The organism is Vibrio sonorensis (assembly GCF_001854765.1).
GTDB classification, from domain to species: domain Bacteria; phylum Pseudomonadota; class Gammaproteobacteria; order Enterobacterales; family Vibrionaceae; genus Vibrio; species Vibrio sonorensis.
Map to the genome: position 1 here is coordinate 173014 of NZ_LJJE01000036.1, position 57671 is coordinate 230684.

The following is a 57671-nucleotide window of genomic DNA, read 5'->3' on the forward strand; positions in this document are numbered from 1 at the left end:
AGAGATCCTGTAACAGGCAAGCAGCATCCGAGCCCAGCAGAGCTAATGAGGTTAACTCTACCTAGAGCAACTTATACTCAATCTCATATGGATTTTATTATTGAAGCCTTTGAGAAAGTTAAAGCAGACGCTGAAAAAGTGAAAGGTTTAGAATTTACATATGAGCCCAAGGTACTGAGGCACTTTACCGCTAGATTGAAAGAAGTGTAGTGCTAAACCCCACAAAAAAAGCGCAGCTTTTACTGCGCTTTATTTTTAATGTGCTATCGATTTAGTGAGTGCTAACTTACTTTTCTAAACTCATTAAATAGCTACGCAGATTAACGCCGCGATTGGTGATCCCCAGTTTACTGCGCAGATTGTTGCGATGGTTTTCTACGGTCTTGCGCGCAACATTTAATGCGTTGGCAATTTCCTGACTCGACATTCCGCTTCTAATAAACTCGGCGACCTGAAGCTCTGATGGAGTGAGAAGTTCAAGTAGTTGGCTATTAATACCGCTGTGCTCGCTCATTAAGTTATTCATACTGCTTTTAACGATTTCAAGGCAGCTCTTTAACACTGGATCTTGAAGCTTGCTTAACGCCTCTTCTACCTGAGGTAAGTGTTGTTCGCGAATTTGCGTCTGCAAGTCATCGTTGATGCCATTCGCTACTGCTTGATTAAACAACTGCAATGCATTTTCAAGCTCGTTAATAGATTGGTAGTCCTGATCCAAATGGTGAGGAGACGCTTCTTGGGTCTCTGCAGTTTGAGTGATTTGTAAGCACCAAACAGGATCATTCCCCAACTGATTTAAAGCAAAATTTAGGTGCGTGATACTAAACGGCGGTAGAAAAGCATTGGATACCACCGCGTCTTTTATCTGTTTGAGAAAGGTAGGACCAAGTAGAAACACTAGGTCGTCGAGTTCTCTTAACTGAAGAGTTTGCACTGGATAGTTGGTAGCAATGATTTGACCGTCCCGCTCAAACGCGACGAAATAGATATCATTTTGAGTCAAGAGTTGCTGATAAATGTTTAATTCTATATTGCTCATTGCTGGGCTAAACGCTTCCTATATCTAAATTTTTGGCGATGCATTATCGGCCGATACAAACAATACTACCTAATGCTTGGGTATTGTATAGGTATTGTGTGGGTATTATCAAATTACTTCTTCGTTAACCTTACATTTACAGAATGATTGCCCAGTAAAACTTGAGCTAAAATGGCTAAAAATGAGACAACAATCACCAAGTAACATTTAATTAACAAGATCTCGATCTCATTAATACCCATTTTATACCTATAATATACCTAACCATCACTCATATGAACGGAGACAATCATGAGTATGTTACGTGTTTCAAAGTCAATTATAGGTACTGCACTAGGTAGTTTACTCTTGGCGAGTGCACCAGTAATCGCCGATTCAACCGTAGGCCCGAATGGGGAACTCCCAACCGCGCACACGGAAGTGAATTTATCGCCAGCACAAGCGGATCAGGTAAAAGCTAAAAACTTAACAGCGGCAATACTGATGCATAGCACTTCTGATTGGTCTAATGCACTGATCACTGGTGCAAAAGACAAGTTCTCTCAGCTCAATATAGAAGTTGTTGCCGTCACTGACGCCGAGTTTAATGCCAATAAGCAAAAAACCGATGTCGAAACCGCCATGCAATGTCGCCGGATATCATTATCACTCTTGTGGTCGACCCTGTATCAGGGGCAGCAGCATTTAAACCCGCAGTAGAACAAGGAGCCGAGCTCGTTCTAATTAGTAATCTGCCTTCAGGTTTTGAGCACGGAAAAGACTACGCTGGCATAGTGACTGACGATTTGTTTGATATGGGACGAATTGCCGCAGACTTGATTGCAGATGCGATTGGTGGTGAAGGCGAAATCGGCTTCTTGTATCACGAAGCGAATTATTACGTCACCAATCAGAGAGACCAAGCGGTGTTAACTCACTTAGAGAAGAACTACCCAAATATCAAAGTCAAAGTGAAGCGCGGGATCGCCAATGCCAATGATGGTGAAATGGTGGCGTCTGCGATGATGATGCAAAACCCAACTATCAAAGCGATTTACGCCCCTTGGGACAGTATCGCAGAAGGGGTAGTGGCAGCGACTCGCGCGGCAGGTCGAAAAGATATAAAAGTGATCACTATGGACTTGGGTGCGGCGAATGCACTTGATATGGCGAAAGGCCGAAATGTCGCCGGCGTTGTGACTGACCTTCCTTACGATTTGGGCCAGACGCTTGCGAATATGGGAGCATTAGCCGTTCTTGATGTTGATACTCCTCCATTTGTGACGGTAAGCGCAACTGGTGTAACGCAAGAGAACTTGGCGCAAGCGTGGCAAGACGCCCTTCGTCGCCAGCCACCTGAAGCGGTCATAAAAGCGCTTAACAAGTTAGCGACCAAATAATTCGTTACTCGTCCTCTGGCTTTCGCCAGAGGCGAGGTTTTTTTGTTGGGGTAAGTATGGAAAGTTATGCGATTGAAGCTACCGGTATAAGCAAAGCCTTTGACGGTACGCCGGTATTAAAAGACGTGAGCTTTTCCCTAAAAAAAGGGGAAGTTCATGCCATCGTCGGCCAGAACGGTGCCGGTAAATCTACCTTAGTGAAAATACTCAATGGCTACCATCAACGCGACTCTGGAAAGGTTAAGTTGTTTGGTCGCGAAGTCGCTTTCACTAATACTCAGCAAGCTCACAAACTGGGCATCGCTATGGTTTATCAAGATCTGAGTTTGGTTCCGACTCTTTCTGTTGCCGACAATCTTTTTTTAACGGGGAAAAGCACCAAATCTTTTGGCCTGATCTCTAATAGAGAGCGCTACCAAAAAGCGCTACCCGTGCTCGAACTGTTGGGAGTCGATCTCGACCCCGGTGCACAGGTTGACAGTTTGAGTGTGGGTCAGCAACAGTTTGTAGAAATAGCGAAAGCTCTCGCTCAAGACGCGCAAATTATTGTGCTAGATGAGCCGACGGCATCATTGTCAAACAATGAAATACAAGATCTGTTTAGGGTAATTAATACCCTGAAATCACGCGGTATTTCTATTATCTACATCACTCACTACCTCAACGATATCATCACTATTTGCGATAGGGTAACAGCGCTAAGAGATGGGTATACAGTACTTGAGGAAGATACCAAAAACACCTCGGTAGAAGCACTTGTTGAAGCTATGCTAGGTAACCGCACCCAAACCAACATTGAATGGGAGCGAATAGCAACGGCGCAACATACCCCCTTACTTGAGTTGAAAAACGTGTCCACGGTAGATATCGACTCGGTGAGTTTAAAAGTGATGCCTGGCCAAGTGGTTGGTTTGGCTGGATTGCTTGGCAGCGGAAGAACCGAAGTTTTAGAAGCCATATTTGGTTTAACGCCAACTACGAGCGGAGAGATCTGGTTCGAGGGACAAAAAGCCAATATTCGCTCGCCGAAAGACGCGATAGATCTCGGGATAAATATGGTACCCGAAGAGCGCCGCACTCAAGGATTAGTGCTCGATTTTTCGGTGGAAGACAACGTGCTGATGTCCTCTTTTGACCGAATAACGAAAGGGGCTGTAATCGATAAGCCCAGAGGCCAGTCTTTGGTGAAAACGGCAGTGGAGAAACTCGGAGTTAAGACGACGGGTATCGCGCAGTCTGTTCGGTTCTTATCGGGAGGGAATCAGCAGAAAGTGGTGATTGGCAAATGTATGTCAACCGATGCCAAAGTCTTACTGTTAGACGACCCCACTTTTGGCATCGATATCAACGCAAAATATGAAATCATGAAAATCGTTAACCAGTATGTCCAACAGGGCAACGGGGTGATTTTTGTGTCCAGTGAATATGGTGAGATCGCCAACTTCTGCGATGTGATTTACATTGTAAATAAAGGCAGAGTGGTACGCACCTTAGAAGAACAATCAGTAGGTGAAGAAGGCCTACTAGCAGCTGTGCAGTAATCGTAGGGATATGACTATGAACGAAAAAACTTTGTCCTTAAGTAACAAAAAAAGCCCAATTCAGTGGCGGGACTACATAATTTACCTCGTGTTCGTTGGCATCTTCGTTTTCTTCTCGGTGGTCTTGCACGACAAGGGCTTTTTGACCTCGGTGAACTTGATGAATATTGCGCGACAGACAGCGACGATCGCCATTATGGCCGTGGGTATGACGTTTGTGTTAAGTGCCGCAGAAATTGATCTCTCCTTTGGTGCGACAGTAGCGCTGGCCGCGATAGTGTCGGCCTTAACACTGCAAGAGACGGACAGCATATTACTGGCATTTTCAGCCGCGCTGATGGTCGGGACTATGGTCGGTGCTATCAACGGCTTGTTTGTTACTCAAGTTGGTATCCCATCTTTCCTAGTTACCCTTGGTACAACGGGCATCATTACCGGTATTGCGCGTTGGTCAACTTCGCTGCAATCGATCCCAATCGATAACGATACTTATGTGTTTATTTTCGGTTCAGGGGATGTGGGGCCGTTTTCAGTGCTCTTTATTTGGGCGCTGCTGGTGACCGTCGTTGGTGCGTTTGTACTTAGAAACACCACCTTTGGTAAACACGTTCTCGCGACGGGCGGCAACAAAATCTCTGCCATGTATTCTGGGATTAATGTCAATCGCATCAAGCTTTATGTCCTGATGCTCAATGGTTTTCTTGCCGCTTTGGCAGGCATACTTTACTCAGGCCGATTGCACAGCGCGCGATACACCCTTGGTGAAAATGACTTAATGCTGGTGATTGCGGCGGTCATCATAGGTGGCACCAACCTGTTTGGTGGCAAAGGTACGGTGATTGGTTCAGTCATTGGAGCGCTGATTATGGGTATGGTAAACAACGGCCTGATTTTGATGGGCCTGAACGTAGACCAGCAGTTGATTCTACGCGGGATCATAGTAATTGTGGCGGTGACTTTCACTATGGGACAAATCCGTCAACTGAGAAGTAAAAACTAATTCGCTTTAGCTAAGGAATAGGTCATGAGTAAACAACAAGTTGAACAAATTATCCAAAGCTGGAGCCTAAAGGAAAAGGTGGGACAGCTCTTTATTCTCGCGTTTCCGGGCAAATCGGCGCAGCAGGCGCGAGTAATGATCGAAGAGTACAACCTCGGTGGTTGTTATCTCAGTCAAGACAATGCTGAAACCTTTGAAGAAGCACGCCAGCTCAATCAAGATCTGCAAGCCATTCTGGCGGCAAACAACCGACTTCCACTGCTATCTGGCGTTGATCAAGAAGGCGCGTGGGGGGTGTTAGTCGGCGAATCTACAACAGGGCCGGGAAACTTGGCTCTGGGTGTAAATGACGCAACAGACAACACCAAGTCTATGTACCAAGTGTTTGGTCAAGAGATGAGAAGTGCTGGCTTTAACTGCATTCTTGGACCCTGCTGTGACGTGAACTTTAATCCAGAATCTCCGATTATCGATACGCGTTCGTTTGGTGACCAACCCAACAAAGTTTCGAATCACTCTGCGGCGGCTGTACATGGTTTACACGCTGGGGGAATTTTAGCTTGTGGTAAACACTTCCCCGGTCACGGTGATACTCATGGCGATACGCACCGAGATATACCCAAAGTGGACAAATCGCTGGCGGTTCTCAAAGAGCAAGACTTAGCACCGTTTCAAGCGGCGATTGATGCGGGCGTTGACCTGATTATGACGAGTCATATTCTCTACCCACAAATTGATAAGACGCATCCAGCGACGCTTTCATCGGTAATTTTGGAAGAGATACTGCGTGAACAGATGAAGTTTGATGGCATCATCATTTCCGATTCCATGAATATGGGGGCAATTGTCAACCATTACACGCCAGTTGATGCAGCGGTCAAAGCGATGAAAGCAGGTATTACCATGATAATGCTTTCGGAAGAACACTATGACCACAGTGATTCGTACCTCGACAAACAGTTGGCAATGATTCACGGCATTATCGATGCAGTAGAGAAAGGGGAGTTAGACTCGTCGGTCATTGACAAAGCACTTGAGCGAATCGTCCAGTTTAAGTTAGACAAGCTAGTCCCTATGGATTTTTATCAGCAACAAACGCTAGAGAAAAATCAGTCCGTTGCTGATAGCTGTGCATTAGCGGCGGTGACTTGGATTAGGGGAGGGGTGTCGCTCAAAGAAAAGCCCGTTTACCTTCTCAATGCGACCCCTCAATCGGCTTATGGAAATCTAATGAACCCACGAGGTATTGGGCCAAACCAAGCGGTAGGTGGATACGCTTATTTTGCCGATCAATTAGTAGCGAACCTATCTAATGTCATAGAGATCAATCGTGCAGAGTTACCCGTTGAACGCGACAGCCAGCTAGTGATTGTTACCGAAAATCACCCACTACCGGGAGAAGATTTTGCTCAGGTAGAGGCCCAGCAAACCGTCAAAGAAGTGATTGCTGATTATCCGAACGCGGTAGTGGTCGCCCTGAGAAGCCCCTATGACTTACTTAGATACCCCGAAGTCAATCACTACCTATGTGCGCATTCCGCAAGACCTGAAAGTGCTAAAGCAGCGGCTAAAGTTCTGTCAGGACAGCTCCCCCCCTCCACCGGACAAGCAGTAAGTTTGGTGAAGTAAAACAAAACCGGCGTGCGCGCCGGTTTTCCTTTTTATGCCTCTGATAGTTCCGGCTCTTTCACTCGATATTGATGGATGAACCGATTGAACTTTAACTGAAATTGATCGCTTTGAAGGCAGAGTTTCGCGATATCGTCCCCTTGCCCTTCACACTGGGCGATACTCTCAATGGAGCTCCAATAGGTGATCAGGGTAATTTCTACCTCTTTGCCTAAATCGCGAGTGAGTATTTGAGCTCGTATAAAGCCACTTTTTTTCGATGACTCTTTGATAAAGTTTTTGAAGAGGTAATTCTTAAAAGCGTCCTGAAACTTTAAAGGGCAGGTCGCTTTCCATTCACGCGCAATCACAGAGCTTTCCGTAGTGATGTTATTATTAATTAACTGATATCACATCAACTAAGGTTTGTGAATGGAGATGCGTAATAATTGACAAAACTCTGAATTATTCGCTTAGTTTAGCGGCAAGTGTATGGTTTTCCTTTAAAAAATGCTTCGTTTGCCAATGACAAAAGCGGGTAGTCTTCTTCGGTATCACCATAGGCATAAACGTACTGATAAAGATCTAAATCGAGGTGCTGTTTGAGAAAATGCACTTTGTTTTCATGGCTACAGTCCCCCTTTAGGTATCGACCACTGTAACGACCTTGAGTGACTTCCAACTCGCTGCAAACCCATTCTAAATTGTATTTGCTACACCAAGTTTTAATTAGGATATCTAAGTTGGCTGACACAACCACTACGCGATGACCTTGAGATTGATGCCACTCTATTTTTTCCAACATTTCGGGACGAATATGGTTGGCTAGAGTATGAGTGACGTAATTGTCTGCACCACGCTGGACTTGATGACAGCAGCGACGCCAGAAAGTGACACGAGAGAGAATTGGCCGAGTTTTACTCGCTGGTAACCAACCTAGCTTGTAGGCGAGTATTACTGGTGAAGCAATTAACAGCCCCAATGAAATACGCGATCGAGAAGATACGCTAAACAGAAATTCTGTATAGGTATCTTTGTTGGTGATGGTACCGTCAAAATCAAATAGTGCGAGCTTCATACTAGGCATTGATAGTTGCATGTGGCTGCAATCTAGCACAATGCTCGCAAAGAGTTAAATTTGCTCAACCCCAAGTTCACTTACAATGCGATCAATAGTATCGGTTACCTGTTTGGCTTTGCGTTGGTCAAGAGCATCTGGGTGTGGTTTGGCGAATTTGCCCAGATCATTGTCGAAATAGAGCCCGTCTGCTTGGTCAAACTCACTGCTCAATGCCGCCCGAGTAAGAATATCGGCGCCAATGGATAAGTCCCCTCCAACAACACCGTAGGCCTCAGTGACCATTTTGCTGCCAAGCATAGAAGCAGGGTTTACCGATACCATTAGAGGACGACCAAGTTTTTGATGTGCGGTTAAAGTATTGGTCCACATAATAATGGCTAATTTGCTTTGCGCATAAGCCGCGTTATCGCTTAATTGTCGCTGGCCTTTTAGTGCAGCGAGATCCACCGTGGTTTGGGCAGCAGATGAAACATTGACGATTCTTCCTTGGTTGCCCATTAATGGTATTAGACCTTTAGTAATAAGGTAAGGAGCAATGGTATTGACGACAAAGCGCACATCTAAACCGTTTAATGTCATGGGTGAAGAGGTACTAAAGACCCCTGCATTGTTAATAATGACATCAAGGTGCTTATGTTTTTGCGCTATCGACGATACCAGTTGCTCTATATCTTGAAAGCGGGACAGGTCTGCGACGAACGGTTCAATAGAGGCTGTTGGAGAGAGTGTTTTCAACTGTTCGACGGCGGCAGATAGCTTTTCCGGATTTCGTCCGTGGAGCAATAAGTGGTGACCTTTAGTTACCAACTGCTTCGCGGTCTCCAAACCGATGCCATCAGTCGCACCAGTGAGTAAGATGGTTTTTTTCATTAAACTGTCCTCAAATCAACAGCGGTGTATCACTCTATTTTAGTGTGTTACAGGGCATAGTCGCCAGTTGGGAAAAGATCTTCAAAAAGTTTGAAAATCACAATTAATGCAATGGGGTGCATATTGGCGTAAAAGTAAAGCAGTGATTTGGCTACATTTCAATTCGTAAGGGTAAAAACTCTCGACTTCCTCATTATTTATCAAGAATAGACAATCAGCAGGCTTATCCCAATACTAAAAACGGCTGTTTCGTCAAACGAACAGGTGTGATCGTAGAACCGTAGAAACTTACTGGTTCGGAAAGTGAAACGACACCACACTGAGACAAAATAGCAACTGTAGAGTCTCGCGCTTCACTAATGTGGGTTAGTCTAAATTGGTTCTGCCCCAAAGTTGTTTAGATTAAAAGCTCATTCACATTCTGTTCACGGTGACTTGCCCTACCAAAAGTTATTCGAATGATTGTCATGTTAAGTATTTTTATGTGTCGAGCATGGAAAGCAGTTTATTAAGGAACGACACCTCGCAGTCAGATTTATAAGTCTAACCATTACTTCGATGGTCATCCCCATCCCTTTATGCTTCTTCGAAGGCATCCTCTAAAAAGATACAATTGATCACACGACGGATCTCGATTGGTAAATCGTACGGTTTAAAGCCTCCGTTAAAATCTAGAGTCTTATAATCTTGTATTGCGTCGATGATTATTTCTTCTGCTGCGCTACAAAAATCAAGGTTATCACCCAAAACATCGACCATATCAAGATCGTCACTTGCTTTCTTAACAACATTACCTTGAGAAAAGAATCCCGCATGTTTTAGGGAATTGTATACTTTTCTATCTTCCTCTCTGACAAACTTCCGAATTTCTCTCTTCTCTTTATTTGTTATTGGTTTTGCGCCCCACTCAATTTCCAGCTTATTGTTAACCATCTTAGACTTTGCTTCACGTAGTTTGGTTACTCGCTCTGCTCTCAATATTGCTTGCGACTTCTTCCCTTGTTCCTTCAACAAAGGCTCACAAATGTACATTGCAGATCCAGCAAGTAAAATTGCTTGGATGTAGTCAAAATCGTCTTCGGCTTGAACGTAAGACTTTGCGGCACGGTAAAGCATGTGAGGTGCAATTTCGAGTTTGTTCACTTTGACTCCTATCATTCATAGACAATTATTCCAGTGCATATCTTCGAGGGTCACATCACCAAAGCTTTTGATAGCTAGGGCTATCTGAGAGTGGTTTTGGTGAAGGTTTATGTACTTGAACTGTCAAAGGAATAGGGAAGTCCACCCCAACGACTGTCAATTCACCTTGTTTAAGATTTGGTAAGAAAGAAATAATGGATTTATCAACTTCACCACATGCTCTTTCTATAATCTCTCGGTCATTACTATTTGTAAGCCTATGAACTAGCAGTGTACCCATCTGACTAAGAACTCCCTCAGTGATATCTCTAGGTCTCTGGGTAGTAAGGCAGATATTCAACCCGTACTTTCGTCCTTCCTTCGCAACAATTTCAAAAGAATCCAACTTGATACTATATTCATCGAATCCAACTCGTTTACCTAAAAAATTGTGAGCTTCATCGACCACTACTAGGATAGGTCTTTTGCTAAACTTTAACTGTCGAGCAAAAGAAAGCATCTTTCTACCGATTACGTTCGCTAAAATCTGTCTTGCATTGAATTCATAGCTAGTGCTACTCATACATAATCTCAGGACTTTTTTATCAGATTCTAAAAACGTGTTGATCGTACTTTCTAAAGATGGGTGCTTTTCTTTGCTGAATACGGAATTAAAAGAATTGGAATGTATTACTCCTAATATCCGAGTAAAAAGGGAAGAACAGTAAGAAACTTCGTTTTGATTTTCATTCCCCCATCCATCATTGCCGTTAACATAGTGGCATTCCTGCCTTATCTGACCAACTAATTTATGAACATCAAAAGGTTGAGATGGTTTATCCACAAGAACCGCATTATTGTTTTTTTGCAGCGCCGCTCTGTAACGGTCTTTTGAGGCTCCAATTTTCCTAATAACTCCATTATCTGCCACTTCTGGAGCTAAACTCGCTAACCGTAAACTTCTAATAGCGGCTCTAAGCTTCGGTCCTTGAACTTTACCTGATGGTTCGAAAAGAGTAAGAAAGTCTGATTCTTCGAAATCTGTAGGAGGGATTAAAAACGGCTTCGAATCAATATGCTTATTAATCGGCTCTCCTAGATGCATGTGAGTGGTGTAGCTATTTGGGAGACTTCTATATTCTCCAGTAGCATCAAGCACTATGAGCTTTGCATTTTTAAATTTGGCGCATTCTTGAATGAGTCTGGCTGTAGTCCAACTTTTACCACCACCAGTTGAGCCTAAGATTGCACAATGCCTGCCAAATAATTTCTCAGGTGTGATTCTAACACTATCTAAACTTGAGTCAGATACACTCCCAATATCGATAGAAATTCTTTCTTCGCTTAGGCTCAGGTAATCACAATCAGTTAGCTGTGGGAGTACAGATAAAAACTCAGAAGTGGCTGAATAGACGGTATCACCAATGCGTGGATAGCTAGTAACACCTGCCGTAACCCCTAGTGTTCTAATATCTACAGATCCTAAAATCTGAAGATAAGCTATAGCGTCAATAGAGTCTGGCCTATTTGGTTGAGGTTGTAATGTTGTTCTTTCTTTTTCTGGAAGCCTTATGTCAACGATCTTTGCAATAGTAAGTGTTGTTTGTCCTTCAATGAGGACTATCTCGCCTACTTCTCCTCTCCCGTACCTACCGCCTTGATGATAGGAGGCTGATTTTAAACCAGCATGAGATAAATTTACCGATATCCCACTAGAGCTAACGCCTGAGACCAAACCTATACATAAAGAAGCATCAAGAATTTTCATGGTGGTTTCATTCATCTACTTTTTGTCCTTTGTTGAAGGCAAAATTGATTCTGCGAGTTGTTCAGCTGGGTTTAGAGCGACTAGATTAGGTATCAGACTAACCATGTCGTCGAATGTCGAGTTTATGAACGTTACGTCTGCTCCATTCAAAGCAAGTTGTGACAATTGATTCCAATAATTATTATCAGAGTGAATATGGTCACAAGCAGCAAAGTCAGAGACGATAAGCTTGAAGCTTGGATTAGATTTAACTGCGGCAAGAATAGGTTCGGATAAATGGTCATCATTGAAACCGAAACCGCTAACAACGAGGCAACTGTTCGGTAGGCGCAGATATTCTAGGAATCTAGACAGTAGTTCGAGGTGTGGCTGGATGAAAGCTTGCTGGTATTTTCCCTTTGCTGGATAAACGAGGCAAGCTGTTTCAGGAGACGGTTTTAGTGATTCAAAGATATTGTTATTTTTACGTTCCCAACTTACTGAACCATGCAGTTTGAATAGTTGGATTACTCCTTGTATGAAGTTCTGTTCGTCTTTGTTTCGGTCAACTACATCGTAGTTGAAATATCGACCATCAAACCTTCTCTTTCTAGTGTATGAAAAACCATCAACCACCATCATACCAAGTTCAGCAGAAGCATTTTCAAAACACATATCGTAATTGGTAGTGAAGATCTTTAATCGTGGGTCACGGATACGACGCTTAGCTAGTTTTCTAAGTAATTCGGTATATGCTGATATATCACTATCAGGTAACTCTAAAAAGTCAGAACATTGGCTTAGTACGTTAGATTTAACTTGGCTTATGAAATCTTGGACATCGCAGTCATTAAACACAACCTGATATGCATCGCAGGCTGATAAGAAATGCTCGATATTCGGTTCATTTAGTTCGTTATATCTGACCTTTTCACATATTTTTTCAGCTTCGGTTGTCAATTGCTTTTTGTTCTCACCCAATTCATTATCAATGCCATCAACAAACATAGATTTTGTCCAAAGGTCCCACATTCTAGGTCCCTTTGGTTTTCCGAGAGACGTACCACTACCAGCAAAGAATGCTAAATTCGGTAATTGAAGTGATTTCTGAAGGTGGCTAGAAAGTCCGCTTTTGTTGTTTTTCAGGGCGGTCTTGTCGTCCTCACTTAGTTCTTGAAGATGTTTCGTTCTTAAATAAGTCGCTTCATCTAGTGGCTGCCAATATGCATTATTTGGATAACGTACAGCAGTCTCTCCTTTGTTGATACTAGGCATAAGTGGCGGAGTTACTTTGTTCATTTGCAGATAGCCTTCTATATGACATTGAATACGTATTATACAGTCAGCATATGCAAACAACTAGTTCACGATCTCGTTATAAATAGTTTTTAGCTTAAGATTAGACAGTTACGTTTTTTTAAGAGAGTTACTTGATTTAGAGGTGCATATAGTGGATGCGAGAATTTGACCTGCTATTAAAGGTAGTTTGCATGATTGTCGATACTAGAAGTAATCCGAAAAATCAGAATACCCTAAGCGTCATAACTCGGATTTGTCCAGTTGCAAGTTATGGTAACAGTAAGTCAAAGAAACTTAACAACACACACCTTTAAGCCAGACAATCGGCAGGCTTATTCTGATACCAAAAACTGCTGTTTCGTCAAACGAACAGGTGTGACCGGAGAACCGTAGAAACTTACTGGTTCGGAAAGTGAATCGGCTCCAAACTGAGATAAAATAGCAACCGTGGTATCTCGCGCTTCACTAATGATCTCTTGAGTGATGTTGTTAAACGTATCTTGCAAAGAATGTTTCGCGAGCTGCTTGCCGATACCTAAACCTCGCAAGTGAGTATCAACGGCAAATCGCCCCCAGTGCCAGCCATCTTGTTGTTTCCAAATCGCGGCAGTTCCGATTAAGTTTTCTCCAACCCGCGCTGCCCACCAAATTGACTCATGCTTGTCACCTAACTCGATCAGTTCAGCGGGAATACCTTGTTCGATGGCAAATGCCTGATTGGCAATTATTTTAGCTTGCTGCAAATAGCTTGGTTTGAGCCTTTCAAAAATGACGTCTTTATAACCGAGCTCTAAGTTGCGTCTTATGGCGCCTATGTTTAGTAAATTGAGTCCAGTGAAGACCTGTTGTATTTGGTCGTTATCGAGCTGGGAAAAAACATGGGAAAAAATCGAATCTGATGATTGATTCGCCTGTTGTAAGGTGGCTTGACCTTCCGGAAGGAGTAGCACCTCTTTTTGTCTTTTGTCCGATGTACTGGGGTTAACCTGTATCCAACCCTTGTTACTCAATGTCTGAAGCGAGCGACTTAACGCCGCTTTGTCGGCGTTTAATTGACTGCAAAGTTCATTAAATGAAGTGGCACCATTTGTCTCTAAATAGGTCATTAAGTGGGCTTGGGTTAGATTGAGTTGTGACCCAAGGCAGTTGCGGTCTAAGAGGCCTAGCTCTCTTATTAGGTGTCGCAGTTCCTGACGAATTTGATGCTTGGTATTTTGCATAACAAAGTAGATTTGTTGATAGTATCAACTAAATTGACAGGGATGGCCGATTATATCAAGTAAAACATTCACATTGCGCCTTGTTTTCGTTATCTGGGAAGTAGAAACACGCCTGCGGGGTTAATGGTGAGATAGGCGTATTGGCAGACATTTGGGTCAAATGTGGTTGAGTTGAGGTGCAGTAGTAACTCTTGTCCAAACCACTTTGCCCTAACCTCGTACATTGCACCCATATAGGTGACATCGACGATCTCACACTGGGTTGTCTCTACTCCCTCTTCGACTAATTCTATTGCCTCCGGCCTTACTCCGATCAAGTATTTGCCCGAAGTTTTATTTAACACACTTTGCTTTTCAGCTTTAAACCTATAACCGTTTATATCTATCATTTCGCCATCATAAACCCCTTTAAAAACGTTAGTTTCTCCCATAAAGTTCGCCATAAATAAGGAGGCCGGTCGTTTGTAGAGCTCTTCGGGTGTGCCCAATTGCTTAATATCACCGTCCTTCATAACGATAACGCAGTCGGAAACTGCAAAAGCTTCATACTGATCGTGGGTCACATACAGGGAGGTGATGTTAAATCTTTGCTGTATTTCTCTTATTGTCTCGCGCATGTTGCGCCTTAAATTGCTATCTAGGTTACTCAAGGGTTCATCAAACAGAAGCACCTTAGGCTTTAGTACTAGGGCTCGTGCCAAGGCGACGCGCTGCTGCTGTCCTCCTGAGATTTGATCAACAAAGCGCTCCTCAAAGCCCTCTAAATCCACCACTTTTAACGCATTTAATACTCTTTTCTCTATCTCTTCCCTGCTTATTTTTAGCATCTTTAGACCATAAGCTACGTTTTCGAACAGAGACAAGTGGGGGAACAGAGTATGAGATTGAAACACCATGCCGATGTCTCGGTGTTGAATAGACGTATGGGTAACGTTATCTCCATCTATAAATATCTTTCCGCTGGTCGGCCTTTCCAATCCAGCAATAAGTCTTAAAATCGTGGTTTTTCCGCACCCCGATGGGCCGAGTAGCGCAGTCATACTGCCTTTCTTGATCGCTAGATCGAGGGAAGGAATAACGGTTTTTTCATCAAAACGTTTGCAGATGTTTTCCAAAATTACAAAGCTGTCTGATGCCATAGGGAGCGTCTCCTCTGCGCTATTGGTGGCTTGGTTGGGTGTGCCTGATACGCGTTTTCCCAACAAAGAAATCGACTAAAAAAATAATGGTTAACATGATTAGAATGAGGATCGAACCGTACGCTATGGCGATGCCGTATTCACCATCCTCTACGCGATTTAAGATATAAGAAGTCGCGACTTTGCTATCGGGTGTAACAAAAAAAATAACAGAGCTGACCGTCGTCATAGAGCGGACAAAACTGTAAACCAAGGTAGAAAAAATTACTGGCCGCAATAGCGGGAGAGAGATTTTAGATAAGGTGTTAAACGAGTTAGCCCGCAAACACATAGAGGCTTCATCTAAGCCTTTGTCAACTTGACTCAAACTAGCAATACCTGCTCGTATTCCGATGGGAACACTGCGAACAATCATAGAAATCACTATGATTGCGGTAGTACCAACCAGATAAAAAGGAGCGCCATTAAAGGCTAAAATAAAAGAAACGCCAGTCATGGTACCGGGTATGGCAAAACAGATTAAGCTAGCAAATTCGATTACCTTTTTGCCATAAAACTGCTGGCGAACAACGAGGTAGGCAATCAAAATACCGACTAATGTCGTTAAGGGCGCCGCTATGCTGGCATAGGAAATAGAAGATATAAGAGACGGCCAAGCCCCCTGATTAAAATTGGGACCAAAAAGGTATTGGTAATTGTCCAGCGTTAAGCGGTAATCCACTCCCCAATTGACGGTGAAACTACCATATAGAATGTTGCCGTAAAGCAGTAAGTTAAATACTACCCACACAAAGAGAAAAACCGTCACAAATAAGCGGATTGAGGCGGGTAGAGTTCTCACTTTACCTCGCGTGGTTTGCGTGGAAATCGTTACATAAGACCGCTTTCCAATCCAAAAGTATTGCACCATAAAAACGGTTAACGTGAAGATAAGCAGTATACTGCCAAGGGTACTGGCCGCTTTGGTGTCTAGTTGAGAGCCGACCATATAAAAATAGATCTGCGTCGATAGCACATCAAAGCCACCCCCTAAAACGAGAGGGTTAGTAAAGTCGGCCAGTGAATGCACAAAAACAATAAGGAAGCTGTTGGCAATCGCAGGTTTTAAAAGTGGTAGCACTAAATAGAACAAGGTTTGATAGCGACTGGACCGCAGTGTTTTTGATACCTCTTCCTGCGATGGATCTAATGACCTAATTGCCCCATCCAAAATCATAAATGAGATAGGAGAGAAGGCGAGGACTTGGGCTATCCAGATACCGGGTAAACCATACAACCAATTGGTTTGCACAAGACCCAAGTGTTCCACCATAAATTCGGTGATGTAGCTGGAGCGACCTAGCATTAGGCTTACTCCTAACCCAACAATAAACGGCGGCGTAACAATCGGTAAGATAGAAAATGCTCTGGCAAAAAATGCACTGTGTTTCGCTACCCGTGTGCTGTAAAAGGCTAGCAGGAGTCCAAACAGTGTACTGCCTAATGAGACTGAGGTTCCAAGAAGCATTGAGTTGTAGATAACGCGTAAGATCTGAACGTTACCCAAGGTGTCCCAGACAGAACCCGAAGCGTTATCACCATTAGTTCCAACAAATGCAGGCATCAAAATGGCGATACTTGGATAAACAACAAAGGTGGTGATGAGTAGGGCAGTGGTGAGTAGCGAGCCTATGATAAATACATCGCCCCCTAAGAACTTCAATCTAGAAAGCCCCAAGGTGATGACAGCGCTAAGCGCCAGAAATAGCACAATAACGCCATACCCTAGACTGTTCTCTGTATACCAAGATGTCATCACGACAATCACCAAACAACCGACGCTGTAGGTAATATCAAAGATGTGGCGGCTGCGAGCCTGTTGCCCTTTTGGTTTTAATGGGCGGATAAGTAAGCCTAGTGGCAAGGCGAACCACAACCAAGAGATATTGACCGAAGTCCATCCCAGCGCATTGTGAAACTCGTCTTTGGTCGCACCGAAAAAACCGTAATCCAAAGCGAATGCTGGCAGTTGAAAAAAAGAAATCAATAGACAAGTCAGCCAGTAAAAAACGGGGTCAATGTGTCTGGTCTTGGCTGAGCAGTGCTGAGAGTGTTGAAGCATATTGGCACCAAAGGTTGAAGCAGTTGCAAAAGCCTGAATTGAGGCAAAAGGGCGATTTGCTTTGATTGCTTATCTATCCATGTTAAGCCAGTGTTCTTAGCGCTGTGCTTGGCTCATTTTTATCGTGTTGACCCACTTGGTTATAAGGCGCTTGCGCTCTTTTGTTGAACCGAAGATCTGCATATCGTAATCGACAAGGTTAATTTTTTCGGGGTCATAGGCTTTGGGCGATTGCTGAGCGTTAACATTGGTTAGCGTTTGAAATGTGTTTCCCAGTTTCCAAATGTTTTCTTGTCCCTGTTTAGACAGAACGTAGTCGACAAACTTCTTCGCATTTTCAATATTGCGAGCGCCCTTAATAATGCTGACACCGCCAATTTCATAGCCAGTACCTTCACAAGGCAGAACCAACTCCAGTTGAGCCCCTTTGCTCTGTTCGAGTACGTAATCGTGCAGAAAGCCAATACCAACAGTGATGTCACCTCGGGCGAGATTTCGTGATGGGGTGAAACCCGATTTGGTGTACTGAGATATATTCCTGTCCAACTCCTTTAGGTATTCAAACGCTTGCTCTTCTCCCCACAACTGAATGAAAGTGGTTAGCGCAGTGTAGGCGGTGCCGGAGCTTTGGGTATCTGCGATTTGGATTTCGTCTCGGAGTGCGGGTTTAGTTAAATCTTTCCAGCACAAAGGTGTGTCGAGTTGCTTCTCTTCTAACCTTTGCTTGTTGATGCCAAAGCCCAAAATACCTATGTAGATTGCACTAGAGTAATGGCCTTTCCGCCTAGCGGGGTCTTTGAATTTTTCTTGAATATGAACGAGTTCAGGGGAGCGATAGGACATGAGTAACCCCATTTCTCCCGCTTGTGAGTGAGGGTCGAAAGTGCCGCCATACCAGATATCAGCGCGGGGATTTTTCTTCTCAGCGTCTATCTTCGCCAAAGTACTGCCAGTGCTTAAGCGAATAAAAGAGACATCGACCTGATATTTTTGCGCAAAGGTACGGGTTGTAGACTCACAGAGGGCATTGGTGGCACTGCAATAAACGGTAAGCCGATCTTGTGCGAATGTGCATAAGCTTAGAAGTGGCGTGAGCAGAATACTGGTATTGAGTAACGCGCGAGGGATTTTCATTTTGGTTTCTCCAAGGATTCAATGCATAACTCACTGACATTGGAAAAACTAAACCCAGTTTCCAACCAAATACGGCAGAAAAAACACAGTTAGTGAGTAAAAAAATGCCCCAGTTAAATGCTGGCTACTAATCCAGTAGGCGCTTAGATCCCCCAATCTAAACGGGACTACTTGTTAGCCAGACATATAACATAGGGCGGCCATCCCTAACTTCGCGGTAATTGCATCGACGATTATCGAAGCAAGGCTAAACGCACCATGCAGCGCGACTCTGTGTACTTGTTTTAGCTTTTTATTTCATCCTTCACTCTTTGATACTTAATGCATATTGTGTTGACTTGAAGTGAGTGTAATACCGAGAAAAATTAAATAAATGAGATAGATTTGTAATCTGTTAGGAAAAATTCTTAGATAGCAGGGGAGCTTTGTTTTTTTGGGGCAAGCTAACGAAAACTCGTGTTCCATTGCTGCTGCTCGCGACATAAAAATGACCACCTAGTGCAGAAACGCGCTCTTCGATCCCAGTGAGCCCATGACCTCGGCTTCGCCAAACTTCAGGTAGACCAATGCCGTTATCACATACTTCTAAGCGAAACATGTCGTCATAGATCAGGTCCAAGCTGATTTCATTGGCTTGGGAGTGCTTGCAGACATTATTGAGTAGCTCTTGAATGATTCGATAAAGAATAGAACGAGTTGTATCGTCGAGACTATTGGCAACCAAGTTGAAATTTAACCTAAAAACAATATCTCGCTCGTTGAAACCGAGTTCTCTTGCCAATTGTTGCACCGCGTGTTGCAGGCCCATAGTGTCTAGCGCAGGTGGTCGAAGTTGATTGAGAATATTGCGCGTAGAAGAGTGTATTTGCATGGCAAGCTGGTTAGTGGTTTCAGCGATGTTTTGCAACGACTTTTCAGGGGCGAGCTTTTTTACCAGCATAGATTGAATCTGAATGGCGGTAATGTTTTGTCCTATCTGATCATGTAACTCTCTGGCTATATCTCTTCTAGTCGACTCTTCGATATGAATCAATTGACTCACCAGTTCCTGCTTGTCTTTTAATTCACGCTCTAGCCGAGAGTTTGTTTTATACAAGCTTGTCGCAAGTAGGTGTTGACGGCTGATGATGATTCCTAAAAGCAAACCAACCGTTGCTTGTATCGAAATGAAAAGATGCAAATCAAGTGTGCTATCGAACGAGTGGGTTAGGTGGTGAATAGCGGTGAAAATGACTCCGTTGACCGTGTTGGCAAGTACTGCCCCTCGCCAACCAAACTGATAGGCGAGATAGAGGTTGGGAAGTAAGAAAATGAGCATCGCAATAGATTCTATATGTATGCGAAAAAAGAGCTCGGCCAATAAACTGATAGCGAATAAGAGAGTGCAAAAAACGCAGGGGTACAAGCTTGGTTTTCCTTTTTGACGCCAGTGGGGCGCTGTTTTTTGAACCCCCTTATTCCTTAGCAAAAGATCATAAAGGAGAAAGAGAAATGGGGTGAGTAACAGACCGCTGGCAAGTGCGGATAAAAAAGCGTTTGCGGCATAAATCCAAGGCAAGTTAAATGGCTTTATCCATAGTGAGACACCTATTGCGCAAACAGCGCTATAGGTGAAACACAAGGCAGTGATGACGAACAATTTTTGCCAATACGTCGAGCTTGACGCCAGATAGAGCTGAAAAGGTGGCAGAGTAAAAAAGCGTAAACAGTCGCGAGTATCAGCCAATACTGGTAAATCTTTGCGTCTAGAGTTAACAGGGTTAAACACAGTAGTACACACTCCAGAAGCGCAAACACAAGACTTGTCTTTTGGGGAGCTAAAAGTAAAACAATCAGCCTTAAACCGGTTGGGAGTAACAGCGCGGATAACAGAGTATCGGCATTAAAGTAGTGGCTAATAAACCACAAACACCAAATACTCAAAAAGTAGGTCGCTGCAGTAAAAGTCCGTTTAGTGTTTGATCTGATATGGGAAAAGGCAGAGATCAGCCACGAAAAGTCGCTCATAGTTGCTGATCTTCCTCGTCGAGCAGTTTGTTGGCTATTGCAAATCGTATAAGGTCGACGTTGTTGGACAAACCGAGCTTGTTGAGAATATTTGCTCGGTGAACGTGAATGGTTTTGTGGCTAACAAATAGCTGATTCGCGATCAGTTTGGCATCCATGCCTTTGGTGAGTAAGGCAAAGATCTCCCTTTCCCTTTTCGTCAGTTCTGCAATGGCGTTGGGGGTTGTAGAGGCATTACTCAAGTTGATAAGGGCATCGGTACAAAGGTAGCGCTCACCTTTGGCTACCGTGTGTATGGCGGTGACCAACTCTTTAGGACCGCATCGTTTAGACAAGTAGCCGTAAGCCCCCGCTTCAATCGCTTTACTAACAAAGGAAGCGGAATCGTAGATACTCAGAATGATGGCTTTAAAGTCAGGGTGTTTCATTCGCAGCTTTTCAAGTAGCTCCAAACCATTGCCATCCGGCATTGCGATATCAATAACGGCGACATCCACTTTTGTTTTTGAAAGGGCGTAGTAGGCTTGTTTGGCATTGTCGTACTCGCCGTGGACAATAATTCCTTTTTCTGTCGAGAGAAGCTGGGCGAATCCGGAGCGAACCATAGTGTGGTCATCGACGAGTGCGACAGTGATCATTGCAAGTCCTCTGGAATGGTTACCTTTTCAATGTTTGTGAGGTCAAAATCTTATAAGTAGTGATTATAAATTGCCGCGGATCCGAGTGTCGGTGGCAAAGCATCGTTTTTGGTATCAACAGCACGTTGCATAAGTTGGACTTTTAGGGGTGAAAAATGTGCTTCAATGTTGTAACTTTATGTTTTTATTGATTTAAGTTTCAGTAACTAATGGCTTAACGCAACTTAGGTTTTATCTTAGGCGAAATTATATCGAAACTTTGAAGTAAGTCGTATGTTGTTGACTTATCAGTAATCTTAGTTGCACAAAAGCTTGATAAGTAAAAACTGGCATTGTATCAAATGCATGTATCCGCTCATTTAAGGAGTCGATTATGAGCCAATCGCTTAGCGATTTTGAAGTCCGAATTCCGATTAATAAAAAACTTGTTGAAACGCAGAGAGAAGTCAGAGAAAAACTCTACGACTACAACCATTCCCGACCTTCAGAAATGGAAAAGCGAAAGTCCCTCTTAGACGACATATTAGGGACTAACAAGGGGGTAAATATCTTTCCTCCCTTCTACTGCGATATGGGTAAAAACATTCACTTTAAGCTGGGTGGATTCCTCAATGTCGATGTGAAAATTTTGGATATTGCGCCTGTTAACATTGGCGAGTACGTGCAAATTGGGCCTGGGGCTATCTTAACCACGGTAGGCCATCCTTTAGATATGGCTGAACGATGTTTGCCAGAAGCGGCTGGAAACTCGATTAACATTGGTGACAATGTGTGGATTGGGGCAGGTGCTATCGTATTGGGAGGTGTCTCGATTGGGGACAGAAGCGTGATTGGTGCCGGTGCGGTTGTGACAAAAGACATTCCCGCCGACAGCGTCGCCGTGGGCAATCCTGCCAAAGTGATAAAAACCATTGAGCACAACCCTATGCCGACGGATGAAGAGTTAGATGAGATTTGGGCAGAGTTTGAAAGTATTACGCCCTAGCGAGCTATCTTCCGTTTATTGATCCTTGAGCCAAGTTGAATACCCGCCGCGTCAAAGCGCAATGTCACTTGGCTTTTATCTCCCAGATACCACTCTTTTGGCATTGAGTTCTCTAAACCTAGGATCTTAATTTTCTGTTGCTCTTCTTTAGTGATAGCCACGTATTGTAACAGGGAGTCGAGTACGCGTTCCAAGCGCGAGTAGGAGAGAGCTTCGTCGCGATAGTGACGTTTGATTTCTCCAACTACGGACTCTAAAGGAATAAGAGGCTCAATTAGCAAGCCGTCTTTTGGGCAACCTTGAGCCTTAATTGAACGGGGCGCTTTGTTGCGCGCTTCCTGCCAATCTGGCTTGCCTTTACGAGTGACAAAGTCCTCTCTAAAGCAGACGTAACTAAACAAAAATCGTTCGAGCATCGCCCATCGCTCGCCTTCAATTTCTAGCCAAATGTGTTGCAGTTCGCGCTCTTTATCCGTTGTCATACCATCGCCGTTTTAGATCCGAAGTGAATGGTGAATCGTCACACCCACTGATGATGACATTGTATGGTATCCCAATATGGGTTCAAACTTATTACTCGTCGACAAGCTGCTCTTTCAGTTTAGTGATAAAGGCGATCATTTCAGTTTCACCGCCTTTGGGGGCATTGGGTGCTTCGGAAAACTTTACTCCCCAATAGGCTTGTTCGGTATCTTGATATCTTGGAACCAGCCATATGTGAAAATGCTCTACAGCATCGCCAAAAACCCAGTTGTAGACATGAGCGATGTCGCTTTGTTGGTAGAGGATTCTATTAACCGCTCTCATTAACAAGCCGAGTTGGGTTGATTCGTTATCGCTGAGCTCTGCCCAGTTTTTAAGGTGACGCTTTGGCTCTATTATTAGAGCACCGATATAGTTACTTTGATCTTCGGTTCTATCAGGTGCGTGGGCAACCACGAAGTCGGGAAAATCGTCGAAGGGTAGAACCAAACCTTGGTGTTGGGTTTGGTGCTTGTGGCACACAAAACAATTCATATTGCTATCCATTTCATATAGTTATGGATTTATAGTAAACATTGCGCGCTTGAATGGTCAATTAGGAAGAGTAAAAAGGCAGCCAACTGGCTGCCTGATTGATTATTAGAAAGCGGGCTCAATAGTGCCGTTAAACGTTTTTGCTAGATAGTCTCTGATCGGTTGAGATTGGTAAATCTCGACAAACTTTTTATAGTCAGGGTTATCTTGGTTTTCAGCTTTTGTTGCAATGACCATAACGGCTAGTGCTGCGTCTTTAGGCTCTAGGAAAATCCCTTTTTCTTTTGGATCTAAGCCCGAAGACATCACGTAGTTCATGGTAATTGCCGCAGCGTCAACGTCGTCCAAGGTACGAGGCAATTGAGCCGCATCCACTTCAATGATTTCGATGTTTTTCGGATTGTCGACGATATCAGTGATCCCCGCTTTATGACCAACGCCTTGCTTAAGAGTGATAAGTTTAGCTTCTTCGAGTAGAAGCAAGCCACGGCCACCGTTAGTAGGGTCGTTTGGAATAGCAACACGAGCATTTTCTGGTAACTCGGCTAGTGATTTAACTTTGCTTGAGTAGATACCCATTCGCATCAAAATCGACTGACCAACGGAAACAAGGTTAGTGTTTCTGCTTTCATTGAAGTTGTTCAAGAAAGGTACGTGCTGGTAACTGTTTATATCGATGCTGCCATCGGCGAGTGCAGCATTAGGGGTAATAAAGTCAGAGAACTCTACCACTTCAACTTGTAAACCGTGCAGTTTTGCTTCTTTAGCAACGGCCTCAACCACTTGTGCGTGAGGGCCTACCGTTGCACCTACTTTTATAATTTTGGCTTCTTCTTCACCACACGCCGCAAGACCAACAACGGCCGCTAGGGTAAGTAGTGTGCGCACGGATTGTTTGATGACTTTCATACTTTTCTCCATCTCAGTAACGAAAGATTGCCAGATGTCTGGATGGCTATAATGTTTGTTTATAATAATTTATGCAACTAATTTTTTTCTTTATTTTCAGTGGTTTTGTACGGTAAATCAGGGGCTTTTATTGTGGTAATCATTAGTGAAGCATGGGAAGGACTTGGCATTATTAGTAAAAGTTTTGTCGTATAAATGCAAATACTGATAGTTTAAACTACTATTTTTGTTTCATATGCTGAGCTAGCTATTTATACGATAAACCAAGGAGATACACATGACACAGTTTTGCCAATTGATCTCTGATTATCATCAGCAACTGAACGATGGTCGAATGCAAAAGGCGTATCACGGTCTTCAGATTTACCTCGGATCTCTAAAAGCTTGGTTTAACAAAAACCTTCCTCAAGACTATTCAGTAGGAAACTTATCACCGGGCTATATGGACTATAGCTATTTTCCTTTTTTCAACCGCTTCTTACGTTCTAGAAAACTGCGTTTTGGAATCGTGCTTAACCATGAAGATATGCGTTTTGAACTATGGCTAATGGGACAAAACAGCTCGGTCCAAGACAAATACTGGCAACATTTAAAGGGAACCAAATGGAATCGTCATTTGTCTGATATGCCGAGATATTCTGTTTTGGAAGCCATACTTGTCGAAGAGCCGGATTTTTCTGATCTGGAATCTCTGAACCGAGAGATCTACCAACGGGCTTCACTGGTGACTGATGAAGTGGTGTCATATATTCGTGCCACCCCTTGGACTGACTAATGCTGCGGTTACTTGTTTACTCTGGATTTCTTGAGTAATACAACACGGCTTAGATTGGCGTTGATGATTTGGTAAACCGCAATTTGGGACAATTTTTCACTGACAACAGAATGATAAGGTAATCAGCTAAAATGAATGCCTTCTTCACAGCGACCGTGTTTGAAGGAGGATAGAAAAAGGGAACCTATGAAACATCAAAACCGTCTAGTGGCGACACTTGGAGTTTTCGCTGCAATCATTTCGAGTCATGTGTTCGCGTCGCAAGAGTTTACAGCAAATAGAACCGATGGAAGCAAAATTCACTTCTACCTAAAAAAAGCGGATCCTGCTATCGCACCTACAGAATTACTGGTGATTGCACAAGGTTCAGATTGCAACAGCGTTTATCACAATAACAAGATCAACCAGACTTTTAGCCATATTCTGCCAAATGCCGATGTCTTAACCGTTGAAAAGTACGGTATCAATTCTAGCCTGCCGTGGAGTGACGATGTTGAAAGAGCAGACTGTCCGCAAGCGTATTTAGTCCATGATTCTCTTGACCAAAGAGTCATGGACTATAAACAAGTGATATCTCTGCTTAAAAGTGAGCGTGATTACTCCAGAATTGTCGTTGTAGGTGGTAGTGAGGGAGCGCTTGTTTCTAATTTGTTGGCCGCAGAACAAGACGTGGTGGATCAGAGTGTCGCCTTAAACGGCGGAGGACGATGGTTTACGGATGATATGCTTCACAGCATCAAATCTGAAGTCCCATCCGAAGATCTTTATCAGCAAATTGAAGCTGAGGTGTTTGAATTTGTCACCTATCTTAAAAACAGCGAACCATCCGATTTTGTCGAAAGCGGGCATGGCTATCATTGGTGGAAATCAATGGTAGAGCTTGATCAGCAAGCAGTGATCGGAAAAATCACCTCGCCAATTTTGATCGTTCAGGCGGAAAAAGACAGTAACGTATCATTTGAGCAAACTGAAATTATGGTTAACAAGCTTGCAGAGAAGCAGAGTAACATTACATTCAAAACATACCCCAATCTTGACCACAGTTTTATCGCTCCAAACGGCGACAATCTTTCCAAGCAAGTGGCCGAAGATGTTGCCCGATGGCTTGAGCAGTTTTAAAGGGCAAAAGGTATAGGGTTTAGCAAGTTTCGATAAATTAGTTTAGTCTGCATCTTTTAACAGTTTGAGAGGTAAGCGTTGAAAATTTTATCTAGTGTCGCGTGGATACATTGCAAGGATAACAAAGTGCTTTGTGTTCGGTCCCATGGCAAAGACAAATTTTTTATTCCCGGCGGTAAGTTTGAATTGGGAGAAAGTGATCAACAAGCCTTGAAGCGTGAGATAAAAGAAGAGCTTAGTATTGACTTAGACGAGTCATCAATTGAGTTTGCTACGGTGGTTAAAGACGTGGCTTACGGCTTGGAAAACACGCAAGTCGAAATGCATTGCTACAGGGCCGAGTATTCGGGCGACCTAACGCCATGTGCCGAAATCGCAGAGCTTGATTGGGTCACATTGGATGATCTTGATAAGTGTGCTCCAGCAGCGCAGCAAGCCGTAACGTTCGCGTTAACAGGTTCCAACGAGTGAAAGTTGAGCAAGGGTGGTTACCCGAGCAGACGGATCAGGCGGTTGAACTGTATGAACAAGCGTTTGGGAGAAAGCTAGCGGTAGCCATTCCTGCACGTAGTAAAAGATTGGCATTGCTTCGCGAAGTTATGGATCCTGACTACGCATTTACTATCAATCTCGAAGGTCAGTTAGTGGCCATGGTTGGATACCAGAATAAGCAAGGTGGTCTCACAGCGCGTTTTACGCTCGGTGCACTTATTTCTCACTTGGGTTGCTTGAGGGGTATTAGAGCCTGATCATCTTGATGGTTTTGGATCGACCCATTAAAAATGATGAACTGGTGCTTGACGGCATTGCAGTGTCTGCCGCGCAAAGAAGTCGTGGGCTGGGTAGCCAACTGTTAAATCACGTTAAAGAGTTTGTCATTGAGAACCGCTATCAATCTGTTCGGCTTGATGTCGTCAATACCAATCCAAAAGCGAAAGCGCTCTATTTGCGACACGGCTTTAAAGTCACGTCAGAAGATCACTGGCCTTCGATATACCGCTCGTTTGGTTTTTCGTCGGTTGCAACAATGGTATATTCACTAACCAACTGATTTTTAAATAATTAGCAAGATATGATGTACAAGGTAGAACCCGCTCGATTATCTGATGCCCAAGGGGTTTTGGATTTAAAGTATCAACTCGATGCAGAATCAAAGTTTATGATGCTTGAAAAAGGCGAACGAACAACGAGTTTGGAAGAGCAAAAAGCGATCTTGAAATCCTTTGAAAGCAGTTCAAGTGAAGTGATGTTGCTTGCTAAGTCTGAATCAGAAGTTGTTGGCTTTGTCGTTGGTATTGGCAACCAATATCAGCGAAACAAACACACCCTAAATTGCATTATAGGCGTGTTAAAAGCTGCCAGTGGAAACGGTTTAGGGAAACGTTTAATGACATCTTTGGAAAACTGGGCAGAGCAAAACCACTTCACGCGACTTGAACTGACGGTGATGTGCCACAACGAGCGAGCCATAGGTCTTTATCAGTCACAAGGTTTTGTTATTGAAGGTACGCGCAAACACTCGTTAGTGGTGGATGGAGATTACATTGATGAGTATTCAATGGCTAAGTTAATCGATCGCTAACGAAATAATTTTACTGTATATATATACAGTCTTATAAAAGAGCGTTAAACTGAGCTTCTTTAACAATAATCAAGGAAGTCAGTATGGTTAGTTTGTTAGAAGCGGGTATACGCCCACTGGTAGAAGGCTTTATTCAAGATGGGCGGCCTTGTCCATCTAGCTTACCTGTTGAAGTACGCCGCGCTGGTTATCTTGCGAGTACCGATCTCGCGGGAAAAAGTGAACCGGTATTCAAAGAGTGGTTAGAGAGTATCGAAGGTTTTACCTTTCGCGTATTTCGACCAAGTGATGAAGACAACCTTCCCTTAATCCTCTATTTTCACGGAGGCTGCTTTATTAGTGGCAGCTACCAAACTCATGAACAACAACTGCGGGAGTTGGCAACGCAATCCAATAGTGTCGTAGTTTGTCTCAGTTACCGACTCGCGCCTGAGAATGTCTATCCAACGGCTCATGATAACGTTTTCCGAGCTTCACAATTAGCCAGAGAAAGGGCTGAGCAATTTGGTGCGCGCAAAGACAGAGTTCACTTTGTCGGTGATAGTGCTGGTGGGCACTTAGCGCTGTCGACAGCATTGAGATTAAAGCAGGCAGGTAAATGGCAGGCGAGTAGTCTTGTACTTATCTACCCAATGTTAGACCCCTATGGTTTAAGTGAAAGCTATCGCGAGAACGGCAAAGACTACATTATTACCGCGAATATGTTGCTTTCTGGCTTTGACATGTATCGCAATGGATTGGAACAGGCAGAAGCCCCAGAGCTGTTCCCACTGCAAAGAGAGGACTTGGCTGGCTTACCAAGAACGCACATTTTGACCGCCGAGTTCGATCCTTTACACGATGAGGGTGAAGCTTTGAATTATCTATTAAAAGAACAAGGTGTCGATACTCACTATCAAATGTACCCAGGCGTTATACACGGTTTTTATCAGCTTTCGGGTGTGAGTGAATCTGCCCGTTATTCAATTAAAGAGATCAGTAAGTTTCTCAATAAAAGCCGCTAATCAATAGTCAGAGTAGCTTCCGTTTTAGAGTTTGAGGGTATCCGAAAAGGCTTATTGGTTACAAAGAAAACCGCGGTGGGCTGGTTCGGTCACGGTTGTTTTTTCTCTGAGGCTTCGATAGAAAGTTACATGCCAAACTTGTCCATTTTCTAGCTCGAACTCAACGGCATAGTTGGTACCATTCACGACTTGAGAGCGAACGTCGGTGACTTTTTTTAGTCCGGCTGGGAGGTTCATCTCAGCCATAATCTGCATCAGCGATTCGGTGACTTGTTGTGATGGGGATGTTTTGGTCCAGCCACCAACAAGGTTGGGTTGCTGGTGGCAGGCGGGATTGAACTCCTTCGAGCTTGCGTGACTAGCTAGCGTCGTTGTGCTTAAACTCAGTGCTGAAAAGAACAAAACAAGAGCAAGAGAGAGTGTCTTCATATTATGCCTCCGAGTCTGTTTTTCTAGCATGAACAAGTTTCTAAGCGTGGTCAATTTACAAGCTGGATTTTGACGATTTTCTTACATTTTGACGGTGTTATAACGCGAATTGCTCAGAGTTAGCTTTACCTCAAAGTTATCAATGAACTATAGCGTTACTTGTACGTATAAAGTCGTTCATTTATAAAGTTTTTAGCTGGAAAGAAAATGGCAAGAAATGTCGGGCTATACTGGTTTACCAATGATTTAAGGGTGAGCGACAACCCTTTGTTGGCAAAAGCGGCCAATGAGGTCGATGAACTGATATGCGTGTACTGTATGCCCCAATTGACCCCGTTCCTTGCGCGCTTTTCCCAGCAAACTCAGTTTGGTCTGGCTAAACAGCATTTTTTGTCAGAGTCGCTCTTGGATTTGAAGGGGTCCCTAGAGAGGCTTGGGCAACGTCTTCACGTGTTTAACCAGACCGCCTATCCAGTACTTAAATCACTGATTGCCGATTGCAAAGTGACTCACTTTTATACCAACGAATCTGCAGGTTATGACGAAAGAGAACAGTTGACCGCGTTGCAAATAGAGTTTCCTGAAGTAATTGTTATTACACAAGCGCAAAACACTCTGTTTAGCCTTTCTCAGCTACCATTTGAGCTATCCAAGCTACAGGCAACGTTTACTCAATTCAAAAACAGAGTAGAAAAAGTCGCGATTAGACTCCCGCAAAGCAAAGTGACTTTTCTTCCTCGACCAAAAGAGATGGTTTGGCGATTTGAACTGCCGCAGTTGTCAAATAAACCTCGTCATCAGTACCCGTTTTTTGTCGGCGGGGAAACTGCGGCAAACTTTCACTGCCAAACTTATTTTTCCCATCGTTGGGCGAGTTGTTACAAAGAGACGCGAAATGAGTTGGATGGGCAAACCCATTCGACAAAATTTTCACCTTGGCTAGCGTTGGGGGCAATCTCACCAGTGAGTATTTACTTCCAGTTAAAGCAGTATGAGGGCGTTTATGGCAAAAACGATTCAACCTACTGGATCGGTTTCGAGCTGCTGTGGCGAGAATATTTCTACTGGTACGGGAGAAAACACAAGCGCAGCCTTTTTAGCTATTCAGGTATCACTGGAAAGTCGCCAATTGCGAGCTTTTATCCGCAACGCTTCAAAGCGTGGGTAGAGGGAAACACTCCCTATCCTATCGTCAATGCTTGTATGAATCAGCTAAGAACTACGGGGTATCTGTCAAATCGCGGCAGGCAATTGGCTGCGAGCTGTTTTGTGAATGAATTGGGCCTTGATTGGCGACATGGTGCTGCTTATTTTGAAACCGCGTTGATAGATTATGACGTGGCTTCTAACTGGGGGAACTGGCAGTATCTTGCTGGAGTGGGGGCAGACCCTAGAGGTGCTAGGCAGTTCAATTTGGAGAAACAGACGGAAATGTACGACCCTGAACGCGCTTTTATTAACAAGTGGAAAGGGGAGTCTCGGCAAAGTGCAATAGATAGCGTTGACGCGGTTGACTGGCCAATAAGCTTCGAGGATTGAGTTGTGAGATATCAAACGGTTAGACTAATTTTAGGCGATCAACTCAACAGCGAACACTCTTGGTTTAACGAGGTTTCAAGTGATGTGCTGTATCTGATTGCTGAGCTCAAGCAAGAAAATACTTATGTGACTCATCACATTCAAAAGACCTGTGCATTTTTTGCTGCGATGGCGCAGTTTGCTCAAGAGCGAAGAGAAGATGGCCATCACGTTGTGTATTTAACACTTGATGACACAGAACCCTTTGCCGATCTACCAAGTTTAATTGCGTTTTATTGCGACAAAGTAAGCGCTCGAAAATTTGAGTTTCAACGGCCTGACGAGTATCGACTTCTAGAGCAATTAAGCAATCTAAGCCTATCTGGTGTGGTGACTGGGTGTGTTGATAGTGAGCACTTTTTATTACCGTTTGAGGAGATTGAATCAAGCTTTCCCAATAACAAACACATAGTGATGGAGCATTTCTACCGCCGAATGAGAAAGCGATTTGACCTACTGATGGCAGACGGGAAACCGTTGGGTGGCAAATGGAATTTCGATGCTGATAACCGAAAAAAACTCTCCGCTAAGGACTTGGAGAATGTTCCAAGTCCGTTAATGTTCTCTAGCAGTACTTTGGCAATTCAAGATAGGTTAAAAAAACACAAAATAGAGACGATAGGTAAGTGCGAAGAACAGTTGCTATGGCCGATAAATAGAAGTCAAAGTTTGTCGCTTCTTGCCCATTTTTGTCAGGTTTGTCTTCCCTTATTTGGGCGCTTTCAAGATGCAATGACAGGTAACCACCAAGCAAAATGGAGCCTATATCACAGCCGACTCTCATTTTCTTTGAACAGTAAGTTGCTGAATCCATTGGAAGTAATAAACGCTGCTATAGATAGTTATCGCCAAAACCCCGATATAGATATCGCGCAAGTAGAAGGTTTTGTTAGGCAAATTCTCGGTTGGCGTGAGTACATTCGCGGGATCTATTGGGGCAATATGCCAGAATATGCCAATAAAAATGTGCTCAACGCGCGTAACAAGTTGCCCGATTATTTCTGGAACGGTGACACCAAAATGAACTGCGTCAGCCAAGCCATTTCCCAATCACTTGATTACGCCTACGCCCATCACATACAGAGGTTGATGGTGACGGGAAATTTTTGTCTGCTAACCGAAGTTGAACCCAAAGAGGTTGAAGAGTGGTATTTAGGCATTTACGTCGACGCATTGGAATGGGTGGAAATGCCCAATACTAAAGGAATGGCTCTGTTTTCTCATGGTGGAATAGTGGCAACTAAACCCTATGCAGCAAGTGGCGCATATATAAACCGGATGAGCGACTACTGTAAGTCGTGCCACTACAGCGTAAAAGAGAAGGTGACCGATAATGCTTGTCCTTTTAATAGCCTTTATTGGCGCTTTATGCATAAACACCGAGAGCAGTTAGCCCGTAACCCGCGTGTTGGTATGATTTACCGAAACTGGGACAGGCTCAGCGATGAGGAGCAAAAGGCTATTCTCGCTCGGTCGGATCGCTATCTAGCCCAACTTGAAACGCTTTGAATTAACTAGCGCTCTTTAGCTGTAATAGGCTGCCACCTAAACCAACAAACATGCCGCCGCTTATGCGTTGAAACCACTTTTTGTTTTTCGGTGTTGAGAATAAGTTTTTTGCTCGCGCAGCAATATAGGCATAGGTCGTTAGCGAGCAGAAGGAAAAGAGCATAAAAATCGCTGTCATTATTGAAAACTGCGGTGCAATGGGCTGTGAAACGTCTAAAAATTGTGGGAATAGAGCAGCAAAAAACAGGATCGGCTTCGGGTTGGTGATAGCAACCAATAGTCCTTCTTTCAAAGTGGCACTTAAGCTTTGACCGATGACACTTTGTGCTGGATTGATGGCACTAACCTTATTGCTTGCCCTAATCTGCATCAGACCCAAGTAAACTAAGTAAGTTGCTCCAACGACTTTGATGATTGTGAACAGTGTTGATGACGCGAGTAAAATAGCGCTTAGTCCGCTAATGGAAATTGTCGATAAGCACATGATGCCCAAAATGTTACCAAATGCAGACATCATGGCTACTTTCATACCTTTTAGAGCACCATTATAAATTGCTAGAAAGACAGCTGGCCCCGGACTGATAATGTAGAAAAAGGCCACGACGGAATACATTATTAAGGTGTCAAAATCCATTTTAACCCCAAGATTAAGTGGTAAGAATTACCGCTATAGTGCCAACTTAAGTGGTGTTAAGCAATGTATCATCGTTATATAGGCCCGTCTTAATTTTTGTGAAACCTTTTACTGTTAGCCTTTCTACTGAGGCTGTTGATAACTCCTTCACGGATCACGTTGTCATCAAAAATATCGTTCTGTAAAGAAAGATTCGGTTACATCGCCTAGAATTATTATTGATAAAAATATCCACTAAGTCATTGGGCGATAGTGTCTTGAAAGGCGTTAAAATAGGGAAGGGTGTCGATGAGGATTAGATGGTACTTATTGATTTTTTCTTTGAGTGTTATTTCATTTGGTTTACAGGCAAATGTGTTGCCAGTTGTGTTGGAGCAAAAAGTACACGACGACTATCAAGCGTTTTTGGATGGTCGTGATCCTCTGGAAATAAATGACTACAGCGGGTTCAAAGCTCGAAGAAGCACGGTGGAAATTGTGTTACTGCAACAGGCTTTTGCCTTGGGTGGTATGCCAGTAGAGTTAGATTTTTTTTACGGTCCTGCTGCAGAGAGAATGCGACGCATGGTGATGCGCCAAGACTTTGCCATGTTAGCAAATACCGTGTGGTTAACTGCGGTAGAAGCAGACAAAGAAGCCTTTTGGATCAGCGACGCTTTTATCCGAAGAGGTGAGTTCGAAGCGGGGTTATACACGGTTAGCACGCGAACCGATCTACTCTCTGACGATTATCAGCTCAATATCAGCGAGTTATCAGCGGTAAGTAGTTCTCAGTGGTTAAGTGATTGGCAAACGTTAACTGAATTACCCTTAACCAACTTAGTAGACGAGACCCAATGGAGAACCATGGTAGAGATGGTAGGGCGCAATCGGGTTGATTTTCTCTTGGCACCTTTTCAAGTGACGGATGATCTCTCATTTAAAAGCAGCAAGTATCGTTTTTATCCTATACCCAAAGTCAAAGTTGGCCTAAGTGGTTCCCGACATTTTGTCCTTTCCAAAAATTATGAAAACAGTGAGGCGCTATACAAGGCACTTAACAGAGGCATTGCGATCTTAAGGCAAAAAGGGACGATTGAAAGGGCGCTGAGAGAGTCAGGCTTTCTAAACGCAAAAGTCATTGATTGGCGGAAAATTAACTAACGCCATTGGTGTCTGCCAGTTTAAGCTCCTGATTAACATTGCTTATTGTTAATTAATATTCCAAATCTTTACTATTAAGTCACAGCCTCTGATAAGAAAATTGTGGTAGATTCAAAATTCGCTAGTTGGTAAAGGTGAAGTATGTCTCTGCTCTTTTTTGTACTCGTGGTTAACGGGGTATTGGTTGGCGGTATCTTCGCGCTAGAGACAATAACCCAGTGGTACCAACTGCAATTTTTAAGTGACTATTTCTTTTATGCGCTTATTCCTCAATGGGCTCTAGCACTGTTTTTCTCTATGTCGCCTCCAACTTCGACTCATCACTGGCGTCACAGCGGCAACAGAGCGACAAAGTCTGCGGCGAGTTTAGTTGAATCGACAGAAACTCAATCGGTGTTTTTTAATGTCTCTGATCTCGCTTTGAGCACCAAACTTTATGTGTCAGGTGGGGTCTGTTTAGTGTGCTTACTGGTTTTTTAGCGCATCTCGATTGGGTTAAGATGTGTGAAAATCCATATTAAAGAGGCGATCTTCGTCGATAAATAGAAACATTGAGCGTTGCGGCAAATAATTGAATATGCATAAATAATTATGATGATATAGCTGATTTTTATTTGTAAGGTGAATTTTGAACGCTAATACACCATTGGATTCTAAACTAGAAATCCACACTCAGAGATTAATCTTGTCACCTCTTTCAACACAAGATATTGATATCTACATGCGCTTGCTAACATGCGCTAAAACGACAAAGTACCTACCCGGAGGAAAGCCTTTTTCCGCTGCGTATATCGAAAACTATTTAGTTGAAAAGCTCACCCATTGGGAAAAAGGTTATGGCACCTTTGTTGTGCGCTTAAAATCTGAACCTCAAGTCAAAATTGGCTACGCGGGAGTAGAGCAAATTAAAGGCACGGACTACAACGATATTCGTTACGCGATTATTCCTGAACAGTATCGGAAAGGGTACGCCTTAGAAGCAGCACAGGGCGTGTGCGATTTTATGTTCAAAAATACCGATATTGAGTCGATATATGGCGTGGCGGTTAAAGAGAATTACGGCTCAGTGGCAATTATAGAAAAGTTAAAAATGAAACCCGCTAGTGAAAGACTTTACGATAGTGATGAGGTGTTGACCTACAAGCTCGATTATCAAGATTACTTGCAAGCGAACGAATAAGGCCACAAAATTGTGGCCTTATTAAAACTAAATTTGGTTAAATAGTGCCTACTTTGCTGGGCACTCAAATTCACCCACATACTGCCACTGTTTCCAGCCAGACTTTAGAACGTTCTTAGCCGGATTAACGTTTTTCGACCAAGAGATTGATTCGTATACATGCCCCATGTATACCACTTGATCGTGATTGCCGTACTGTTCAACACTGCTCCAGCGGGAAGGGCCACCAGGGTATACGCCTTCAAGCTCCCACTCTTCCACTTTACCTGGCTCACCGTGAACCCAAGAACGTGAAACGTACAGTTTTCCGTTGTGGGAAACTTTGTGTCCACCGTGGTAAGAGCGATTTTTCCACGGTTTGTAGCTTGCTAGCTCGTCTTCACTGCGCATATTACATTGAAGTGCGCTTACCGACTCGAAGTATACCCAGCCATCTTCACCACATGCCCACAAACGACCAGATGATGCATCAAAACCAGTACGGCCAAGGTCGTTTACAAATTGGCACTGACCTGAGTCTGGTTTGCCTTGCGCGAGTTTGAAAGTATCAGTTGCTGAAGAAGATTGTGCGTAGCTGCTTGTCGCTACGGCTGCCATTGCCAACGCTGTTAGAGTAGTAATTTTCACTGAAATTCACCTATTTTGTGATATTTGTTCCATCAATTGGTGCGGAAGATAATAAAAAAACCTCAAATATTCAGCAAGATTGAAACTATATAAAAATGTTTTTGTTTCATAAATGAGAAGCTTTCAATCACAAATATCAATAGTTTGACGATAATTTGCACTACCAGAAAAGATTTTTACTGTTTATATATACAGTTATAGGGAGCTTGGGTTATTCTAACTAGACTAGAAAATGGATGTAAATTTATGTTTGATGTTCTTGATTCCGTGCCATTAGCAGAAGAGTTTGTCCAGCTAAGAGTAAAAGCTGGTCTATCACCTAAATCCCTTAAAGCCGCAAAGATTGGCCTGCCAAATTCCCTGTATGGGGTTTCTCTCTATGATGGTGAAATGTTAATTGGTATGGGGCGGGTTGTCGGTGATGGAGCGTGTAACTTTGAAATAGTCGATGTGGCTGTCGACCCCAGCTACCAAAAGCAAGGGCTCGGACGAATCATTATGGAAAAAATTGATGGGTATCTAGCTGGTGTGGCTTTGGAAGGTTCCTATGTATCAATGATTGCCGATCAGCCAGAGTTTTATCAGGCGCTAGGTTATCGACTTACCCAACCATCCGTTGGCATGACGAAGCGCTTTGTACCCTCGGAAGAGTAGCTATGGTTGCGTTACAAGAACACGAAAAGCAATTGATCGAGTGGCTTGCAGAAGACAAGTATCGCAGTGAACTGTTAAAGGTTGTTTCGGAACTGCAATTGCCAGACTGCTATATTGCTGCGGGGTTTGTCAGAAATTTGGTGTGGGATCGCCTGCATAAAAAAGTTTGTTCGACACCATTGAATGATGTCGATGTGGTTTATTATGATGCAAACGAAGCAAACCCTGTCGCTTACCAAATCTATCAAGATAGATTGAAAGCCAAAAGGCCTGATGTGGCTTGGCAGGTGAGAAACCAAGCAAAAATGCATATCCGCAATGGTGATATGCCTTATCGCAGCAGTGTAGATGCGATGAGCTATTGGCCAGAAAAAGAGACGGCGGTTGCCGCTAGGATAAATGCCAAAGGAGAGGTTGAATGCGTCGCTGCATTTGGCTTGGAAACCTTGTTTAACGGCCAGATAACCCCAAACCCCAAGCGCAGTGTTCAAACATTTTATCGTCGCGTTCGAGAAAAAGGTTGGTTGGTCGACTGGCCTCAATTAAAGTTGCAGCCCTTAACAGGGTAACGAGATAAAAGAGTAAAGGCTATGAAACAAGCATTGGTTCACATTGCACTTGTCGTCGATGATTATGATGACGCGATTGATTTTTATACTAAAACTCTCGATTTTGAACTGATTGAAGATACCTATCAGCCGGAGCAGGACAAACGCTGGGTCGTGGTCTCGCCTCCAAATTCGAACGGGGCAACCATTCTGCTTGCCAAAGCTTCAAAGCCCCAGCAAAGACCTTTTATCGGCAATCAAGCTGGCGGGCGAGTATTTCTGTTTTTATCTACCGATGATTTTTGGCGCGATTATCACAACATGCTTGATAAAGGCGTTAAGTTTATCCGTGAACCTAAAGAAGAAGACTATGGAACGGTAGCGGTTTTTGAAGATCTTTATGGAAACCTTTGGGATTTACTGCAACTTGCGCCATCCCACCCAATGGCAAATCGCGGTTAGTCGTCAGTCACGTTAGCTTGACCAGTTTGCGTTAATCTTTATCGATTAAGGTGGGCTGCTACTTTTGTGCGGCTTTCGGCACTAGGGTGCAATCTTAATACCTTAACTTGACCACATAGTGCCACTTTATCTGCTCAGCTCCAGATATAGTAATCCTGTTTTTAGGAGGAAGTGTTTTCCTCCATTGCTTACTACTTTTAACGGGAGAGTTGAGATGAAAAACAACCGCGACACCATGACTTCAAAAGAAAAAGCCATCTATAAAAGAGACTTACAGCGCGTGATGGGAGTGTTTCTTTTAGCCTTCCTAACCATATTAGCTGTTGATGCAATTATATAAATGTTGTTAGTAGGGTTTTAGCACGGAGGCTAAACCATCAAGGAATAGTCGATATTCCATTTTTACATTCGCAGTTCGTTAATCTCTCTGCATCAATAATACTGACCAGAGACATTTGCCTGTGAAATATATTTCAAAGAAGACTACTTTCTTTAAAGGAACAACAGCATTCAGGACGTTAAAGAGACTCGCGCTTGCATTTACCCTAGTTTCGAGTGTGGCTGTTGTTTCTTACCTTTTCTCTTTGCTCACACGTATTCACGGTACTGAACTACCGGAAAGCTATTTTGTTGATGGCTATCCGACCATCCTCGCCCTTTTGGACTCACATTGGTTTATGGGCTTTATTGCTTTAGTCACCCTTTCTATTTTGGTCTACGTACTTTATTTGCTATGGCAACTGCATGAAATCGCAGTTCACAAAGCCAAATCCATGTCTTCGGCCCATACGCAGCTCGTTTTTGCCCTCTCTTTATGCGGACTATTTATTGACAAAATGTGGTGGGTACTGGCGATTGTTATCGCATTTACCCGTTGGGATATCGTTGCTGACAATGTTTCTTCGGTGATTCGCAAAGGTGTCAATCAATCAGAGGTTGAGGAGAGAAGATAATGAAAGAGATCATGTTGCCCTATGTTCTGATTTGCTGGATGTTAGTAAAAGCTGGCGTGGTTCAGTGGACACTGAGAAACGCAACCCTGATGGTCGGTACTGGTGCCATGCTAGCGAGTGTTTTGTTTCTCGCACACCGCTTTTGGTCTCCGGCCGATTTAACAGATAGCACTACAGTAAAGGCCCCACACGCGGTTCTTAGCCCTCTTGTTGGTCAAGAAGTGGAGTCGATATATGTCACGCACAACCAAAAAGTAAAACAAGGCGGCCTTATCTACCGCTTGAAATCAGAAGATACAGATTCAAGGCTGGTTAGTCTCAACGCTCAAAAAGCAGCGGCACAAGCGAGATCCTCGCGTTAACACATCAAGTAGAAAACGATGAAAAAACCCTAGCGAGATTAGAAAAGCTGCAAGATTTTGCTCAACAGCAGCAAAGAGATGATATACGCACCAGTATCGATACCAATCAAGCTAACATTGCCGCAGCGTACGCACAGATCAAGTCGATTGAAGCACAAATCGCAACCGCTAATTGGGAAAATGAGAGACGAGAAATTCGAGCACCATTCGACGGGCGGGTCACCATTGCCAATCTGGCCGAAGGAACTAGAGTAGGCAACATGCATTTGTACGATACCAGCCGAAAGTTTGTTGAAATGCGCATCGCGGACCAGACCTATCGAAATATAAAACCGGGTCAATTTGCGGAGTTTTACGTCGATGCCTATCCAGGTGAAATATTTAGAGGAAGGGTACACAGCATTGCTTCTGGCACTGGCGAGGCGAGGGTATCCGTTTTAAATGGAAGCCAACATGTCAGACAGCACGTTGGCAACAATCAGGGCAGTCACGGTCGAACAGTGGTGATCGAGTTTAAAGAGCCCGAGGGCTATGAAATTCCTATTGGTGCGACAGGATCAGGTTGGATATCTGCTAGTAAGCCTCATGAAAAGCTGGGTTTTATGGATATTATTGGCGCTGCGACGGTGAGGCTAAAGGCCTATAAAGCTTATCTGTCAGCCTTTTGAATTCATTGAACAATGTGTTTTTCGACCATCTGGCTGAGTAACTCATTCAGCCAGATGTTTTTTGGCAGATTGCGCTTTGTCGCTTTCATGACCACGGCAGAATCTAACCTAACTAAAGAGGATTCTGGCTGGTCTTCGTCGGTATAACGGATTGTAAATCGCTCATCGAGTAACTGATCCATTAATGCGTAGTTATCAACCAGTACCTTGGGTTCAATACTAGAGTCCATTTTTTTGAAGTAGTCTGTGTACTCATTCACGCCGGCGACAACATACTTAACAAACTCGCCCTTGAGGTTTCCAGAAAAATAACCGCTTCCCGAATGGAGACGCCTTTGATAGAGGGTTTGTGGTTTATCGCTAAGGATATGCACGCCAATATCCACATCGTCGCTCAAGATCAGCGATTGGCTAAGGTGATTCCACTGGCGTAACTCTATTACGGCCTCGCTTTGGTCGCGAATAGCAGAAATCAGTGGTTTACCGATGCGAATAAGAAAAGGCTCAACCATATGTATGGTTACTTTCTCAAGCTGTGTGGGTGAAAACTCTTCAGGCTCAATAGCCAGAGCGACTTGTTCCAGAGCCGATTTTAGTCGGGGAGCCATCTGAGCAGCAAATGGTGTTGGTTCCAAACGATTGTTGTGGCGAACGAACAAAGGATCGTTTAGCTCCGTTCTTAGTAGTGCCAATGTTTTAGAGATATGAGATTGAGAACGTCCAATCTTAAGTGCTGCGCGTTGTGTTGACCCCGTCTCGAACAGGGCGACAAAAACATGGAGTGAGTTTAAATCTTTCATTGACGGTTGCTAGTTGGCTCTCTTGGTTTAGTTATCACTTTAATTTCCTTTTTTATCAAGCAATAAAAGTGATAAATAGTGTGATCTCGTTCAGCATATTTCACCCGTTGACGTGAAGGCCTTAACCCAAGTGTAAACATTTTATAACACCGAACCGTCAATCGATGTCGATAGCAAAGCTCGACATTCTGGGCGCGCAAAGCAAAATTACCGCCCTATAGAAGTGTAATTATTAGGATATTGTTATGGACAACGAACATAGCCTTAGAGAAAACTTACTCGCATTGACTCTGGGTAGTGCTCTAGTGTCGCTAGGTGTCATTTTTTTCAATCAGGTAGGACTGCTAACAGGCGGCACTGCTGGATTAGCGATATTTTTAACCAAGGTGACTGAATTTAGTTTTGGACAGGTGTTTTTCGCGTTAAACCTACCATTTTACCTACTATCTATGACGCGCATGGGTTGGCGGTTTACCGTAAACACATTTATTGCCGTAACCATTGTTTCTATCGCGGTTGACCATCTGCACCACGTTATTCAAATTGCTCATATTGACCCATTTTATGCGGCGTTTTTAGGCGGAGGGCTAATTGGAATTGGCATGCTGGTTATTTTCCGTCACAAGATGAGCTTAGGCGGATTTAATATTCTGGCGCTTTTCTTACAAGAGCGTTTTGGGATTCGAGCGGGCAAAGTTCAGATGGCGCTGGACTGCACAATAGTGGTGCTATCACTCTTTATCGTCGACATCACCTTAATTTTGCTCTCTGTTGGAGGAGCCATCGCTACCAACCTCATTTTGGCGATGAACCACAAGCCAGGACGATATCAGCCTCAGGCTAGACTTCAAACAAACAGTTAATTTACCAACGGCTTAGTATCATGCTAAGCCGTTTTCTTCTCTTTTCTTCTCTTTTCTTCTCTTTTCTTCTCTCCTTGCCTGTTTTTTAGATCGTAGTGCTTTATTGGGCGCTGTTAAGCTTTGTTAATTTTTCTTAATCAAACAACCCCAACTGGGTAACTGTCCAAGCCGACGCACCATATTTCAGACGATGAGATGTTAACTTCCGTAAATTCAGAGTCTTATAAGTAAATTGCAGGCTTGCGGTAAGGGAGCGCAACAACTTTTATTCACACGAGGCAATGGCATAACCAAGCCTTAAAGACAAAAGCGCAAGATCTGAATATTCCCGTTAACCCAGAATTATTAACATATTGGATTACTTGGAAAAATAATTGGTGTGAATGGGTGAAAAATACCACTTATAGGGAATATTCACCTAGCAAATGTTTCATTTTTTACTATTTGTAAGCGTATCCACATGATTCTTAAGAATTATTTACTTGGCACCATGTTTGCAATAGTGCGATAGTTGTATGAATCAAAAGCCATATAATAATTGTGGCAAAAAAAATGTGGACTTTGTTGTAACTTTTCAGAGATCCTGTGTCTAATGATAAGTTGTGGTTATATATCTATATGTTAATCCCGCAATTTCACACAGCTGAATACGTCCACCAAAGTACTAATACAAGCTTGTTTCGCGCTTAAACCGCGACCATCGCTTTGTTAGTTCAACTAATTTTTTCGATTCGTACTTGAGAACCTTAGTACGAGCATGTTCGGGATTGACCGAATAAACACGGGGTGTATACAAACCAAAGCGCAGCGCTTAAGAGCGTGTCTTTGTTGGCTTATTTGCACCTAACCTCGGTTGTGTGCCCGTTTTAAGTGAGTAACAAAAAATAAAGCAAGCATTAAGGATTTGCTATGTTCAAGAAATATTCTCGTTGGCTTATGCCAGTGGCAATTGCCGCTCTTGGCACTGGTGGCTACTATGCTGTAGCAGCAACTAAAGACGATGCTGGTCAAGAAAAACAAGCGGCTCCTCAGCCCTTGGTGTCTATCTCTCAAGTGCATTCCAGTAACCACAAAGTGGTGATTACCAGTCATGGTGAACTGAAACCGGTAGAGAGTACAAAGCTTTCTGCTCAGGTTTCTGGTGAAGTTATAGATTGGCACCCCAGCTTTGTTCGCGGTGGTGTCGTCAAACGCGGAGAGCTTCTCTTCTCGATTGAAAAAGACAATTACGAAGCGAAAGTCCTACAAGCTGAAGCGTCATTAGCTAGCGCGCGCTCTCTGTTGATAGAGGAACAAGCCAAGGCCGAAGTTGCTAAGCGCCAAGCGAAGAACTTACCGAAAAAGCAAGTCACCGACTTGTACCTTCGCAAGCCTCAGTTATTGAGTGCAAATGCCAAAGTAAAATCTGCTCAGGCAGAGCTTAAACGCGCTCGTCGAGATCTGGAAAACTGTAAGGTTGTCGCCCCGTATGATGCGTTGATTGTAGAGCGCAATATAGGGGTCGGTCAGTACGTTTCGGCCGGTGCACATGTCGCAATACTGCACAACATCGAGTCGGGTGAAGTTCATATCCCAATCGCTGGGTTTGATACTACTTTCCTCCCAGAAGATTACGATGGCATTGAAGCAACCGTGACTCAACACGGTATAGCTCGTGTTACTCGCAATGGCTTTGTGGTTCGCGATTTGGGTATTGTCGACTCGGCGACGCGCATGATTAACATGGTAGTTCGCATTGAAGACCCATATGGATTAGAAACCGATCAGAAAGCGTTGAAGTTTGGCTCATACGTAGAAGTTCAGTTTGTTGGTAAAGAGCTGCATTCAGTCTATAAAGTGCCACAGGAGTGGGTTCGCGATCGCAAGATTTGGGTGGTTAACGAAAAAGATCAACTCGAAGCGCGCACGGTGAATATTTTGCGTTCAGAAGACGAGTTTATGTTTATCGGTGAAGGTCTGTTTGACAACGATAAAGTAGCAGTGACCATTCCAGAGTATCCGGTCAACGGTATGTCTGTTGAAGTCGCCTCTTCTTCGCAAGAAGAACAAGAAGAGCAAACAGTGCAATAAGGGTGCCCCATGGAAAATAAACCTAAAGGCCTGATAGCCTATTTTGCCAATAACGCGGTGGCGGCGAACCTGATGATGGTCTTTATCATCGTGATGGGTATCGTTAGTTACTTTGCAATTCAAAAACAGTTCTTCCCAAACATCGAATTTAACTACGTTCACATTCGAGCGGATTACCCCGGTGCTTCTCCTCAGGAAGTGGAAGAGAACGTTATTGTTAAAGTTGAAGAATCTCTAAAAGACGTACTTGGCATCAAAAGAATGGTGTCGACCGCTGATAGGGGGCACGCTCATATAGAACTGGAAATTGAGCTTGATTCAGACGTAAGTGATGTCGTGGATAAAGTGAAGTTGAACCTCGATACCATTTCGACCTTTCCGGCTAAGATGGAACCGATTAGCGTTTATCAGGAAGAGTGGCGACAAGAAGTGGTGGAACTGACTCTAACCGGAGACGTTCCCGTTTACGATTTGAAGCCGATTGCCAACCAAGTGGAAGAAGAGCTATTGCAACTTAGCAATGTTTCCTTGGTGACGGTAAGCGCGCCTGAATACGAAATTGGTATCGAAGTTGAGCCTAAAACGCTGCAAATGTACAACTTGACGCTAAAAGACGTAAGCGATGCCATCGGCAAATACTCGGCTAACTTTTCGGCTGGTGAAGTTAGAACGAATAGTGGCCTAATTTCGGTACGTATTGAAAATCAGCTCTACAAAGGCGAAGAGTTCGGCGATATTCCAGTAATTATTGGCGAAAATGGCAACAAAGTTCTGTTAAGAGATATCGCGGTTATTAAAGACGGGCTTATTGAAGGGGAACACTACTTTGAATCATCGGGGCAAAATGCCATTTATATCGCGGTAAAAGCGACGAAAGATCAAAGTATTATGCCTTCTGCGGCGTCCGTCAAGGCGTATCTGGAACACAAAAATGAAGTGTTACCAGAGGGCATTCAGCTCAATATCTTGTCGGATATGACTTATTACCTAGACGCACGTCTGCAGATGATGTTGAAAAACCTGATGCAAGGTGCGGCTCTTGTGGCAATCATGCTGAGTCTCTTCTTGAGATTTAGATTGGCATTTTGGGTGATGATTGGTCTACCTGTCTGTTTCCTTGGCGCGATTATGATGATGCCCCTGTTTGGCGTCACTATTAATGTCGTGTCACTATTCGCTTTCATTATGGTATTGGGTATTGTGGTCGATGACGCCATTGTCATCGGTGAAAGTGCCTATACCGAAGTTGAAAAAAATGGCGGCGGTGTAGATAACGTCGTTCGAGGCGCGAAACGAGTCGCGACTCCAGCTACTTTTGGCGTGTTGACGACCATAGCGGTATTCGCACCTTTCTTGATGTCTAAGGGTATTGAAAGTGCGCAATTTATCGCAATATCCACGGTGGTGATCTTGTGCTTAGTGTTCAGTTTGATCGAATCCAAACTGATACTGCCAGCGCATATTGCGCACACTAAGTTTAAGCCTATTAAACAAGGTGGTTGGCGTGACAGATTTAACAAGGGTTACTTTGGATTTGTTAACGGGCCGTACCGCCGCGCCGTTTCTTTCAGTGCACATTGGCGTTGGAGCACTTTTGCTGTATTTGCTTCGCTTTTGGCCATCAGTATCGCAATGGTCACTGCCAGTCATGTCCGCGTTGTTCCGTCGCCAAGTGCACCTCAGGACTTCCCTAGGATCAGTATTGAGATGAACAACTCAGTATCCGATGAACAGACCATAGACGCATTAAAAGCCATTGAGTCAATGATGCGAGAGGTGGAAGAAGAGACAATCGCTGAATTTGGTCAAGGGCTGATTAAAGATACTCTGGCGTTTAACCAAGGGCGCACACGCGGCATGATTGTCGTACCTTTGGTCGATGACGAGATTAGACCTTACGATACCTTCGAACTGAGTCGACGCTGGCGTGAACGCATGCCAGAAATTCCCGGCGTGAAGAAGCTTATTATTATCGATGACCTCAATGGTAATGGTTTCGGAGATGAATTTGGCTTTATGCTGTTTGGATCTGATATTGAGACGCTAAACAATGTAGGTCGCGAAGTCATTGGCGTCCTTCAGCAGCAAGAAGGCCTGTTTGATATCTCGTCTTCCATCGACTCTGCGAGCCAAGATGTTCTTCTCTCTCTAACCCCAGTAGCGTATGACTTAGGCCTAGACCTAACCGATATTGCGCTCCAAGTTGGAGGAAGTTTCTACGGCGGCGAAGCGCAACGAGTAACACGAGATGGGGAAGAAGTGAAAGTAATGGTCCGTTACCCTCAATTGACTCGTGAAGCTTTCTCATCCCTGCGCTATGCAATCATCACCACCGACGAAGGTAGAAAAGTCATGTTGGGCGATGTTGTCAATATAGAGCAAAAGCCAGGTGTGAGTTCCATTCGTCGTGAAGATGGTTATCAGTCCGTTTACGTGTACGGTTCCATTGATGAACAACTCGTCGAACCGAATGAAATCATTGGTAAAGTCCACGGCGAAGTGCTTCCATCCGTTCTGAGTAAGTACCCAGGTGTGAAATCCCAGCTTGGTGGTAGCATTGAAGAGCAGCAAGAGCAGTTAGATGAACAGCGCATGTTCTTTATCGCAGGTATGATTATGGTTTACATCCTACTGGCGGTACCGCTAAAGAGCTACGCGCAACCTCTGCTTATTATGTCCGTGATCCCGTTTAGTCTTACGGGGGCAATTTGGGGGCACTTCTTCTTTGGCATCGATTTGAGCATGATGTCGACCTTTGGACTTGTTGCTGCGGCGGGCGTTGTCGTTAACGATTCCTTAGTTATGACGGATTATGTCAATACCCTGCGCAAGGAGGGGATGAAACTCAAACAAGCCGTGGTTGAAGCTGGGTGTGCTCGCTTTAGGGCGATAACACTGACCTCTATCACCACCTTTGTCGGTGTATTGCCTATCATGTTTGAAACCAGCATGCAGGCGAAGCTTATGATCCCGATGGCGGTAGCATTAGGGTTCTCAGTGCTCTTTGCGACGTTGCTGACGCTGATTTTGGTGCCTTGTTTGTACTTAATGCTAGAAGATATTAAGAACAGCTTTTCCAAAGGGGTAGGAGGCGTTAAGCGACTGCTAAATCGCAAGGAAAAAGCGCAGACCGAATAAAAAATATGCCCATACAAAGGTTGTATGGGCAACACACGTAACTATATTGGAAGGTTTTATAGATTCAGCCTGTGACAGCTGGCGGCTACTCTACCATCCGCTTGTTGTTTCCATAACGGACAATATTTCAAACATTGTTTTCACTGCTAGGGCTTGTACGAGGTACAAGCCCTTTTTTATCTCTAAACGGCGGCATGTTGGCAAAAGATCGACGATACTTATTATTTGGTCGCTTAGCTTGGGTTTTCAGCGAGATAAGGATAAGTGAGACGTTATTGTGAAACGACTGTTACTTTGGTTGTGCCTGTTTTTGCCTGTTCTTTTTTGGGGAGCTTTGCATCTGTATCCTCAGATTTGGTGGGTAGAAAATGTGATTTCTGCGCCCAGTCTGTTTTTTGTTTACTACCTAGTTATTTCGATAACAGCTTTTGCTTTTCGTCAGTGGCTATTAGTCGTGACGGGAAGCCTAGTTTGTGTCGTCTTCTTACTCATGACTCCCAAAAAGCAACATCACTTAATCGCCCACTGCTCGAATACCAAGACCATCGCCCAATTTAATGTTTATTACGACAATGAAAACGTCAACGGTTTAATCAACGACTTAATGGAGGAGTCTGTCGATCTGGTGGTTCTGCAGGAAGTCTCTCCCGAGGTGGGTAAAAAGATACTTAGCTTGAGTGATATTTATCCTTACTCTATTGGCGGTCAAGCGAATATCGGTCTGCCTTCTTCGCAACTTATTCTCAGTCGCTCTCCTTTCACTGATGTTCAGATTTTAGAAATGCCGGATGGGTTGAAAGTGATCAAAGGCGTTTGGCACCCTGCACCGCAAAGCAAAATTACTTTAATTGCCGCTCATCCGCCTTCGCCGAGAAATGAACAGTTATGGCATAGGCGAAATGCAATGATACACACCTTAGAAATGGTCACTAAACAAGAAATGAGTTTGGATCATTTAGTGGTGGGGGACTTTAATCTTTCATCGGCGAGTTTGCGTTATTCATCGCTGTTTCCCGGAGCAAAATCCGCTCCGGTAGCCTCTTGGCCTAGCCGTATTTTTAACTTTCCCCTTCCCAGCTTTGCTATGATTTCTATCGACCATTTATGGTTAAAATCATTTAGTGGGCGTCGAATTTGTTCTAGAGATGCCAGTCACCAGCCAACGGGATCAGACCATAAGCTGGTGACAACGGTAATCGGCTATTAGTCTAGTGACTTCTTGAATCTACCGCTGCGACAAGCAGTCCCGCACCAGTGAACAGACCGAGCCATACCGCATCTCGCCATAAGTCGGTTAAATCGGCTCCTCGTAACACGATTCCTCGAATTAAACGCATAAAATGGGTAGCGGGCAAAGCTTCTGCAATCCACTGCGCGGCGATGGGCATTCCCTCATAGGGGAACATAAAGCCTGATAGCAGAATCGACGGCAGCAGTATGAACACCGTCATTTGCATAGCTTGTAACTGGGTATTGGCAATGGTTGATATGACTAATCCCAGCGTTAAACTTGCAGAAATGAACAGCAAAGTACCAAATAAGATTTGGCTGATACTGCCATTAATTGGAACGTTAAATATTAGGTGCCCTAAGCCTAGAATGATAAAGACCTGCAGTAAACCCACCAGAATATAGGGCATAATTTTGGCAATCATCAACTCCAACGAGTTAACGGGTGTGGTGATCAGCAGTTCTAGATTACCTCGCTCTCGTTCTCTCACTATCGCGGCACTAGTGAAAAGTATCATGGTCATGGTCAAAATTACCCCTAGTAACCCGGGCACAATATTGACCGCTGATCGACGACTTGGGTTGTAAAACAGAGTGACTTCGAAGGTCGGCGTCTGAGCGGGTTTTATTGCAAAGTCAAAATCCGTTAACGGCATGTTTTTGAGTGCCAAAATTGCCGAGCTTATCATGGTGTCTGAGCCATCGACGACCCATTGCCCAAGCTCTCTTCCCTCGGCCATTCTCTGGGTAAGATCGTGAGGTAAAACTAGCGCAGCTCTTACATCCCCTCGTAGGATGGCCTGCTGAGCCTCCTCCGCGGTTGCGAAATGTTGAGTGACGTTGACAACTTGGGTGACCTCGACGGATTGAGTGATAATACGTCCTGCCGTACTCTCGCTTTGATCGACTACTGCGACGGGGACATTGCGAATATCCGTGTTTATCGCGAACCCGAACAAAAGTAATTGTATAAGAGGATCATGATCACCATGCCAAAAGTGATTCGGTCACGTGAAAGCTGACGAATCTCTTTAATCATGATGGCTTTCATTCTTAAGACGCTGCGAATCATTGTCGACCCTCCCCAGTGACGGTAACAAACACATCTTCTAAACTTGGTCTCGCCATATTGAGCTCTGCATCCGCCAAGTGGGGAAACTCAGATCTTAACCAGTCTATTGGTTTTTCTATGCGAGTGTCGATCAACACTCTAAGGCGGATCCCCAATTGAGCCGCAGAACGAATCTCTTCGCGTATTAGTAGTTGGTCTTTAAGGGAGCGCAAGTTTTCAGTTTTAACTTCGACGACGCTAACGCCCATTTCATCCATTAAGGTTTGCGGCGGACCATCGGCTCGAATTAAGCCTGATTCCATAATTGCCAATCGATGGCAGCGTTCTGCTTCGTCCATATAATGGGTAGTGACTAGAATAGTGGTCCCTTGAGAAGACAAGTCAAACAGCTTTTCCCAAAAGTCGCGTCGGTTTTCTGGATCAACCGCAGATGTCGGTTCATCAAGAAAAAGCAGTTCTGGTTTATGCATGGTTGCGGCCGCGAGTGAAAGGCGCTGTTTCTGACCGCCGCTCATTCCGGATACCCGTTGACGACGACGTTGGTCTAGACCGTAGGTATGTAACTGCTCACTTACCCTTTGTTCAAGAACTTTACCTTTCATTCCAAATATCTGACCGATGAACTGTAAGTTTTCCACCACGGTAAGATCGTCGTATAGGGAAAACTTTTGTGTCATATAGCCGATTTTGAGTCTGAGCTTTTCTGACTCTTCAGGAATGCGAAGCCCAAGGACATTGACCTGACCTTGTGAAGGATTTAGAAGACCTGTTAACACTCGAATTGTTGTCGATTTTCCACATCCATTGGGGCCTAAAAAGCCATAGATCGCTCCTTTGGGGACCTTGAGCTGAATGCCCTCGATGGCGTTAAAATCTCCAAACGTTTTTACGACGTCTTCGGCGACAATTGCATATTCACTCATTCGCTGCGCTCCTCAAGTAAGACTTGACGGGTACGCCAGAAGGGAGTGAAACCGCGCGCTCTTCTAGATCAACTTCTGCTAAATACATAAGGCGCGAACGCTCTTCTTCGGTCAAAGCGTAATAAGGAGTAAAAGAGGCTTCACTGGCAACCCAACGAACCTTACCTTGGTAAGAGTCTGCACTGCCGTCGACGTTGACAGTCACTTGTTTGCCCGGTACAAAATCTAGTCGGTAACTGGCTGGAACATAAACGCGAGCATAGGGAACTCGATTGGCTTGGATCACCGCAACAATCGCATTGGCCGGAACGCGTTCTCCCAAGTTGTAAGGAAGGTTATCGAGTATTCCGTCGCGGGTAGCCACTATGGTGAGTTCTTCGAGTTTTTGGCTCTGTAGAGCAACATCGGCTTGGGCGGCTTGCAGTTGTGCTTTAGCTTGAGCAATGTCTTCCGGACGAGCGCCAGCAGTCAATTTACCAAACTCTTCATTGGCAGAATCGAGCTCAGCTTTAGCGGAATCGCGTGCAGCGAGTGCAGAATCTTTTTCTGACTGACTGATCAGCTTTTTGGCGACTAGCTCGGATTTTCTTTTGTAGTTTTTTTGAGACTCGACCAGTTGTGCTTTGGCTCTGGCGACGCGGGCTTGTCCCGCGGCAATATCTTCTGGCCTTTCACCGTTAGAGAGCTTGTCTAAATAAGCTTCGGCACGGGACTGCTCCGCCACTGCGTGAGCGAGTACCGCTTCCTGATTGCGGCTATCTAGTCTGACAAGGACTTGCCCTTGATTTACTGCTTCTCCCTCTTTGACGGGGAGCTCTCGAATGATTTCGCCAGCAGTGGCAGAAAAGGTCACTCTATCCCTTTCCAATGTTCCGAGTGCTTGAGTCGATGTATCTTGGTGGCAACCAAGAATAAGAAGAGGAAATAAAACCAATAGGATATGACGCATAGCGAGCTCCTTTGCTCATAGTCGTTAAAAGTGTTGCATATCCAGAATATCGTTATTGGTAGGTAACTGAAACCAAAGTAATTCTGCACAAGTTAACCAAGTGATTAATTAATCTTATCAGTCGTGATGAAAGGTGCCGTAAGACAAAAGCGGTACTGACTTAGTAAAGATGGGAGCAAAGAAAACAGCCAGAGTTCTGAGCTATAGAATCACTGGCTGTGTAACGACTTAAACGGGTTGAATAAAAAGCGAGATTTACTCTGCCACACCACCCTTAGTTAACTCATTCGGGTTGAGTAATCGTTCCAATGTCGCTCTATCTAGATCGGTTTCCTGCTCGGCGACATCGAGAATAGCTCTCCCTTCTTGATACGCTTTCTTGGCGATATCAGCGGCTTTCAGATAGCCGATTACCGGATTAAGCGCGGTGACTAAAATAGGGTTCTTACTCAGGGCTTCTTGTAAGTTGTCTTCTCGAACTTTGAAGGTTGCAATCGCTTTGTCCGCAAGGGCGGTTGCACTGTTTCCAAGTAGCTCGATACTCTCTAGTAGGTTATGTGCAATAACGGGAAGCATAACGTTAAGCTGGAAATTACCAGACTGGCCCGCAACGGTGATAGTGGTGTCATTTCCGATCACTTGAGCCGCCGCCATAGCCGCTGCTTCTGGAATAACGGGGTTTACTTTTCCTGGCATTATAGACGAGCCCGGTTGTAAGCCCTGTAACTCTATTTCTCCAAGCCCCGCCAGTGGGCCAGAGTTCATCCATCTCAAATCGTTAGCGATTTTCATGATCGCAACGGCGGTGGTTTTAAGTTGACCAGAAAGGGCGACAATGGCGTCTTGACTGCTTAAGTTGTAGAAGAAGTTTTCACTAGAGGTAAACTGGATTCGCGTCGCTTGGCTGAGATTATCAGCAAATGCAGAAGCAAAACGCGGATCGGCATTGATTCCGGTTCCCACGGCGGTGCCGCCTTGAGCTAGTGCTTTCACATTGAACAGAGCCTGCTTGATACCAGATTTGGCTTGCTCTAGCTGATATTGCCAGCCGCCTAACTCTTGATCAAAAGTAACTGGCATCGCGTCCATAAGGTGAGTTCGACCGGTTTTGATTTGATGACCCACTTCCTCTCGCTTGCTTTGCAACGCAGAGATTAGATGATCAAGTGCGGGTATGAGTAACTGTTCAATGGTGATAGCTGCGCTGATTTGAATTGCGGTAGGGACAACATCATTGCTGCTTTGACCCATGTTGACGTGATCGTTGGGACTGACGTCTCCACCCAAACTTTTACTCGCCAATGTAGCAATCACTTCGTTGGCATTCATATTTGAACTGGTTCCCGAACCCGTTTGGAAAACGTCGATTGGGAAGTGGTCTAAATGTTGGCCATCAATAATAAGCTGGGCAGCATCGGCAATGGCGTTGGCAATATCACCTTCTAACAATCCGAGCTGAGCATTAGTTAATGCTGCCGTTTGCTTAATATGGGCCAATGCTTGAACAAATGCGCCCGGCATAGAGTGCTGGCTAAAACTAAAGTTATCGACGGCTCTTTGTGTTTGTGCCTGATAAAGTGCATTTTCAGGTACTTTTACTTCGCCCATACTGTCTTTTTCAGTGCGGTAGGTTTGAGTCATGGTCATTCCTTTTGTTAATCAAGCGGAGCTTGAACATATTGTAGTTTTTGTTTTAAAGCCCTAAATACGGCGTCACCATTATCAAACTGATAGTAGTAACGCTTTAGGTGGATAAGGGGTAGGTGTATAGAGTCCAGACAGACTCGTCTGAAGATGCGACTGCGACTAGGGTCGGCAATGGCATCTAATAAGTGGGTGTAGACCTGACGCAGAAACAGTTCACACAACAGATTGTTTTCTTGTTCTGCACCGGGCTCGTATAACGACGTCAACATGGTGGTAGAGTGAATGTAATCGCCGATTACATCGGGTTCAAAGCCGGCAGGGCCAGTAGGTGCTAAAAATCGGTCCTGAGCGTCAAAAAATGCTTTATATAGAGATTGGTTGGGTTCCATGCTGACGTTACCTTTTTATCGTAATGATAATTATTATCATTACGATGCCGAGGTTTGGCAACCCTGAATTTTGTAGGTGTTAACAAAAACTTGATGTTGGTTGATCTAAAAAAAGGGAAATAGAGGATCTGCCACTCAACCCTTCATCGAGTGGCGTGATACCTTCACTTTTTCAACTGCTGTAAAACTTGGCTGAGGGATGGCTGGATATTGTGTCCTAAAGCAATGACATCTTGGCATGGCTCAACGAGATCGGGGATTTGATAAGTGATCATATTCGCGGCCACAGCGGCTTTGACACCGTTGTTAGAATCTTCAAATGCGAGACAGTGTGAAGGAAGTACGCCAAGTCGAGAAGCCGCCAGTAAGTATATTTCTGGGTCGGGCTTTCCGTGGCTCACCTCACATCCCGTTGTGATGTTATCAAAATAGTGGTCAAGTCCGGCGAGCTTTAGCTTAACTAGGGCAACATCCTTTTGAGTGGAAGTCGCGACTGCGGTTGGAATGTGTTGGGATTTCAACCATTCAAGTAGCTCAATGGCACCTTCTTTAACTGGAATAGCTTGATGTAAAACCACTTGGTTATAGCGCTTTCGCCATTCAGGGTGGACGATGTCTAAATCATCGCCATACGCGTCGCGCAATATAGCGTCGATACCGGCAGAATTACGACCAATGATCGATAGGTAAACCTCTTCGTAAAAGGGGTGTCCGGTTGCCTTGCAGGCCTGTTGGAAAATGTCTTTGCAAACGCGCTCGGTGTCGAGAAGCAATCCATCCATATCAAAGATGGCAGCATGGAATTTCATAGAAGTCAGTTTTGAGTACAACACCCTTGTATTGTGGCATGCATTACCGGGCAATCACAACCGCTAAGGTATGGAGTTTACTCAATACTGACCTTGGTTGTACTGCTTTTTTGAGTGATGGCCTGATGAAGGGCGTTTTGGCGGCTAGTGCATCGGTATGTTTTGCATACAATTAATGATTAAGTTGACGCACAAGGTATCTTGTCTCACATAGCTGTTGGGTTGTGATTGACTCCCTCGTCCATACTGGGTTTTACTACGCGAATGTATCAGGGTTGGGTTTCTTGAATAGCTTAATTGCACTTACCAGTTAGTTTTCGAATTAAATAGTTTTTATCATGCCTCGCTACCCTGTTTATCGTTTGGAGCACAGTTAGACTGTGTTCTTTATCAGTTTGATTAAATCGTAAGTTAGGCAAAACCGCCTAACAGCAAAAGAGGGAATCATGGCTACAATTAACGATGTATGCCGTGTTGCTGGTGTTTCTAAAGCTACAGTATCACGTGTGATAAACGGAACTGGTCAGGTAAAAGCGAGTACTCGCGAGCATGTCGAATCCGTTATGGAAGCCTTAAATTATCGACCTAACTCTTTGGCGAAAGCGCTTGCTACAAACAGCAGTAACAGCATTGGCCTTGTCCTTTCTGACTTTAGCGGTAGTTACTTTGGTGGATTGATGAAGCAGGCGTCTATCAGTGCTGAAAGTCGCAGCAAACAGTTATTGATTGCAGATGGACACAACGACGCGCAGCGAGAAATTGAAGCGATTGAGTCTTTGGTCGACAAGCGATGTGATGTCATTGTTCTCTATTCTCGTATGCTGACCACTGAACAACTCACTGAGATAAAGCAAAAACACGGGGTTCCCATTGTTTGCGTTGGACGCGAACTTCCCAGTGAAGCGGGTAACTCAGTAGGCTTCAACCAATTTCAAGCCGGCTATTTGGCGGCGAAACATTTGGTTGACTTAGGGCATAAGAAGCTGATCTATGTCGGACCCAAACCCATTACCCCTTCAGCTGAAAGGCGACTGGCTGGCTTCCATCAACTGGTGTCAGAACATGGCTATAGCGAACTCGTGTTGACGATGGAAAGTAATTTTGGGTTTGAAGACGGTTATCAACTAGCGACGAGAAACTTACCTACGATTACCGATTACACCGGTATTGTTTGTGCGAGTGATGATATCGCAATCGGATTTTTGAAAGCGTTTAACGATCATCGAATCTCGGTGCCCAAAGAGATTTCAGTTATCGGTATTGATAACGACCCACTCAGCCAATTTGTTTCCCCTTCTCTTACCTCTATTGATGTTCCGATTAAGCAGATCACCGAAGCTGCACTGTTAATGGCCTGTTCATTAATGGAAGGCAAAAAGCTGGAGAAGTCGAATCTGGTTTTTGATGCACACATAATAGAACGTGACTCTACTCGTCCCCTTTTGTAATCCCTTTCCCTCAACAGACGAGGGTTTTGAGAAGTCGCTCGCAATTTACCTAGTGCCGGAATGGCGTATTCTTTTGGTCAATAGTTGATCTAAGTAACATTTATTTACAGATTGAAGGCCTAATTTGCGAGCGCTAACTAAAAATGTAACCGGTTACAGAAACCGGTTACATTTCTGGGTTACAGTAAGTTATCCAATGAAAGAGACAATTAGGGGGAAAGATGAAAATCTTTTTATGTTGTGCTGCTGGCATGTCGACCAGCATGTTGGTAAGTAAGATGGAAGCGGCAGCGCAAGCTAAGAGCATAGACTGTGCTATTAGCGCTCACTCGGTTGCTGAATTTGAAGACCAGCTTGAAAAATCAGATGTGTGTTTGGTTGCCCCACAGGTGAAGTTTCGCTTTGAAGAGTTTCGTAAAGAAGCTGAAAAGCGAGGTAAGGCCTGCGGCTTAATCGATATGCAAAATTATGGAATGTTAAAAGGGGATGTTGTCTTGCAACAAGCCATTGAACTTTACAAACAGAGTGAAGCTAAAGGAGCAGCGGTATGAGCCAAATGAATGGATTACTCACGTTTATTGAAAGTCGAATTGCGCCGGTTGCTGGACGCATTTCTGCTCAAAAACACGTCAATGCGATTAAAGACGGTTTTGTCGGCACTATGCCGTTTCTTATTGTAGGTTCACTACTGTTAGTTCTCGCATTCCCACCGTCAACGGGTAACTTTTTCCTCGACGGGTGGCACGGCATTGTCGATGCGATAGGTCAAGAAAATATACTGGCGCCTTTTAATGTCAGTATGGGCATTTTTGCGCTTTACGCGACTTTTGGTATCGCTTTCAGCTTAGCGGAATCATACAAGCTTAGAGCAATGAATACTGGTATGTTGGCGATGTTTGCCTTTTTCCTAGCGGTAGCGCCAATGATGAACGTCGCCGATGTGGGTAGCGTACTACCGGGTCAATTTTTAGGTGGCAAAGGCGCCTTTACTGCCATTCTTTGTGGTTTGTTGGTCCCTGAAATGCAAAGGGCACTGATTAAATACAACATTAGAATTAAAATGCCTGAAGCGGTTCCACCGAAAATTTCAGCGTCATTCGATCTGCTTATTCCTATTGTTGTTATTTCGGTTGTAGTAATGGGGATCAACTTATCACTTGCAAGTTACGATTTGCAGATCCCATCGGCCATTATGGCGATCTTTAAGCCATTGGTGTTGGCGTCTGACTCTTATGTTGCTTGTTTACTAGCAGTGACCATTATTCAGTTGTTGTGGTTCAGTGGTATTCACGGCGGCTCTGTTGTCGGTGGCATTATCGCTCCTATGCTATTGGTGAACTTGGGACTTAACCAAGAAGCGTTTGCTGCTGGCGAGTCTCTGCCAAAGATCTTTGTTAACCCACTGGTCGATTTCTTTGTCTTTGTTGGCGGAGCTGGTGGTACTTGGGGTCTGGTGGTTCTTATGATGCGCTCTAAAGCCACTCAGTTAAAAACCATCGGTAAGATGTCGGTGATTCCGGGTACATTTAATATCAACGAACCAGTAATTTTTGGTACTCCGATTGTGATGAACCCAATCTACTTCATCCCTTGGCTCGCAGCGCCAATCGTCAACACAAGCATTGTTTGGCTGTCGTTCAAAACGGAATTTGTATCTCGAATCATTGCTTTACCACCGTGGACAATGCCAGCACCAATTGGCGCAGTTATGGCGACCAACTCAGGCACAGCGGCGCTAGTGGTACTGTCATCTGTGGTTGTAAGCGCAATTATTTTCTATCCATTTTTGAAAATGCACGAAAAACAGTTATTGGAAGAAGAGAGGCTTGCAGCCGAATCTAACCAAGATGGCGTGCAAGGTGTAACGGAAGCGGCGGGGAGCGCTTAAACAATGTCAGATATTCATTCTCAAGAAGATATTAACGAAGAATTTTTAATGGGCTTACTTTGTCAGGTTGGCGAAGCAAGAGCGGCGTTGATGGAATCAATGATCGCGGCCAGAAGCGGAGACTTTGAGAAAGCACTGAAACTGATCGATGTAGGAGATACAGCGTTGGCTAATGTTCATCACAGCCAGACTAGCTTGATCAGTTTTGATGAAGGTCAGGGGAAAGTCACCATGACCTTAATTCTGACCCATATCCAAGACCACATCATGACAACGATGTTATGCCGCGATTTGGCGCTGGAAGTTATCGAGATACATAAGAAATTTGAGGAATTTTCAAAGTGAGTAAACGTATATTTGACTACACGGCAGAAGATTTTGCCAAAGCAGACCGCAAACAGATTGTGAACAGCATTGCGCAGTCTGAGGGTCGAGTGATGATGGTAGAAAATGTGGTGGCGATTACTCCTCCTATCGATGACATCTCGGGTGCGGAACTGGCGGCGGCGTTTGGTGCTGACTTGATCACATTAAACTGTTTGGATGTGTTTGATCCCAAGATTAAGTTACTGAGTACTAATCCTGATGAAACTTTGTCAGTTAAACAAATCAAGCAATACACAGGTCGTCTCGTTGGTTGTAACTTAGAGCCCGTGCCTGAAAACGTCCAGAATGTGGCAAAAGGCAGATGTGTAAGCAAGGAGTCGATTGAACAGGCGATAGCCATCGGTCTTGATTACATCATGTTGACTGGTAATCCGGGAAACTGTGTTTCCCAAGAAACAATTCTTGATGCAATTCGATTGGTTAGGGATGTCTCTGAAGAGATTATTATTGTCGCAGGGAAAATGCACGCAGGCGGTGTGGGCAACGACTATAACTTGTCTATCGTTCCAGAGTTTGCCAATGCGGGTGCTGACATTATGATGTTCCCGGCCCCGTTCACTACGCCGGGAGTTTCCCCGCAGTTGTCAGCGCAAATGATGACGGCAGTTCACGAGGCGGGAATGTTAGGTATGCTGGCCATTGGTACTTCGCAGGAAGGAGCGACCGAAAGCTACATTGAACAGGTTGCAATTCATGCCAAAGCTTCTGGTGCAGATATTGTGCATATTGGAGATGCAGGGTATAGCGGTATCGCCTTACCTGAAAACATTATGAGACTGGGTATCACTCTGCGAGGAAGAAGACACCAGTATAAGAGAATGGCTAACCGCAGATAGTGTTAATCCTTATGCTCCCCCTATATGAGCATTTTGGTTTGCCGGTGAACGAGTTTCACCGGCTTTTTTTGCCTTGAAGGGGACAAACTCATCAATGTCTAAAACCACCTCTCTGTTTCAACTCTCCGGCAGTATCTTGGCGTTTGTTCGCTGATGAAC

57 protein-coding genes and 3 pseudogenes (1 of these 60 running past the window's edge) are annotated in these 57671 nt (G+C 44.2%); 34 read left to right on the top strand and 26 right to left on the bottom strand.

Annotation, left to right across the window (positions count from 1 at the left end; all coding sequences use genetic code 11):
- A pseudogene (gene tnaA / locus BLO31_RS07495) lies at positions 1–210 on the top strand (tryptophanase); it begins 1205 nt to the left of the window's first position.
- Positions 211–286: 76 nt separating this feature from the next.
- Here tnaA and BLO31_RS07500 read toward each other — a convergent pair.
- A complete protein-coding gene (locus tag BLO31_RS07500; protein WP_070964064.1) occupies positions 287–1039 on the bottom strand; it encodes a response regulator transcription factor in 753 nt (250 codons plus the stop codon).
- A gap of 291 nt (positions 1040–1330) precedes the next feature.
- Here BLO31_RS07500 and BLO31_RS24335 point away from each other — a divergent pair, with 291 nt between their 5' ends.
- From BLO31_RS24335 to BLO31_RS07520, 5 genes are read left to right on the top strand one after another with little or no spacing between them, the layout of a single operon-like run.
- Positions 1331–1738, top strand: coding sequence for a hypothetical protein (locus tag BLO31_RS24335; RefSeq protein WP_245688421.1), 408 nt, complete (start codon positions 1331–1333; stop codon positions 1736–1738).
- On the top strand, positions 1666–2418 hold the full coding sequence (locus BLO31_RS07505; RefSeq protein WP_245688422.1) for a substrate-binding domain-containing protein: 753 nt from the start codon (positions 1666–1668) through the stop codon (positions 2416–2418). The genes BLO31_RS24335 and BLO31_RS07505 overlap by 73 nt, the downstream gene beginning before the upstream one ends.
- A gap of 56 nt (positions 2419–2474) precedes the next feature.
- A complete protein-coding gene (locus BLO31_RS07510; protein ID WP_070964066.1) occupies positions 2475–3959 on the top strand; it encodes a sugar ABC transporter ATP-binding protein in 1485 nt (494 codons plus the stop codon).
- Between the two features lie 16 nt (positions 3960–3975).
- Positions 3976–4959, top strand: coding sequence for an ABC transporter permease (locus BLO31_RS07515; RefSeq protein WP_070964068.1), 984 nt, complete (start codon positions 3976–3978; stop codon positions 4957–4959).
- 24 nt (positions 4960–4983) lie between these two features.
- A complete protein-coding gene (locus tag BLO31_RS07520; protein ID WP_070964070.1) occupies positions 4984–6588 on the top strand; it encodes a glycoside hydrolase family 3 N-terminal domain-containing protein in 1605 nt (534 codons plus the stop codon).
- 32 nt (positions 6589–6620) lie between these two features.
- Here the strand turns inward: BLO31_RS07520 and BLO31_RS07525 are convergent, their stop codons facing one another.
- From BLO31_RS07525 to BLO31_RS07580, 12 genes are all read right to left on the bottom strand, one after another.
- Complete coding sequence (locus tag BLO31_RS07525) at positions 6621–6938, bottom strand: hypothetical protein (protein WP_070964072.1); 318 nt, start codon at positions 6936–6938, stop codon at positions 6621–6623.
- 107 nt (positions 6939–7045) lie between these two features.
- Positions 7046–7654 carry an HAD family hydrolase gene (locus tag BLO31_RS07530; RefSeq protein WP_245688423.1) on the bottom strand — a complete coding sequence of 203 codons (609 nt, stop codon included), beginning with the start codon at positions 7652–7654 and terminating at the stop codon, positions 7046–7048.
- Between the two features lie 45 nt (positions 7655–7699).
- A complete protein-coding gene (locus tag BLO31_RS07535; protein ID WP_070964074.1) occupies positions 7700–8518 on the bottom strand; it encodes an SDR family NAD(P)-dependent oxidoreductase in 819 nt (272 codons plus the stop codon).
- 576 nt (positions 8519–9094) lie between these two features.
- Positions 9095–9661, bottom strand: a complete 567-nt coding sequence (locus BLO31_RS07540) for a hypothetical protein (protein WP_070964076.1) — start codon at positions 9659–9661, stop codon at positions 9095–9097.
- 55 nt (positions 9662–9716) lie between these two features.
- Positions 9717–11423, bottom strand: coding sequence for an ATP-binding protein (locus BLO31_RS07545; protein ID WP_070964078.1), 1707 nt, complete (start codon positions 11421–11423; stop codon positions 9717–9719).
- Positions 11424–12686, bottom strand: a complete 1263-nt coding sequence (locus BLO31_RS07550) for an SIR2 family protein (RefSeq protein ID WP_070964081.1) — start codon at positions 12684–12686, stop codon at positions 11424–11426.
- A 332-nt stretch (positions 12687–13018) separates the two neighbouring features.
- Complete coding sequence (locus BLO31_RS07555; RefSeq protein ID WP_070964083.1) at positions 13019–13906, bottom strand: helix-turn-helix domain-containing GNAT family N-acetyltransferase; 888 nt, start codon at positions 13904–13906, stop codon at positions 13019–13021.
- 89 nt (positions 13907–13995) lie between these two features.
- Entirely contained in the window at positions 13996–15045 is a 1050-nt protein-coding gene (gene fbpC / locus BLO31_RS07560; RefSeq protein WP_070964085.1) for a ferric ABC transporter ATP-binding protein, read from the bottom strand.
- Positions 15046–15064: 19 nt separating this feature from the next.
- Positions 15065–17146: an ABC transporter permease gene (locus BLO31_RS07565; RefSeq protein WP_070964087.1), complete on the bottom strand. Its 2082-nt coding sequence runs from the start codon at positions 17144–17146 to the stop codon at positions 15065–15067.
- Between the two features lie 96 nt (positions 17147–17242).
- The gene (locus tag BLO31_RS07570) at positions 17243–18280 is read right to left on the bottom strand and encodes an ABC transporter substrate-binding protein (RefSeq protein ID WP_070964089.1); all 1038 of its coding nucleotides are present in this window, start codon (positions 18278–18280) and stop codon (positions 17243–17245) included.
- A 394-nt stretch (positions 18281–18674) separates the two neighbouring features.
- On the bottom strand, positions 18675–20060 hold the full coding sequence (locus BLO31_RS07575) for an MASE1 domain-containing protein (RefSeq protein WP_084659647.1): 1386 nt from the start codon (positions 20058–20060) through the stop codon (positions 18675–18677).
- A 223-nt stretch (positions 20061–20283) separates the two neighbouring features.
- On the bottom strand, positions 20284–20925 hold the full coding sequence (locus tag BLO31_RS07580; RefSeq protein WP_070964091.1) for a response regulator transcription factor: 642 nt from the start codon (positions 20923–20925) through the stop codon (positions 20284–20286).
- Positions 20926–21298: 373 nt separating this feature from the next.
- Between BLO31_RS07580 and BLO31_RS07585 the strand changes: the two genes are divergently transcribed.
- Positions 21299–21910 (top strand): sugar O-acetyltransferase, encoded by a 612-nt coding sequence (locus tag BLO31_RS07585; RefSeq protein WP_070964093.1) that lies wholly within the window; start codon positions 21299–21301, stop codon positions 21908–21910.
- Here the strand turns inward: BLO31_RS07585 and BLO31_RS07590 are convergent.
- From BLO31_RS07590 to BLO31_RS07600, 3 genes are all read right to left on the bottom strand, one after another.
- Complete coding sequence (locus BLO31_RS07590; RefSeq protein ID WP_070964094.1) at positions 21907–22392, bottom strand: hypothetical protein; 486 nt, start codon at positions 22390–22392, stop codon at positions 21907–21909. The genes BLO31_RS07585 and BLO31_RS07590 overlap by 4 nt on opposite strands.
- 91 nt (positions 22393–22483) lie before the next feature.
- Entirely contained in the window at positions 22484–22927 is a 444-nt protein-coding gene (locus BLO31_RS07595; protein WP_217495104.1) for an HIT family protein, read from the bottom strand.
- 105 nt (positions 22928–23032) lie between these two features.
- Positions 23033–23836 carry a MetQ/NlpA family ABC transporter substrate-binding protein gene (locus BLO31_RS07600; RefSeq protein ID WP_070964098.1) on the bottom strand — a complete coding sequence of 268 codons (804 nt, stop codon included), beginning with the start codon at positions 23834–23836 and terminating at the stop codon, positions 23033–23035.
- 277 nt (positions 23837–24113) lie between these two features.
- Here BLO31_RS07600 and BLO31_RS07605 point away from each other — a divergent pair, with 277 nt between their 5' ends.
- From BLO31_RS07605 to BLO31_RS07635, 7 genes are all read left to right on the top strand, one after another.
- Positions 24114–24611, top strand: coding sequence for a DUF7000 family protein (locus tag BLO31_RS07605; RefSeq protein ID WP_070964100.1), 498 nt, complete (start codon positions 24114–24116; stop codon positions 24609–24611).
- Between the two features lie 186 nt (positions 24612–24797).
- A complete protein-coding gene (locus BLO31_RS07610) occupies positions 24798–25730 on the top strand; it encodes an alpha/beta hydrolase family protein (RefSeq protein ID WP_070964103.1) in 933 nt (310 codons plus the stop codon).
- Between the two features lie 78 nt (positions 25731–25808).
- Positions 25809–26201, top strand: a complete 393-nt coding sequence (locus BLO31_RS07615) for an NUDIX hydrolase (RefSeq protein WP_070964105.1) — start codon at positions 25809–25811, stop codon at positions 26199–26201.
- Positions 26198–26479, top strand: coding sequence for a hypothetical protein (locus tag BLO31_RS07620; RefSeq protein WP_070964107.1), 282 nt, complete (start codon positions 26198–26200; stop codon positions 26477–26479). Before BLO31_RS07615 ends, BLO31_RS07620 begins: the two co-directional genes overlap by 4 nt.
- An 8-nt stretch (positions 26480–26487) precedes the next feature.
- The gene (locus BLO31_RS07625; RefSeq protein ID WP_070964109.1) at positions 26488–26781 is read left to right on the top strand and encodes a GNAT family N-acetyltransferase; all 294 of its coding nucleotides are present in this window, start codon (positions 26488–26490) and stop codon (positions 26779–26781) included.
- Between the two features lie 21 nt (positions 26782–26802).
- Positions 26803–27312 carry a GNAT family N-acetyltransferase gene (locus tag BLO31_RS07630; RefSeq protein ID WP_070964111.1) on the top strand — a complete coding sequence of 170 codons (510 nt, stop codon included), beginning with the start codon at positions 26803–26805 and terminating at the stop codon, positions 27310–27312.
- An 83-nt stretch (positions 27313–27395) separates the two neighbouring features.
- On the top strand, positions 27396–28316 hold the full coding sequence (locus tag BLO31_RS07635) for an alpha/beta hydrolase (protein ID WP_070964113.1): 921 nt from the start codon (positions 27396–27398) through the stop codon (positions 28314–28316).
- Between the two features lie 51 nt (positions 28317–28367).
- Here the strand turns inward: BLO31_RS07635 and BLO31_RS07640 are convergent, their stop codons facing one another.
- Complete coding sequence (locus BLO31_RS07640) at positions 28368–28745, bottom strand: cystatin domain-containing protein (protein WP_070964115.1); 378 nt, start codon at positions 28743–28745, stop codon at positions 28368–28370.
- Positions 28746–28952: 207 nt separating this feature from the next.
- On the opposite strand from BLO31_RS07640, the gene BLO31_RS07645 reads away from it, so the two are divergent.
- Positions 28953–30284: a DASH family cryptochrome gene (locus BLO31_RS07645; protein WP_070964117.1), complete on the top strand. Its 1332-nt coding sequence runs from the start codon at positions 28953–28955 to the stop codon at positions 30282–30284.
- Between the two features lie 3 nt (positions 30285–30287).
- A complete protein-coding gene (locus tag BLO31_RS07650) occupies positions 30288–31832 on the top strand; it encodes a cryptochrome/photolyase family protein (RefSeq protein ID WP_070964119.1) in 1545 nt (514 codons plus the stop codon).
- Position 31833: 1 nt separating this feature from the next.
- On the opposite strand, the gene BLO31_RS07655 is transcribed toward BLO31_RS07650, so the two are convergent.
- The gene (locus BLO31_RS07655; protein WP_070964121.1) at positions 31834–32466 is read right to left on the bottom strand and encodes a LysE family translocator; all 633 of its coding nucleotides are present in this window, start codon (positions 32464–32466) and stop codon (positions 31834–31836) included.
- 288 nt (positions 32467–32754) lie between these two features.
- On the opposite strand from BLO31_RS07655, the gene BLO31_RS07660 reads away from it, so the two are divergent.
- The 3 genes from BLO31_RS07660 (at position 32755) to BLO31_RS07670 (ending at position 34789) form a co-directional block, all read left to right on the top strand.
- A complete protein-coding gene (locus BLO31_RS07660) occupies positions 32755–33609 on the top strand; it encodes a hypothetical protein (RefSeq protein WP_070964124.1) in 855 nt (284 codons plus the stop codon).
- Positions 33610–33750: 141 nt separating this feature from the next.
- On the top strand, positions 33751–34089 hold the full coding sequence (locus tag BLO31_RS07665) for a hypothetical protein (protein ID WP_070964126.1): 339 nt from the start codon (positions 33751–33753) through the stop codon (positions 34087–34089).
- Positions 34090–34237: 148 nt separating this feature from the next.
- Positions 34238–34789: a GNAT family N-acetyltransferase gene (locus tag BLO31_RS07670; RefSeq protein WP_245688424.1), complete on the top strand. Its 552-nt coding sequence runs from the start codon at positions 34238–34240 to the stop codon at positions 34787–34789.
- Between the two features lie 48 nt (positions 34790–34837).
- Here the strand turns inward: BLO31_RS07670 and BLO31_RS07675 are convergent, their stop codons facing one another.
- Positions 34838–35416 (bottom strand): hypothetical protein, encoded by a 579-nt coding sequence (locus BLO31_RS07675; RefSeq protein WP_245688425.1) that lies wholly within the window; start codon positions 35414–35416, stop codon positions 34838–34840.
- Between the two features lie 246 nt (positions 35417–35662).
- On the opposite strand from BLO31_RS07675, the gene BLO31_RS07680 reads away from it, so the two are divergent.
- From BLO31_RS07680 to BLO31_RS07700, 6 genes and pseudogenes are all read left to right on the top strand, one after another.
- Positions 35663–36070, top strand: a complete 408-nt coding sequence (locus tag BLO31_RS07680; protein ID WP_070964131.1) for a GNAT family N-acetyltransferase — start codon at positions 35663–35665, stop codon at positions 36068–36070.
- Positions 36071–36072: 2 nt separating this feature from the next.
- Entirely contained in the window at positions 36073–36639 is a 567-nt protein-coding gene (locus BLO31_RS07685; RefSeq protein ID WP_070964133.1) for a nucleotidyltransferase family protein, read from the top strand.
- 21 nt (positions 36640–36660) lie between these two features.
- Positions 36661–37080, top strand: a complete 420-nt coding sequence (locus tag BLO31_RS07690; RefSeq protein WP_070964135.1) for a VOC family protein — start codon at positions 36661–36663, stop codon at positions 37078–37080.
- A 214-nt stretch (positions 37081–37294) separates the two neighbouring features.
- Positions 37295–37420, top strand: a complete 126-nt coding sequence (locus BLO31_RS24825; RefSeq protein WP_281182220.1) for a hypothetical protein — start codon at positions 37295–37297, stop codon at positions 37418–37420.
- 121 nt (positions 37421–37541) lie between these two features.
- Positions 37542–38033, top strand: coding sequence for a magnesium transporter (locus tag BLO31_RS07695; protein ID WP_425425275.1), 492 nt, complete (start codon positions 37542–37544; stop codon positions 38031–38033).
- Positions 38033–39063 (top strand): annotated as a pseudogene (locus BLO31_RS07700) (HlyD family secretion protein). The gene BLO31_RS07695 and the pseudogene BLO31_RS07700 overlap by 1 nt, the downstream one beginning before the upstream one ends.
- A gap of 2 nt (positions 39064–39065) precedes the next feature.
- On the opposite strand, the gene BLO31_RS07705 reads toward BLO31_RS07700, so the two are convergent.
- A complete protein-coding gene (locus BLO31_RS07705) occupies positions 39066–39863 on the bottom strand; it encodes a LysR family transcriptional regulator (protein WP_070964140.1) in 798 nt (265 codons plus the stop codon).
- Between the two features lie 245 nt (positions 39864–40108).
- On the opposite strand from BLO31_RS07705, the gene BLO31_RS07710 reads away from it, so the two are divergent.
- From BLO31_RS07710 to BLO31_RS07725, 4 genes are all read left to right on the top strand, one after another.
- Complete coding sequence (locus tag BLO31_RS07710; RefSeq protein ID WP_070964142.1) at positions 40109–40726, top strand: YitT family protein; 618 nt, start codon at positions 40109–40111, stop codon at positions 40724–40726.
- Positions 40727–41635: 909 nt separating this feature from the next.
- Positions 41636–42796 (top strand): efflux RND transporter periplasmic adaptor subunit, encoded by a 1161-nt coding sequence (locus BLO31_RS07715; RefSeq protein ID WP_070964144.1) that lies wholly within the window; start codon positions 41636–41638, stop codon positions 42794–42796.
- Between the two features lie 9 nt (positions 42797–42805).
- Entirely contained in the window at positions 42806–45934 is a 3129-nt protein-coding gene (locus BLO31_RS07720) for an efflux RND transporter permease subunit (protein ID WP_070964146.1), read from the top strand.
- Positions 45935–46211: 277 nt separating this feature from the next.
- Positions 46212–47141: an endonuclease/exonuclease/phosphatase family protein gene (locus BLO31_RS07725; protein ID WP_070964148.1), complete on the top strand. Its 930-nt coding sequence runs from the start codon at positions 46212–46214 to the stop codon at positions 47139–47141.
- Here the strand turns inward: BLO31_RS07725 and BLO31_RS07730 are convergent.
- From BLO31_RS07730 to BLO31_RS07755, 6 genes and pseudogenes are all read right to left on the bottom strand, one after another.
- Positions 47138–48236, bottom strand: a pseudogene (locus BLO31_RS07730) (ABC transporter permease). The gene BLO31_RS07725 and the pseudogene BLO31_RS07730 overlap by 4 nt on opposite strands.
- On the bottom strand, positions 48233–49159 hold the full coding sequence (locus BLO31_RS07735; protein WP_070964151.1) for an ABC transporter ATP-binding protein: 927 nt from the start codon (positions 49157–49159) through the stop codon (positions 48233–48235). The pseudogene BLO31_RS07730 and the gene BLO31_RS07735 overlap by 4 nt, the downstream one beginning before the upstream one ends.
- The gene (locus BLO31_RS07740) at positions 49152–50108 is read right to left on the bottom strand and encodes an HlyD family secretion protein (RefSeq protein WP_070964153.1); all 957 of its coding nucleotides are present in this window, start codon (positions 50106–50108) and stop codon (positions 49152–49154) included. The genes BLO31_RS07735 and BLO31_RS07740 overlap by 8 nt, the downstream gene beginning before the upstream one ends.
- Positions 50109–50363: 255 nt before the next feature.
- On the bottom strand, positions 50364–51749 hold the full coding sequence (locus BLO31_RS07745; protein ID WP_139158961.1) for a class II fumarate hydratase: 1386 nt from the start codon (positions 51747–51749) through the stop codon (positions 50364–50366).
- 14 nt (positions 51750–51763) lie between these two features.
- Positions 51764–52144, bottom strand: coding sequence for a hypothetical protein (locus BLO31_RS07750; protein ID WP_070964157.1), 381 nt, complete (start codon positions 52142–52144; stop codon positions 51764–51766).
- 164 nt (positions 52145–52308) lie between these two features.
- Positions 52309–52953, bottom strand: a complete 645-nt coding sequence (locus BLO31_RS07755) for an HAD family hydrolase (RefSeq protein WP_070964160.1) — start codon at positions 52951–52953, stop codon at positions 52309–52311.
- A gap of 446 nt (positions 52954–53399) precedes the next feature.
- On the opposite strand from BLO31_RS07755, the gene BLO31_RS07760 reads away from it, so the two are divergent.
- From BLO31_RS07760 to BLO31_RS07780, 5 genes are all read left to right on the top strand, one after another.
- Positions 53400–54401 (top strand): LacI family DNA-binding transcriptional regulator, encoded by a 1002-nt coding sequence (locus BLO31_RS07760; protein ID WP_070964162.1) that lies wholly within the window; start codon positions 53400–53402, stop codon positions 54399–54401.
- A gap of 221 nt (positions 54402–54622) precedes the next feature.
- Complete coding sequence (locus BLO31_RS07765; RefSeq protein WP_070964166.1) at positions 54623–54952, top strand: PTS sugar transporter subunit IIB; 330 nt, start codon at positions 54623–54625, stop codon at positions 54950–54952.
- Positions 54949–56289, top strand: coding sequence for a PTS sugar transporter subunit IIC (locus BLO31_RS07770; RefSeq protein WP_070964169.1), 1341 nt, complete (start codon positions 54949–54951; stop codon positions 56287–56289). Before BLO31_RS07765 ends, BLO31_RS07770 begins: the two co-directional genes overlap by 4 nt.
- 3 nt (positions 56290–56292) lie before the next feature.
- Positions 56293–56634: a PTS lactose/cellobiose transporter subunit IIA gene (locus BLO31_RS07775; RefSeq protein WP_070964171.1), complete on the top strand. Its 342-nt coding sequence runs from the start codon at positions 56293–56295 to the stop codon at positions 56632–56634.
- The gene (locus BLO31_RS07780) at positions 56631–57512 is read left to right on the top strand and encodes a DUF7916 family protein (RefSeq protein ID WP_070964174.1); all 882 of its coding nucleotides are present in this window, start codon (positions 56631–56633) and stop codon (positions 57510–57512) included. The genes BLO31_RS07775 and BLO31_RS07780 overlap by 4 nt, the downstream gene beginning before the upstream one ends.
- Positions 57513–57671: the final 159 nt, after the last annotated feature.

Excerpts from the sequence above, each read along its gene's own strand:
- BLO31_RS07775 (WP_070964171.1), top strand. The coding sequence starts at position 56,293 with ATGTCAGATATTCATTCTCAAGAAGATATTAACGAAGAATTTTTAATG.
- BLO31_RS07535 (WP_070964074.1), bottom strand. The coding sequence starts at position 8,518 with ATGAAAAAAACCATCTTACTCACTGGTGCGACTGATGGCATCGGTTTG.
- BLO31_RS07750 (WP_070964157.1), bottom strand. The coding sequence starts at position 52,144 with ATGGAACCCAACCAATCTCTATATAAAGCATTTTTTGACGCTCAGGAC.
- BLO31_RS24335 (WP_245688421.1), top strand. The coding sequence starts at position 1,331 with ATGAGTATGTTACGTGTTTCAAAGTCAATTATAGGTACTGCACTAGGT.
- BLO31_RS07755 (WP_070964160.1), bottom strand. The coding sequence starts at position 52,953 with ATGAAATTCCATGCTGCCATCTTTGATATGGATGGATTGCTTCTCGAC.
- BLO31_RS07585 (WP_070964093.1), top strand. The coding sequence starts at position 21,299 with ATGAGCCAATCGCTTAGCGATTTTGAAGTCCGAATTCCGATTAATAAA.
- BLO31_RS07520 (WP_070964070.1), top strand. The coding sequence starts at position 4,984 with ATGAGTAAACAACAAGTTGAACAAATTATCCAAAGCTGGAGCCTAAAG.
- BLO31_RS07550 (WP_070964081.1), bottom strand. The coding sequence starts at position 12,686 with ATGAACAAAGTAACTCCGCCACTTATGCCTAGTATCAACAAAGGAGAG.
- BLO31_RS07635 (WP_070964113.1), top strand. The coding sequence starts at position 27,396 with ATGGTTAGTTTGTTAGAAGCGGGTATACGCCCACTGGTAGAAGGCTTT.
- BLO31_RS07505 (WP_245688422.1), top strand. The coding sequence starts at position 1,666 with ATGTCGCCGGATATCATTATCACTCTTGTGGTCGACCCTGTATCAGGG.
- BLO31_RS07580 (WP_070964091.1), bottom strand. The coding sequence starts at position 20,925 with ATGATCACTGTCGCACTCGTCGATGACCACACTATGGTTCGCTCCGGA.
- BLO31_RS07565 (WP_070964087.1), bottom strand. The coding sequence starts at position 17,146 with ATGCTTCAACACTCTCAGCACTGCTCAGCCAAGACCAGACACATTGAC.
- BLO31_RS07690 (WP_070964135.1), top strand. The coding sequence starts at position 36,661 with ATGAAACAAGCATTGGTTCACATTGCACTTGTCGTCGATGATTATGAT.
- BLO31_RS07765 (WP_070964166.1), top strand. The coding sequence starts at position 54,623 with ATGAAAATCTTTTTATGTTGTGCTGCTGGCATGTCGACCAGCATGTTG.
- BLO31_RS07680 (WP_070964131.1), top strand. The coding sequence starts at position 35,663 with ATGTTTGATGTTCTTGATTCCGTGCCATTAGCAGAAGAGTTTGTCCAG.
- fbpC (WP_070964085.1), bottom strand. The coding sequence starts at position 15,045 with ATGGCATCAGACAGCTTTGTAATTTTGGAAAACATCTGCAAACGTTTT.
- BLO31_RS07530 (WP_245688423.1), bottom strand. The coding sequence starts at position 7,654 with ATGCCTAGTATGAAGCTCGCACTATTTGATTTTGACGGTACCATCACC.
- BLO31_RS07685 (WP_070964133.1), top strand. The coding sequence starts at position 36,073 with ATGGTTGCGTTACAAGAACACGAAAAGCAATTGATCGAGTGGCTTGCA.
- BLO31_RS07720 (WP_070964146.1), top strand. The coding sequence starts at position 42,806 with ATGGAAAATAAACCTAAAGGCCTGATAGCCTATTTTGCCAATAACGCG.
- BLO31_RS07500 (WP_070964064.1), bottom strand. The coding sequence starts at position 1,039 with ATGAGCAATATAGAATTAAACATTTATCAGCAACTCTTGACTCAAAAT.
- BLO31_RS07510 (WP_070964066.1), top strand. The coding sequence starts at position 2,475 with ATGGAAAGTTATGCGATTGAAGCTACCGGTATAAGCAAAGCCTTTGAC.
- BLO31_RS07610 (WP_070964103.1), top strand. The coding sequence starts at position 24,798 with ATGAAACATCAAAACCGTCTAGTGGCGACACTTGGAGTTTTCGCTGCA.
- BLO31_RS07605 (WP_070964100.1), top strand. The coding sequence starts at position 24,114 with ATGACACAGTTTTGCCAATTGATCTCTGATTATCATCAGCAACTGAAC.
- BLO31_RS07665 (WP_070964126.1), top strand. The coding sequence starts at position 33,751 with ATGTCTCTGCTCTTTTTTGTACTCGTGGTTAACGGGGTATTGGTTGGC.
- BLO31_RS07760 (WP_070964162.1), top strand. The coding sequence starts at position 53,400 with ATGGCTACAATTAACGATGTATGCCGTGTTGCTGGTGTTTCTAAAGCT.
- BLO31_RS07625 (WP_070964109.1), top strand. The coding sequence starts at position 26,488 with ATGGTTTTGGATCGACCCATTAAAAATGATGAACTGGTGCTTGACGGC.
- BLO31_RS07715 (WP_070964144.1), top strand. The coding sequence starts at position 41,636 with ATGTTCAAGAAATATTCTCGTTGGCTTATGCCAGTGGCAATTGCCGCT.
- BLO31_RS07595 (WP_217495104.1), bottom strand. The coding sequence starts at position 22,927 with ATGAATTGTTTTGTGTGCCACAAGCACCAAACCCAACACCAAGGTTTG.
- BLO31_RS07745 (WP_139158961.1), bottom strand. The coding sequence starts at position 51,749 with ATGACTCAAACCTACCGCACTGAAAAAGACAGTATGGGCGAAGTAAAA.
- BLO31_RS24825 (WP_281182220.1), top strand. The coding sequence starts at position 37,295 with ATGAAAAACAACCGCGACACCATGACTTCAAAAGAAAAAGCCATCTAT.
- BLO31_RS07640 (WP_070964115.1), bottom strand. The coding sequence starts at position 28,745 with ATGAAGACACTCTCTCTTGCTCTTGTTTTGTTCTTTTCAGCACTGAGT.
- BLO31_RS07545 (WP_070964078.1), bottom strand. The coding sequence starts at position 11,423 with ATGAATGAAACCACCATGAAAATTCTTGATGCTTCTTTATGTATAGGT.
- BLO31_RS07515 (WP_070964068.1), top strand. The coding sequence starts at position 3,976 with ATGAACGAAAAAACTTTGTCCTTAAGTAACAAAAAAAGCCCAATTCAG.
- BLO31_RS07740 (WP_070964153.1), bottom strand. The coding sequence starts at position 50,108 with ATGCGTCATATCCTATTGGTTTTATTTCCTCTTCTTATTCTTGGTTGC.
- BLO31_RS07630 (WP_070964111.1), top strand. The coding sequence starts at position 26,803 with ATGATGTACAAGGTAGAACCCGCTCGATTATCTGATGCCCAAGGGGTT.
- BLO31_RS07710 (WP_070964142.1), top strand. The coding sequence starts at position 40,109 with ATGGACAACGAACATAGCCTTAGAGAAAACTTACTCGCATTGACTCTG.
- BLO31_RS07705 (WP_070964140.1), bottom strand. The coding sequence starts at position 39,863 with ATGAAAGATTTAAACTCACTCCATGTTTTTGTCGCCCTGTTCGAGACG.
- BLO31_RS07600 (WP_070964098.1), bottom strand. The coding sequence starts at position 23,836 with ATGAAAGTCATCAAACAATCCGTGCGCACACTACTTACCCTAGCGGCC.
- BLO31_RS07590 (WP_070964094.1), bottom strand. The coding sequence starts at position 22,392 with ATGACAACGGATAAAGAGCGCGAACTGCAACACATTTGGCTAGAAATT.
- BLO31_RS07570 (WP_070964089.1), bottom strand. The coding sequence starts at position 18,280 with ATGAAAATCCCTCGCGCGTTACTCAATACCAGTATTCTGCTCACGCCA.
- BLO31_RS07645 (WP_070964117.1), top strand. The coding sequence starts at position 28,953 with ATGGCAAGAAATGTCGGGCTATACTGGTTTACCAATGATTTAAGGGTG.
- BLO31_RS07655 (WP_070964121.1), bottom strand. The coding sequence starts at position 32,466 with ATGGATTTTGACACCTTAATAATGTATTCCGTCGTGGCCTTTTTCTAC.
- BLO31_RS07735 (WP_070964151.1), bottom strand. The coding sequence starts at position 49,159 with ATGAGTGAATATGCAATTGTCGCCGAAGACGTCGTAAAAACGTTTGGA.
- BLO31_RS07555 (WP_070964083.1), bottom strand. The coding sequence starts at position 13,906 with ATGCAAAATACCAAGCATCAAATTCGTCAGGAACTGCGACACCTAATA.
- BLO31_RS07770 (WP_070964169.1), top strand. The coding sequence starts at position 54,949 with ATGAGCCAAATGAATGGATTACTCACGTTTATTGAAAGTCGAATTGCG.
- BLO31_RS07660 (WP_070964124.1), top strand. The coding sequence starts at position 32,755 with ATGAGGATTAGATGGTACTTATTGATTTTTTCTTTGAGTGTTATTTCA.